This is a genomic window from Rhodoferax sp. WC2427 (assembly GCF_040822085.1).
Classification (GTDB): Bacteria; Pseudomonadota; Gammaproteobacteria; order Burkholderiales; family Burkholderiaceae_C; genus Rhodoferax_B.
Map to the genome: position 1 here is coordinate 57,672 of NZ_CP162006.1, position 55,833 is coordinate 113,504.

General features: G+C 66.0%; 51 protein-coding genes (2 of these 51 running past the window's edge). 33 read left to right on the forward strand and 18 right to left on the reverse strand.

Annotation, left to right across the window (positions count from 1 at the left end; translation table 11 throughout):
- The 4 genes in view from tkt to gap are tightly spaced (at most 41 nt apart) and all read left to right on the forward strand, a layout consistent with a single transcriptional unit that may run on beyond the window.
- Nucleotides 1-1,031 carry the 3' portion of a transketolase gene (gene tkt / locus AB3G31_RS00245; RefSeq protein ID WP_367850269.1) on the forward strand. The gene continues 973 nt to the left of window position 1, outside the view, so the window shows 1,031 of its 2,004 coding nt (coding positions 974-2,004); its start codon lies beyond the left edge, outside the window; the stop codon is at nt 1,029-1,031.
- Between the two features lie 12 nt (nt 1,032-1,043).
- Nucleotides 1,044-1,313: a DUF4160 domain-containing protein gene (locus tag AB3G31_RS00250; protein WP_315224901.1), complete on the forward strand. Its 270-nt coding sequence runs from the start codon at nt 1,044-1,046 to the stop codon at nt 1,311-1,313.
- 17 nt (nt 1,314-1,330) lie between these two features.
- A complete protein-coding gene (locus AB3G31_RS00255) occupies nt 1,331-1,552 on the forward strand; it encodes a DUF2442 domain-containing protein (RefSeq protein WP_367848241.1) in 222 nt (73 codons plus the stop codon).
- A 41-nt stretch (nt 1,553-1,593) separates the two neighbouring features.
- Nucleotides 1,594-2,592, forward strand: coding sequence for a type I glyceraldehyde-3-phosphate dehydrogenase (gene gap / locus AB3G31_RS00260; RefSeq protein ID WP_367848242.1), 999 nt, complete (start codon nt 1,594-1,596; stop codon nt 2,590-2,592).
- Between the two features lie 214 nt (nt 2,593-2,806).
- Here gap and AB3G31_RS00265 read toward each other — a convergent pair whose 3' ends face one another.
- Nucleotides 2,807-3,574, reverse strand: a complete 768-nt coding sequence (locus AB3G31_RS00265; RefSeq protein WP_367848243.1) for an SDR family NAD(P)-dependent oxidoreductase — start codon at nt 3,572-3,574, stop codon at nt 2,807-2,809.
- Between the two features lie 142 nt (nt 3,575-3,716).
- On the opposite strand from AB3G31_RS00265, the gene rarD reads away from it, so the two are divergent.
- The 3 genes from rarD (at nt 3,717) to AB3G31_RS00280 (ending at nt 5,898) form a co-directional block, all read left to right on the forward strand.
- Nucleotides 3,717-4,586 carry an EamA family transporter RarD gene (gene rarD / locus AB3G31_RS00270; protein WP_367848244.1) on the forward strand — a complete coding sequence of 290 codons (870 nt, stop codon included), beginning with the start codon at nt 3,717-3,719 and terminating at the stop codon, nt 4,584-4,586.
- A gap of 159 nt (nt 4,587-4,745) precedes the next feature.
- Nucleotides 4,746-5,249 (forward strand): hypothetical protein, encoded by a 504-nt coding sequence (locus AB3G31_RS00275; protein WP_367848245.1) that lies wholly within the window; start codon nt 4,746-4,748, stop codon nt 5,247-5,249.
- A gap of 10 nt (nt 5,250-5,259) precedes the next feature.
- Nucleotides 5,260-5,898, forward strand: coding sequence for a response regulator (locus tag AB3G31_RS00280; RefSeq protein WP_367848246.1), 639 nt, complete (start codon nt 5,260-5,262; stop codon nt 5,896-5,898).
- Between the two features lie 73 nt (nt 5,899-5,971).
- Here the strand turns inward: AB3G31_RS00280 and AB3G31_RS00285 are convergent, their stop codons facing one another.
- From AB3G31_RS00285 to AB3G31_RS00315, 7 genes are all read right to left on the reverse strand, one after another.
- Nucleotides 5,972-6,700 carry an SDR family oxidoreductase gene (locus AB3G31_RS00285; RefSeq protein WP_367848247.1) on the reverse strand — a complete coding sequence of 243 codons (729 nt, stop codon included), beginning with the start codon at nt 6,698-6,700 and terminating at the stop codon, nt 5,972-5,974.
- Between the two features lie 35 nt (nt 6,701-6,735).
- A complete protein-coding gene (locus tag AB3G31_RS00290) occupies nt 6,736-9,189 on the reverse strand; it encodes a glycoside hydrolase family 3 C-terminal domain-containing protein (protein ID WP_367848248.1) in 2,454 nt (817 codons plus the stop codon).
- A gap of 202 nt (nt 9,190-9,391) precedes the next feature.
- The gene (locus AB3G31_RS00295; protein ID WP_367848249.1) at nt 9,392-10,456 is read right to left on the reverse strand and encodes a sugar phosphate isomerase/epimerase family protein; all 1,065 of its coding nucleotides are present in this window, start codon (nt 10,454-10,456) and stop codon (nt 9,392-9,394) included.
- A gap of 6 nt (nt 10,457-10,462) precedes the next feature.
- A complete protein-coding gene (locus AB3G31_RS00300) occupies nt 10,463-11,218 on the reverse strand; it encodes a sugar phosphate isomerase/epimerase family protein (RefSeq protein ID WP_367848250.1) in 756 nt (251 codons plus the stop codon).
- Nucleotides 11,219-11,232: 14 nt separating this feature from the next.
- Nucleotides 11,233-12,306 (reverse strand): Gfo/Idh/MocA family protein, encoded by a 1,074-nt coding sequence (locus tag AB3G31_RS00305; protein WP_367848251.1) that lies wholly within the window; start codon nt 12,304-12,306, stop codon nt 11,233-11,235.
- A 19-nt stretch (nt 12,307-12,325) separates the two neighbouring features.
- Nucleotides 12,326-13,348: a LacI family DNA-binding transcriptional regulator gene (locus AB3G31_RS00310; protein WP_367848252.1), complete on the reverse strand. Its 1,023-nt coding sequence runs from the start codon at nt 13,346-13,348 to the stop codon at nt 12,326-12,328.
- Between the two features lie 106 nt (nt 13,349-13,454).
- Nucleotides 13,455-14,345 carry an AraC family transcriptional regulator N-terminal domain-containing protein gene (locus AB3G31_RS00315; protein ID WP_367848253.1) on the reverse strand — a complete coding sequence of 297 codons (891 nt, stop codon included), beginning with the start codon at nt 14,343-14,345 and terminating at the stop codon, nt 13,455-13,457.
- Between the two features lie 132 nt (nt 14,346-14,477).
- Here AB3G31_RS00315 and AB3G31_RS00320 point away from each other — a divergent pair, with 132 nt between their 5' ends.
- From AB3G31_RS00320 to yjjJ, 3 genes are all read left to right on the forward strand, one after another.
- A complete protein-coding gene (locus AB3G31_RS00320) occupies nt 14,478-15,233 on the forward strand; it encodes an SDR family oxidoreductase (protein WP_367848254.1) in 756 nt (251 codons plus the stop codon).
- 306 nt (nt 15,234-15,539) lie between these two features.
- On the forward strand, nt 15,540-16,094 hold the full coding sequence (locus AB3G31_RS00325; RefSeq protein ID WP_367848255.1) for a DUF2062 domain-containing protein: 555 nt from the start codon (nt 15,540-15,542) through the stop codon (nt 16,092-16,094).
- Nucleotides 16,095-16,187: 93 nt separating this feature from the next.
- Nucleotides 16,188-17,516, forward strand: a complete 1,329-nt coding sequence (yjjJ, locus tag AB3G31_RS00330; protein ID WP_367848256.1) for a type II toxin-antitoxin system HipA family toxin YjjJ — start codon at nt 16,188-16,190, stop codon at nt 17,514-17,516.
- Between the two features lie 158 nt (nt 17,517-17,674).
- Here yjjJ and AB3G31_RS00335 read toward each other — a convergent pair whose 3' ends face one another.
- Nucleotides 17,675-18,193, reverse strand: a complete 519-nt coding sequence (locus AB3G31_RS00335; protein ID WP_367848257.1) for a C-type lectin domain-containing protein — start codon at nt 18,191-18,193, stop codon at nt 17,675-17,677.
- Nucleotides 18,194-18,510: 317 nt separating this feature from the next.
- On the opposite strand from AB3G31_RS00335, the gene AB3G31_RS00340 reads away from it, so the two are divergent.
- Entirely contained in the window at nt 18,511-18,651 is a 141-nt protein-coding gene (locus tag AB3G31_RS00340; protein WP_367848258.1) for a hypothetical protein, read from the forward strand.
- A gap of 89 nt (nt 18,652-18,740) precedes the next feature.
- On the opposite strand, the gene AB3G31_RS00345 is transcribed toward AB3G31_RS00340, so the two are convergent.
- Nucleotides 18,741-19,799 carry a LacI family DNA-binding transcriptional regulator gene (locus AB3G31_RS00345; protein WP_367848259.1) on the reverse strand — a complete coding sequence of 353 codons (1,059 nt, stop codon included), beginning with the start codon at nt 19,797-19,799 and terminating at the stop codon, nt 18,741-18,743.
- A 134-nt stretch (nt 19,800-19,933) separates the two neighbouring features.
- On the opposite strand from AB3G31_RS00345, the gene AB3G31_RS00350 reads away from it, so the two are divergent.
- The 8 genes from AB3G31_RS00350 to AB3G31_RS00385 all read left to right on the forward strand — a co-directional run bounded on the left by AB3G31_RS00350 (nt 19,934) and on the right by AB3G31_RS00385 (nt 29,234).
- A complete protein-coding gene (locus AB3G31_RS00350; RefSeq protein ID WP_367848260.1) occupies nt 19,934-21,226 on the forward strand; it encodes an extracellular solute-binding protein in 1,293 nt (430 codons plus the stop codon).
- Nucleotides 21,227-21,252: 26 nt separating this feature from the next.
- Nucleotides 21,253-22,179 (forward strand): carbohydrate ABC transporter permease, encoded by a 927-nt coding sequence (locus AB3G31_RS00355; RefSeq protein WP_367848261.1) that lies wholly within the window; start codon nt 21,253-21,255, stop codon nt 22,177-22,179.
- Between the two features lies 1 nt (nt 22,180).
- A complete protein-coding gene (locus tag AB3G31_RS00360) occupies nt 22,181-23,047 on the forward strand; it encodes a carbohydrate ABC transporter permease (RefSeq protein WP_367848262.1) in 867 nt (288 codons plus the stop codon).
- A 14-nt stretch (nt 23,048-23,061) separates the two neighbouring features.
- Entirely contained in the window at nt 23,062-24,186 is a 1,125-nt protein-coding gene (locus AB3G31_RS00365; RefSeq protein WP_367848263.1) for an ABC transporter ATP-binding protein, read from the forward strand.
- Between the two features lie 25 nt (nt 24,187-24,211).
- Nucleotides 24,212-26,605, forward strand: a complete 2,394-nt coding sequence (locus AB3G31_RS00370) for a glycoside hydrolase family 3 N-terminal domain-containing protein (protein WP_367848264.1) — start codon at nt 24,212-24,214, stop codon at nt 26,603-26,605.
- A gap of 81 nt (nt 26,606-26,686) precedes the next feature.
- On the forward strand, nt 26,687-27,835 hold the full coding sequence (locus AB3G31_RS00375) for a Gfo/Idh/MocA family protein (RefSeq protein WP_367848265.1): 1,149 nt from the start codon (nt 26,687-26,689) through the stop codon (nt 27,833-27,835).
- Entirely contained in the window at nt 27,819-28,469 is a 651-nt protein-coding gene (locus AB3G31_RS00380) for a ThuA domain-containing protein (RefSeq protein ID WP_367848266.1), read from the forward strand. Before AB3G31_RS00375 ends, AB3G31_RS00380 begins: the two co-directional genes overlap by 17 nt.
- 36 nt (nt 28,470-28,505) lie before the next feature.
- Nucleotides 28,506-29,234 carry an SDR family NAD(P)-dependent oxidoreductase gene (locus AB3G31_RS00385; protein ID WP_367848267.1) on the forward strand — a complete coding sequence of 243 codons (729 nt, stop codon included), beginning with the start codon at nt 28,506-28,508 and terminating at the stop codon, nt 29,232-29,234.
- Between the two features lie 56 nt (nt 29,235-29,290).
- Here AB3G31_RS00385 and AB3G31_RS00390 read toward each other — a convergent pair whose 3' ends face one another.
- Nucleotides 29,291-30,277, reverse strand: a complete 987-nt coding sequence (locus tag AB3G31_RS00390; RefSeq protein ID WP_367848268.1) for an MDR family oxidoreductase — start codon at nt 30,275-30,277, stop codon at nt 29,291-29,293.
- A 120-nt stretch (nt 30,278-30,397) separates the two neighbouring features.
- Here AB3G31_RS00390 and AB3G31_RS00395 point away from each other — a divergent pair, with 120 nt between their 5' ends.
- Nucleotides 30,398-31,771: a tetratricopeptide repeat protein gene (locus AB3G31_RS00395; protein WP_367848269.1), complete on the forward strand. Its 1,374-nt coding sequence runs from the start codon at nt 30,398-30,400 to the stop codon at nt 31,769-31,771.
- On the opposite strand, the gene AB3G31_RS00400 is transcribed toward AB3G31_RS00395, so the two are convergent.
- Nucleotides 31,736-32,461 (reverse strand): phosphonate utilization associated transcriptional regulator, encoded by a 726-nt coding sequence (locus AB3G31_RS00400; RefSeq protein WP_367848270.1) that lies wholly within the window; start codon nt 32,459-32,461, stop codon nt 31,736-31,738. The two genes, AB3G31_RS00395 and AB3G31_RS00400, sit on opposite strands and share 36 nt — an antisense overlap.
- Before the next feature lie 15 nt (nt 32,462-32,476).
- Nucleotides 32,477-33,946, reverse strand: coding sequence for an amino acid permease (locus AB3G31_RS00405; RefSeq protein ID WP_367848271.1), 1,470 nt, complete (start codon nt 33,944-33,946; stop codon nt 32,477-32,479).
- Between the two features lie 295 nt (nt 33,947-34,241).
- Here AB3G31_RS00405 and AB3G31_RS00410 point away from each other — a divergent pair, with 295 nt between their 5' ends.
- The 7 genes from AB3G31_RS00410 to AB3G31_RS00440 all read left to right on the forward strand — a co-directional run bounded on the left by AB3G31_RS00410 (nt 34,242) and on the right by AB3G31_RS00440 (nt 41,453).
- Nucleotides 34,242-35,618: a glutamine synthetase family protein gene (locus AB3G31_RS00410; protein WP_367848272.1), complete on the forward strand. Its 1,377-nt coding sequence runs from the start codon at nt 34,242-34,244 to the stop codon at nt 35,616-35,618.
- Nucleotides 35,619-35,826: 208 nt separating this feature from the next.
- Entirely contained in the window at nt 35,827-36,960 is a 1,134-nt protein-coding gene (locus AB3G31_RS00415; RefSeq protein ID WP_367848273.1) for an iron-containing alcohol dehydrogenase, read from the forward strand.
- Complete coding sequence (locus AB3G31_RS00420; protein ID WP_367848274.1) at nt 36,957-37,736, forward strand: gamma-glutamyl-gamma-aminobutyrate hydrolase family protein; 780 nt, start codon at nt 36,957-36,959, stop codon at nt 37,734-37,736. The genes AB3G31_RS00415 and AB3G31_RS00420 overlap by 4 nt, the downstream gene beginning before the upstream one ends.
- Nucleotides 37,737-37,861: 125 nt before the next feature.
- On the forward strand, nt 37,862-39,223 hold the full coding sequence (locus tag AB3G31_RS00425; protein ID WP_367848275.1) for an aldehyde dehydrogenase family protein: 1,362 nt from the start codon (nt 37,862-37,864) through the stop codon (nt 39,221-39,223).
- Between the two features lie 158 nt (nt 39,224-39,381).
- The gene (locus tag AB3G31_RS00430) at nt 39,382-40,002 is read left to right on the forward strand and encodes a PadR family transcriptional regulator (RefSeq protein WP_367848276.1); all 621 of its coding nucleotides are present in this window, start codon (nt 39,382-39,384) and stop codon (nt 40,000-40,002) included.
- Nucleotides 40,003-40,797, forward strand: coding sequence for a siderophore-interacting protein (locus AB3G31_RS00435; protein ID WP_367848277.1), 795 nt, complete (start codon nt 40,003-40,005; stop codon nt 40,795-40,797).
- A 290-nt stretch (nt 40,798-41,087) separates the two neighbouring features.
- On the forward strand, nt 41,088-41,453 hold the full coding sequence (locus AB3G31_RS00440) for a glutaredoxin (protein WP_367848278.1): 366 nt from the start codon (nt 41,088-41,090) through the stop codon (nt 41,451-41,453).
- A gap of 13 nt (nt 41,454-41,466) precedes the next feature.
- Here the strand turns inward: AB3G31_RS00440 and AB3G31_RS00445 are convergent, their stop codons facing one another.
- Nucleotides 41,467-41,943: a Spy/CpxP family protein refolding chaperone gene (locus AB3G31_RS00445; RefSeq protein ID WP_367848279.1), complete on the reverse strand. Its 477-nt coding sequence runs from the start codon at nt 41,941-41,943 to the stop codon at nt 41,467-41,469.
- A 255-nt stretch (nt 41,944-42,198) separates the two neighbouring features.
- Here AB3G31_RS00445 and AB3G31_RS00450 point away from each other — a divergent pair, with 255 nt between their 5' ends.
- The gene (locus AB3G31_RS00450) at nt 42,199-43,158 is read left to right on the forward strand and encodes a recombination-associated protein RdgC (RefSeq protein ID WP_367848280.1); all 960 of its coding nucleotides are present in this window, start codon (nt 42,199-42,201) and stop codon (nt 43,156-43,158) included.
- Nucleotides 43,159-43,203: 45 nt separating this feature from the next.
- On the opposite strand, the gene AB3G31_RS00455 is transcribed toward AB3G31_RS00450, so the two are convergent.
- Nucleotides 43,204-47,310, reverse strand: coding sequence for a response regulator (locus AB3G31_RS00455; protein ID WP_367848281.1), 4,107 nt, complete (start codon nt 47,308-47,310; stop codon nt 43,204-43,206).
- 148 nt (nt 47,311-47,458) lie between these two features.
- The gene (locus AB3G31_RS00460; RefSeq protein WP_367848282.1) at nt 47,459-48,433 is read right to left on the reverse strand and encodes an ArsR/SmtB family transcription factor; all 975 of its coding nucleotides are present in this window, start codon (nt 48,431-48,433) and stop codon (nt 47,459-47,461) included.
- A gap of 185 nt (nt 48,434-48,618) precedes the next feature.
- Between AB3G31_RS00460 and AB3G31_RS00465 the strand changes: the two genes are divergently transcribed.
- Genes AB3G31_RS00465 through AB3G31_RS00485 form a run of 5 tightly spaced genes read left to right on the forward strand, consistent with a single transcriptional unit; the run spans nt 48,619 to nt 54,624 of the window.
- The gene (locus AB3G31_RS00465; RefSeq protein WP_367848283.1) at nt 48,619-50,454 is read left to right on the forward strand and encodes a glycoside hydrolase family 2 protein; all 1,836 of its coding nucleotides are present in this window, start codon (nt 48,619-48,621) and stop codon (nt 50,452-50,454) included.
- Between the two features lie 33 nt (nt 50,455-50,487).
- The gene (locus AB3G31_RS00470) at nt 50,488-51,792 is read left to right on the forward strand and encodes an extracellular solute-binding protein (RefSeq protein WP_367848284.1); all 1,305 of its coding nucleotides are present in this window, start codon (nt 50,488-50,490) and stop codon (nt 51,790-51,792) included.
- A 55-nt stretch (nt 51,793-51,847) separates the two neighbouring features.
- Nucleotides 51,848-52,717: a carbohydrate ABC transporter permease gene (locus AB3G31_RS00475; protein WP_367848285.1), complete on the forward strand. Its 870-nt coding sequence runs from the start codon at nt 51,848-51,850 to the stop codon at nt 52,715-52,717.
- A 7-nt stretch (nt 52,718-52,724) separates the two neighbouring features.
- A complete protein-coding gene (locus AB3G31_RS00480) occupies nt 52,725-53,564 on the forward strand; it encodes a carbohydrate ABC transporter permease (RefSeq protein WP_367848286.1) in 840 nt (279 codons plus the stop codon).
- Between the two features lie 16 nt (nt 53,565-53,580).
- Entirely contained in the window at nt 53,581-54,624 is a 1,044-nt protein-coding gene (locus AB3G31_RS00485; RefSeq protein WP_367848287.1) for an ABC transporter ATP-binding protein, read from the forward strand.
- 40 nt (nt 54,625-54,664) lie between these two features.
- Here the strand turns inward: AB3G31_RS00485 and AB3G31_RS00490 are convergent, their stop codons facing one another.
- Together AB3G31_RS00490 and AB3G31_RS00495 are read right to left on the reverse strand one after the other, a co-directional pair.
- Complete coding sequence (locus AB3G31_RS00490; protein ID WP_367848288.1) at nt 54,665-55,396, reverse strand: aspartate/glutamate racemase family protein; 732 nt, start codon at nt 55,394-55,396, stop codon at nt 54,665-54,667.
- Between the two features lie 6 nt (nt 55,397-55,402).
- On the reverse strand, nt 55,403-55,833 hold the 3' portion of the coding sequence (locus AB3G31_RS00495) for a GntR family transcriptional regulator (protein WP_367848289.1). The gene runs 277 nt beyond the window's last position; the window shows 431 of its 708 coding nt (coding positions 278-708); the start codon falls outside the window, past its right edge; the stop codon is at nt 55,403-55,405.

Genomic DNA, 55,833 nt, shown 5'->3' on the forward strand with positions numbered 1-55,833 from the left:
GCGAGCTGCCCAAGAACTTCGCCCAGACCGCCGTGGACACCGTGATCGCCGCCCACACCAAGGGTGAAACGGTGGCCTCGCGCAAGGCCTCGCAGCTGGCGCTGGAAGCCTTCACCGCCGCCCTGCCCGAAATGCTGGGTGGCTCGGCCGACCTGACCGGCTCCAACCTGACCAACACCAAGAGCACGCCCAACCTGCGTTTTGACAGCATCACCGGTGTGGGCAACGGTGGCCGCCACATCAACTACGGCGTGCGCGAATTCGGCATGGCCGCCATCATGAACGGCGTAGCCCTGCACGGTGGTTTCATCCCCTACGGCGGCACCTTCCTGACCTTCAGCGACTACAGCCGTAACGCCATCCGCATGGCCGCGCTGATGAAGCTGCGCGTGGTGCACGTGTTCACCCACGACTCCATCGGCCTGGGCGAAGACGGCCCGACCCACCAGTCGGTCGAGCACGCCGCCAGCCTGCGCCTGATCCCCAACCTGGACGTCTGGCGTCCGGGCGACACGGCTGAAACCGCCGTGGCCTGGGCCGTGGCCCTGGAAAGCAAGAGCCGCCCCAGCGCCCTGCTGCTGAGCCGCCAGAACATCGCCTATGCCGCCAAGGCCGACCTGGGTGAAATCAGCCGCGGTGCCTACGTGCTGTCCGAGCCCAGCGCCGTCGGCCTGAAAAAGAAGGCCCAGGCCGTCATCATCGCCACCGGCTCCGAAGTGCAACTGGCCCTGGCCGCCCAGGCGCTGCTGGCCAGCCAAAAGATTGCTGTGCGTGTGGTCTCCATGCCCAGCACCAGCGTGTTTGACCGCCAGACCGAAGCCTACAAAACCGACGTGCTGCCCAAGGGCCTGCCACGCATCGCGGTCGAAATGGGTGTGACCGACGGCTGGTGGAAATACGGTTGTGCTGCCGTGGTCGGCCTCGATACTTACGGCGAATCCGCACCGGCGCCCGTGCTGTTCAAGCTCTTCGGCTTCACCCCCGAGAACGTGGCCGCGACGGTGGAAAAAGTTTTGCGCAAGAAGAAGTAAACCCGCCACGCCATGCCGTTGATTTCATCCTTCTACGGGGTCTTGATTTACATGTATTTCATGGACACCCGGCAGCACCATACACCGCATATTCATGCGATGTACCAGGGCTTTGAAGCGGTGTTTTCGATTGACACGGCAGACCTGATTGATGGCAAATTTCCACCCAAGCAAACACGCTTGGTGCAAGCCTGGGTAGAACTTCGCCGCGAAGAGCTGATAGCCGACTGGTCGCTGGCCATCAAAGGCCACGCCGTCGAGCGCGTGGAGCCTTTGCGATGAATCCGCGCGTCCAGTCCGTGACCGCCCTGCCCGGTTTGGTGCTGGACTTGGCGTTTGTAGATGGCCGCCGCGCCCTCTTTGATGTGGCACCCTTTGTGGTGTATCCGGTATTTGAATGCCTGAAGGACCCGGCAGTTTTTAATCAGGCAGTGGTACACCACGGCACCGTGGCGTGGCCTGGGGGCATTGATTTTGACCCGGACACCCTGTATCTGGATTCACGCACCAGCGTCGGATAGTTTTAGAAGTTGGTTTAATTTTTCACACTGGAGATAAGAACATGACAATCAAGATTGGTATCAACGGCTTCGGCCGCATTGGCCGCATGGTGTTCCGCGCTGCCGTACAGAACTTTGACGACGTGGAAATCGTCGGCATCAACGACCTGTTGGAGCCCGACTACCTGGCGTACATGCTGCAATACGACAGCGTGCACGGCCGCTTCAAGGGCGAGGTGTCGGTAGACAACGGCGTGCTCATCGTTAACGGCAAAAAGATCCGCCTGACGCAAGAGCGCGACCCGGCCAACCTGAAATGGGGCGACGTGGGTGCCGACATCGTGGTCGAATCCACCGGCCTGTTCCTGACCAAGGAAACCGCCCAGAAGCACATCGACGCAGGCGCCAAGAAGGTCATCCTGTCGGCCCCCTCCAAGGACGACACCCCCATGTTCGTGTTTGGCGTGAACGACAAGACCTACGCTGGCCAGGCCATCATCTCCAACGCATCGTGCACCACCAACTGCCTGGCCCCCCTGGCCAAGGTGATCAACGACAAGTTCGGCATCAAGCGCGGCCTGATGACCACCGTGCACGCCGCCACCGCCACGCAAAAAACCGTGGACGGCCCGTCGAACAAAGACTGGCGCGGTGGCCGTGGCATTCTGGAAAACATCATCCCCTCCAGCACCGGTGCCGCCAAGGCCGTGGGCGTGGTCATCCCCGAGCTGAACAAGAAGCTCACCGGCATGGCCTTCCGCGTGCCCACCAGCGACGTGTCGGTGGTCGACCTGACCGTGGAGCTGAACACCTCGGCCACCATCGCTGAAATCAACGCCGAGCTGAAGGCGCAGTCCGAAGGCGCCCTGAAGGGCGTGCTGGGCTACACCGAAGACAAGGTCGTCGCCACCGACTTCCGTGGCGACAGCCGCACCTCCATCTACGACGCAGACGCCTCCATCGCCCTGGACGGCACCTTCGTCAAGCTGGTGAGCTGGTACGACAACGAATGGGGCTACTCCAACAAAGTGTTGGAAATGACCCGCGTGATGGCTGGATAAAGGCACACCCCCAGGCTGCAGTGCTACGCATCTTTCTCTAACCCCCCTCGTATCTGCTTGCAAAGCAGATACGACATGCAGGGGGCGATACCAGTGGCCCGGCAAAGCCGGTTCCACGGTATCTCTGGAAGGCGTGCGTTCTGGCTGTAGGAGGGAGTGGCTTCGCTAAGCGTTGCTGCCTCTAAAAAACGCGCCTTCGGGCGCGTTTTTTGTTTCAAGCCGCCGTAAAACAGTTGTCCACAAACAGGTGCGCGCCGTTGACGAAGCTGGCTTCGTCACTGGCCAGGAACAGGGCGGCCTTGGCGACTTCTTCGGGCTGGCACAGGCGGCCTTGCTGCAGCGACAGGGCGGCCACCGAGGCGTCCACGCCGTGCTGGGTGAGGGCAGCAATTTCGCGCTGGCCGTGGGGGGTGTCGATGAAGCCGGGGCAGACGGCGTTGCAGCGTATGCCCCGGTCGCGGTACTCCACGGCCACGGCGCGGGCCAGCATGGCGCAGGCACCCTTGGTCATGCAGTACAGCACCTCCAAAGGCGTGGCCGCCACCGACGAGATGGAGGCGGTGCAGACGATGCTGCCCTTGCCCGCGGCCAGCATCTGCGGCAGCACGGCGCGGGTCACCATGAACATGCTTTTCACGTTGATGTCCATCAGCCGGTCGAAGTCCTCGTCGGTAGTGTCCAGAAATGGCTTCACGACGATGGTGCCCGCGTGGTTGAAGAGCACCGAGACCGGGCCAAAACGGGCGTTGGCCCCGGCCAGCGCGTGGTCGATCTGCGCCCGGTCCGACACATCGGCCTGGAAGAAAGCCGCCTCGCCCCCGGCCTGCAGGATCTCGGCCACCACCGCCTCACCGGCGGCCACGTTGATGTCGAAAATCGCCACCCGCGCGCCCTCGGAGGCGAACAATCTGGATGCCGCGCCGCCAGCGCCGGTGGCTCCGCCGGAGATGATGGCCGTCTTGCCTGCGAGTCTGCCTGCCATGGGAGGGGTCCTTTCGGGGGTTGGAATGGGGTGCATCCAGTCTAGAACACGGCGCGCCATGGGGTTTGCTATTTAATTGGTAGCTGCTCTCGCCGTTAGCATCGGCACAGAAGCCTCTTTTTACCTAAAACCCCCTTCCCCCATGCACATCGGCATCGTCTACGCCGCCCTCGCCTACACGGCCTGGGGCCTGTTTCCCCTGTACTTCCACCAGCTCGCGGGCATTCCGGCGCTGGAGGTGGTGGTACACCGCACGGTGTGGTCGCTGGTGTTTGTGCTGGGCGTGCTGCTGGTGCGCAGGCACTGGGGCTGGATGCGGGCGCTGCAGCCCCGGGTGCTGGGGGCGTTTGCGCTGTCGGCGCTGCTGCTGTCGGGCAACTGGCTTACCTATGTCTGGGCGGTGCAGAACCAGCACGTGGTGGATGCCAGCCTGGGCTATTTCATCCTGCCACTGGTCAACGTGGCGCTGGGCTGTGTGTTTCTGCGCGAACGCCCGCGCCCCGGCCAGTGGCTGGCGGTGGCGGTGGCCGCTGCGGGCGTGCTGTGGCTGACTTGGCAAACCGGCCGCCTGCCCTGGATTGCGCTGGTGCTGGCCCTGAGCTTTGGGTTCTACGGCCTGCTGCGCAAGGTGGCCAGCCTGGGCGCGCTGGAGGGCCTGGCGCTGGAGACCATGCTGCTGGCCCCGCTGGGCCTGGGCGCGCTGGCCTGGTGGAGCGCGCAGGGCCAGGGCGTGCTGGTGCAGGGCGATGCCTCGGCGGTGGCCTGGCTGCTGCTGGCCGGGCCGCTGACGGCCATTCCGCTGCTGCTGTTTGCCGCCGGTGCGCGGCGCATCCCGCTGACCACCCTGGGCATCCTGCAGTACATCTCACCCACGCTGCAGTTCGCGCTGGGCGTGTGGATCTTCCACGAGCCGTTCCAGATGGCGCGGCTGGCGGGCTTTGGGCTGATCTGGGCGGCGCTGGGGGTGTACAGCGTAGAGGGCTGGCTGGCGGCGGGCCGCAACCGGCGTTGAGAACAAAATAGGCCTCCCGTGCTGATGGAATCAGTGTGAGAAGCTATAAAAAATAGAGCGCTCTGCATTTCATCCATTTGGAGGATGAAACCACCGCTCCCCGGTTCCCTGTCCGCCCGCAGCGGCATACAGTGTTTGTGTGCTGCGAGGAGAAGCTTGATGACGACCACACTCGATCTGGAGCTCATGGCGGACGACATTGCCGCCGTTGGCGAAGTTTTGGCGGGGACCGATCCCAGCCAGCCCGCTTGGCGGTGGTTCGCCTACCTGGCCTACACCACCCTAGTCCAGCACGCCGAATCCAAGTACCAGATTCCCGATGGCTTCGACGTCTTCAAACCCGATGCCGCCAGCGTGCGCGAGTGGATTGCGGGCCGCGGCGAGCTGACCCAGGAGATCCGCGAGGAGCTGGAGCGCTTGCTCAAGGCCATGGCCGAAGAGGGCAAAGACATCGCCACCTACCTGTGCGAAGCCTACTGCGCGGCCAAGGCCACCAAGGCCGACGAAGTGGTCGCTTTCGCCCTGGATATCGCGTCGGTCAAGGCCCTGCTGCTGGCCTACAGCGGCGACCTGCTCTATCTGGGCGGCGTGCCGGTGACTGCGTTGTTGGCGCTGCTGTTGCGCATGGGCACGCTGGAGAAGCTGTGCAAGTGCCCGAAATAGCGAGCCCACCATGGAGAACCTGGCCAAACTCATCGCGGCGCTGGCTTCGCTGGCGTGGCCCGCCGCGCTCGGCCTGCTGCTGTTCAAGCTCCAGGTGCCGATCCGCAGCCTGCTCGAATCGGGCTTGAAGCGCAAGTTCACCATCAAGGTCGCGGGCAACGAGCTGACGATGGAAGAGGCCTCCGAGCAGCAGCGGGCCATCGTCAGCGACCTGCAGGCCAAGCTGGCCGAGCTGGAGAAGCGGCTGAACATGGGTGCGGTCCCCGAAGTGCTGCAGATGGCACCGCCCGCCCCCAGCGGCAAGCGCATTCTGTGGGTGGACGACAAGCCCAAGAACAACAGTTACTTGATTGCCACGCTGGAGGAGCGCGGCGTGCGCGTAGATACCGCGCTGAGCACCGATGAGGGCGTGGCCCAATTCAAAAAAATGAACTACGACATCGTGGTGTCCGACATGGGGCGGCCCGAGAGCGACAAGGCGGGCATCGACCTCACCCGCAAGATCAAACAGGTCCGCCCGCAAACGCCCGTCTACATCTTCTGCGGTACCTGGGCTGCCCGCACCTTGCGCGCCGAGGCCCTGGCCGCGGGCGTGGCCGAGATCACCGCGTCTGGCAGCACGCTGCTCAGCGCGTTGCCGCTGTCGTAGTCAGGCGCTATCTAAAATAGAGCTACTCACGCCCACTCCATAAGCGCTAGAGCCACTTTTTACCCTAAACCCCTCACAGATCAAAATTGGTCGGCATCACGATCACGTCGCGGATGGTCACGTGGCGCGGGCGGGTCAGCATGAACAGGATCACGTCGGCCACGTCGCTGGCCTCCAGCAGGCTGCCCGCGTCTTTGGCCTCTTGCAGCTTCTCGGGTGGCCAGTCGGCCAGCAGGGCGCTGATGAAGGGGCCGGGCGACACCGAACCCACCCGCAGGCCGTGCTTGAAGACCTGGCGGCGCACGGTTTGCACGAAGCAGTTGATGGCCCACTTGGACGCGGCGTACACCGGCTCCCACGGCGTGGGATAGTGCGCCGCCAGGGAGCTGGTGACGATGATGTCGCCGCTGCCGCGTTCGATCATGTGGGGCAGCACGTCGTGCACGTTCTTCATCACCACGTTGATGTTGAGGTTGAGCATGCGGTCCATGGCGTCGGTGTTGGCATCGACCAGGTCGCCGCCGATGTAGCTGCCCGCGTTGGCATGGAAGATGTCGAGCTGGCCCGCCAGCGCCAGCACCTGGGGCAGCAGCGTGGCGCAGGCCTTGGCATCCAGCAGGTCGATGACCAGCGGGATCGCCGCGCCGCCGTGTTGTGCGCAGATGCGCTGCAGTGCGGCGGCGTCGCGGTCGATCAGCACCACGCGGGCCCCGGCGGCCAGCATGGCCTCAGTGCTGGCCAGCCCTACACCCGATGCCGCGCCGGTGACGGCGGCGACCTTGCCTGTCAATTCGTTTGCCATGCTTGTTTCTCCTGGAGTGGTTGGGGTGGGCGGGATCACACGGGTTGTACCCAGTCCGCGGCCAGCGTCAGCTCCGCCGAAGCCAGCCGCGCATCCACCGAGGTGCCCACATGCACATGGTAGCCCCCCGCCTCGGCCACCCAGGCGGCGCGGGCCACATCAAAAAACGCGAAGGCCCGCATGCCCAGACGGAAGCGCGCCGTGCCGGTTTCGCCTGCGGCCAGGGTCAGCTTGGCGAAGCCTTTGAGCTCCTGCGCCGGGCGCGGCAGGCTGGCGCGGGTGTCGCCCACATAAAGCTGCACCACGGCCTGCCCGGCGCGTGGACCGACGTTGTGCACCTCCATCTCCACCAGCAGCTCGCCGCCGGGCTGCAGCGCGGTGCTGGCCAGGCGCAGCGCACCGTACTGGAACTGCGTGTACGACAGGCCATGGCCAAAAGGGAACAGCGGCGCGATGTTTTTCTGCTGGTAGTGCCGGTAGCCGATGAAGATGCCCTCGTCGTACACCACGTGGCCGTCCACGCCGGGGTAGTGCCGGGCATTGCCAAAGCCCACGGTGTCTTGCAACTGCAACGGCCAGGTTTGCGGCAGGCGGCCACCGGGCTCGGCGGTGCCCAGCAGCACGTCGGCAATGGCGTTGCCGCACTCCTGGCCGGGGTACCAGGCCTGCAGCACGGCGGGCACCTCGGCCAGCCAGGGCAGGGCGACGGGCGAGCCGGTTTGCAGCACCACCACGGTGCGCGGGTTGGCGGCCACCACACGGGCGACCAGGGCGTTCTGGCTGTGCGGCAGGGTGATGCCGCTGCGGTCCAGGCCCTCGTTGTCCCACTCGGCGTTGAGCCCGGCAAACACCACGGCCACATCCGCATGGCGTGCGGCTTCCACGGCGGCGGCAATGTCGGCCTCGCCCAGCACGCGGTAAGCGCCAAAGCGCAGGGCGTGGATGGGGGTGGATTCTGGCGTGCCGGTGCTGAATTCAATCACCACCTCGCACACCTGGCCCTGGGCCAGGCTGCGGCTGTGGCGTACTTCGTTGCAGCCGAAGGTGAAGTAGGTGTCACCCCGGCTCCAGCCACTCCAGGCATCCACGGCCAGGTCGCCGTTGATATACGCCCGGCTCAGGCCCGCGCTGACCAGCGAGAACTGGTGTTCCCCCGCCTCGGCGGCCACAAAGCGCAGCGTGGCGCGGGCCGAGAAGGCATCGGCGGTGACGGCCGCGTCCACGGTGTCGATCCACAGCTGCTCGGTGTTGTGCACGGTCTGGCGGCAGACCACCGGGCCGCTGAAGTCCAGGCTGTTGAAGAACTCCAGCTGCATGGGCGTGTTCAGCACCGGCACATAGCGGTGGATGTCGGCCCCGGCGTGGTGGGTGAAGGTGGTCCCCGGGCACTGCGCCTGCAGGGCCGCCAGCGGGGCGATGCGGTAGTGCGCGTTGACGGTGGCGCTGCCGCCGCCCATGGCCTGGGGCGTGACGGCGGCAATGCCGATCAGCGCCACCGTCTGCCCGGCTTTGGGAGCCAAGGGCAGCAGGCCGTCGTTCTTCAGCAGCACTGCGCCCTCGGCGCCCAGGCGGCGGATCAGCGCGCGGTGGGCGGGCAGGTCGTCGGCCCGTTCGGCGGGGATGCCGGGGTTGGCAAACCCACCCACGCGCTCGATCAGTTGCAGCACGCGGCGGGCGCAGGCGCGCACGGCATCGGCAGGCAGCAAGCCGTCCTTCACGGCCTGCACCAGCTTGGCACCGCGCTCCACCGCCGGGCCGGGCATTTCCAGGTCGCACCCGGCCAGCACGCCTTCTACGGTGCTGTGCAGGCCCATCCAGTCGGACATCACCAGGCCGGTAAAGCCCCATTCGTCGCGCAGCACCTGCTGCAGCAGGCGCTGGTGGTCGGCCGCAAAAATGCCGTCCAGGCGGTTGTAGCCGGTCATCACGGCCATCACACCGGCCTCTTTGACCGCGCGCTCAAACGGCAGCAGGTACAGCTCGCGCAGCGCCCGCTCGGGGATGTCGGAGCTCATGCTCATGCGCTGGTATTCGCTGTCGTTGCCCACAAAGTGTTTGATGGTGGCGGCCACGCCGGTGCTTTGCACGCCGCGCACATAGGCCACGCCCAGCTCGGAGCTGAGCCAGGGGTCTTCGGAATGGCATTCGAAGTTGCGGCCATTGAGCACCGTGCGGTGCAGGTTGACGGTGGGGGCCAGCAGCACGCTGGCGCCCTTTAACTTGGCCTCGGTGCCCAGGGCCGCGCCGGTTTGTTCAATCAGCGCCGGGTTCCAGGTGGAGGCCAGGGCGATGCCGACGGGAAAGCAGGCTGTCGTGGGGCCGTCTTTGAAGACCCCGCCGCGCGCGCCGTTGGGGCCGTCGGTCACCTTGATGGCGGGCACGCCCAGGCGCGGCACGGGCACGGTGGTCCAGAAGTCGGCCCCGGCGAGCAGGCCCACCTGCTCCTCCAGCGTCATCTGGTCGAGCAGGGATTCGATGTTGGGGGTCATGGTGTGGTCTCTTTCTTTGTTGTTTGAAAACGGCTGGGGTCTCTACGCGAACCTCACCCCGGCCCTCTCCCGCGCGGCAGGAGAGGGAGGAAGGCAGGACATCCAGCCCCCACCCCAACCCTGCCCCGGCGGGGGAGGGAGCGGTGCGGAGCCCCTGTCTTGCTCCCTCGCCCCCTGGGGGGAGAGGGTTGGGGTGAGGGGGTCACTGTGGCAAACCCAACATGCGGCGGTTGGCGGCGGCATCGGTGCCGCTGGCGGCGAAGTCGTCGAAGGCGCGCTCGGCCACGCGGATCAGGTGGTCGGTGATGAAGGGCGCGCCCTCGGCGGCGCCTTGCTCGGGGTGCTTGATGCAGCATTCCCATTCCAGCACCGCCCAGCCCCGGTAGCCGTACTGGGTGAGCTTGCTGAAGATGGCGCGGAAGTCCACCTGGCCGTCGCCCAGCGAACGGAAGCGCCCAGCACGGTCTTGCCATTTCTGGAAGCCGCCGTACACCCCCGTGCGGCCATTCGGGCGGAACTCGGCATCCTTGACGTGGAAGGCCTTGATGCGGTCGTGGTACAGGTCGATGTAGGCCAGGTAGTCCAGCTGCTGCAGCACAAAGTGGCTGGGGTCGTACAGCAGGCAGGCGCGCGGGTGCTGGTGCACGCGGTCCAGAAACATCTCATAGCTGGCCCCGTCGCACAGGTCTTCGCCAGGGTGCACCTCGTAACACACGTCCACGCCCGCAGCATCAAACGTATCCAGGATGGGCAGCCAGCGCTTGGCGAGTTCGTCAAACGCGGCCTCCACCAGCCCCGCCGGGCGCTGCGGCCAGGGGTAGAGGTAGGGCCAGGCCAGCGCTCCGCTGAACGTGGCGTGCGCCTTCAGCCCCAGCCGCTGCGAGGCCTGGGCCGCCAGCTTCAATTGCGCAATGGCCCAGGCCGTGCGCTCGGCCGGTTTGCCGCGCACTGCCTCGGGGGCAAAGCCGTCCATCGGTAAATCGTAGGCCGGGTGCACCGCCACCAGTTGGCCTTGCAAGTGGGTGGACAGCTCGGTGATGACCAGGCCGTGCTCGGCCAGTTGGCCGGTGACTTCGTCGCAGTAGGTCTGGCTCTCGGCGGCGCGGGCCAGGTTGAACAGGCGGGCGTCCCAGCTGGGGATTTGCACGCCCTTGTAGCCCAGCCCGGCGGCCCAGCGGGCGATGTTGGGCAGGGTGTTGAAGGGGGCGGTGTCGCCCGCAAACTGGGCCAAGAAAATGGCCGGGCCTTGGATGCTGTTGTGTGCCATAGGAGCCTAGGTGTTGGAGAGGTGTTGGGTAAGAAATGCATGGCTGTTGCGCAGCGTGCCGGTGAAATCGACCGGGTGGTCGTGCTCGAACACGACCAGGTCGGTGCGGGATTTCAGCTGCGCCAGCAGCGCCGGCCAGGGCACGATGCCCTGGCCCAGCGTGGTCCAGCCGTCCTCGGCCAGCGCCATGCGCGGCGGGGCGATGTCTTTGGCGTGCACCGCCACCAGGCGGTCGGCCAGCTTGTCCAGCCACACCTGCGGGTCGGCCCCGGCGCGGCTGACCCAGCCCAGGTCGGCCTCCCAGCCCAGTTGGGCGGGCGTGGCGGCGGAGAAGATCCATTCCAGCGCCGTGCGGCCCTCGTACGGCAAGAACTCGAAATCGTGGTTGTGGTACGCCAGCCGCACGCCGTGCGCGCCCAACGCGTCGCCCAGCGCGGCCAGCCGATGGCCCAGGGCCACAAAGCCCGCGGCGGTGGGCGAACGCTCGCCCATGGGCAGCCAGGGCATGACCACCAGCGGGCAGCCTGTGAGGCGGCAGGCTTCGACGACCGTGGCCATGTCGGTCTCCAGCAGCGCCAGCGCGGCGTGCATGGACGACACCTGCAGCCCGTGCGCCGCCACCTTGTCGGCAAAAGCCTGCGGCGTGAGGCCGTGGGTGGCCACGGTTTCCACCCAGGTAAAGCCGCAGCTGCGCGCCAGGGCCAGTTGCGTGTCCAGATCGCCCGCTTCGCGCAGGGAATAGATTTGTACCGAGATCTTCATGCTGTATCTCCAACTTAGAACAGTTTGTGGTCCAGCGGCGCGGGGCGCTCGCAGGTGGTGGTGATGCGCTGGGGCTCGCCGGTGCGGGCGGCATCCAGGGCGCGCTCCATCACCTCCAGCACGTGCAAGGCCAGGGCTTCGCTGCAGCGGTGCGGGCGGTTGGCGGCGATGGCCTGGGCCATGTCGATCAGGCCGATGCCGCGTGCGTTGGTGGTGTAGGGACGCTTGTCGGTGCTGCGCGTCCAGTCGCCCAGCTGGCGGGCGTACTTCACCGTGCCGCCAAACTGGTTGGGGTCGTGGCCCAGGATGCTGCCGTCTTCGCCGTACAGCTCGATGGGTGCGTGGCTGTGCTTCCACACGTCGAAGCTGCAGGTCAGCACCACCTCGGCGCCGCTGGCAAAGCTCAAGCTGCTGACGATGTGGGTGGGGGTGTCTACGGCGATCTTGTGGCCCTTGCGCTCGCCCAGCGGCACGGTGCGCGTGGTGTGCGCTGTGTGGGCGGTGCCGCGCACGCTGGCCACCGGGCCGAGGTGATTCACCAGGTGCGTCAGGTAGTACACGCCCATGTCGAACATCGGGCCCGCACCGGGCTGGTAGAAGAAGGCCGGGTTGGGGTGCCAGTGGTCCGGCCCGTGGCCCATGAACTGCGCCGTGCCATAGCGGATGGCCCCCACCGTGCCCGCGTCCACCAGGGCCCGCACGGTTTGCGCACCAGCCCCCAAAAAGGTGTCGGGCGCGCAGCCGATGCGCAGCTGGTTGCGCTGGGCCAGGGCCACCAATTCCTGGCCTTGCGCAAAGGTGGCGGCCAGCGGTTTTTCGGTAAAGAAGTGCTTGCCCGCGTTCAGCACCTGCAGGCCGGTGGCGTGGTGGGCCTGGGGCGGCGTGAGGTTGAGCACGATGCTGGCATCGCTGGCCAAGAGCTGCTCCACGGTCATGGCAGGCAGGCCGAACTCTTCGGCCCGCTTTTGCGCTGCCACGGGCACCGCGTCGGCCACGCCGACGATGCGGAACAAGCGGCTGCGCTTGAGCGTACGCAGGTAGGCCGGGAAGATGTTGCCGGCACCGATGATGCCGAGGGCGATAACCATGGAACAGGTCTCCTTCTTTTTACTTCACAAAGTGCGGGCCGGGGCCCACCGATTCGCGCCACACGATCAGCGGGGCAAAGTCGCGCTGGACCGCCAGCTCCAGCCCGTAGCAGAGGTTGAGCACATGGCGGCAGCTTTGCGCGCCCAGCTGGGCGATGGGGATGTGCACGGTGGTCAGCGGCGGGGCGGTGTAGGTGGCCACATCGGTGTCGTCGTAGCCCACCACCGACACGTCCTGCGGCACCTTCAGCCCGGCCTGGGTGAAGCGCGAAATCGCCGCCATGGCCATCACGTCATTGGCGCAAAACACGGCGGTGAAGCTGCGGTCCTTGCGCTTGAGCAGGCGGGCGGCGGCAGCGTGGCCGCTGGCAAAGGTGAAGCCGCCGTCCATGCGGTGGGCAGATTTGACTTCGATGCCGTGCTGCCCCAGCGCGGCGTAAAAGCCCTGCATGCGCTGCGCGTTGTCGGGGGCGTCCAGCGCGCCCTGGATAGTGGCAATGGCGCGGTGGCCTTGCGACAGCAGCGCCCGCGCCGCCAGCCGCCCGCCGAGCTCGTGGTCGGCAAAAAAGGCCCGGTCACCCAGGGCCGGGCTCTGGCGGTTCAGCAGCACCACGCGCGGAAAGCGCGCCTGCAGCGTCTGCAGATCGGCCTCCAGCAGGTGGTTGCTGAACACCAGAATGCCGTCGCATTCGCGCTGCACCAAAAACTCCACGCCCTCCAGCGCCTGCTGGCGTGCATCGCCCTGGCCGCAGCCGCTGGCCACCACCATGTGGCGGCCCACGGCGCGCAGCTCGGCATCGATGGCGTTCAGGATCGGCGAGATGAACGGCCCACCAAATTCGGGCACGTACACGCCCACCATGCCCAAGGTCTTGAGCGACAGCGCCCGCGCCACGTTGGACGGTCGAAAGTCCAGCGCCTGCACCGCCGCCTGCACCCTGGCCACGGCGTCAGCCGACACCGCGCCCTTGCCCGACAGGGCCCGCGACGCGGTGCCCACGCCCACGCCCGCCAGCTTTGCAACATCCTTGATGGTGGCCATCTATCCTGCATCCTTGCTTGTGTGGAACCGGTTCCACAATGGATGCGCAATTTACCACCAGCGCCGGGGGGCCGTGCACTGCGGGAAACCCTAGGGGGCCGATTTTTTAAGCCGCTGCCCGCGCCTGGCTGCGCGCCGCCTCGGTGTGCCGCACCGGCGACAGGCCAAACAGGCGGCCATATTCGCGGGTGAACTGGGGCACGCTCTCGTAGCCCACGGCAAAGGCGGCGCTGCTGGCGCTCGCGCCTTCCGCCAGCATCAGTCGGCGCGCCTCGACCAGGCGCAACTGCTTCTGGAATTGCAGCGGCGACAGCGAGGTCAGGCTGCGGAAATGCTGGTGGAAGGACGACGGGCTCATGCCCGCCACCGCCGCCAGCCGCTCCACCGGCAGGGTTTGCGCAAAGTCGGCCCGCAGCACGGCCACCGCCTTGGCCACCCGGGGCGCGTGGCCGCCCGGCCAGCCCAGGCGGCGGATGGCCGCGCCGTGCCGTCCGGCCAGCAGCCAGTAGTGCAGCTCGCGCACCACGGCCGCCTGCAGTACCGGCACGGCCGCCGGACGGTCCAGCAGGCGCAGCAACCGCAGGGCCGCATCGGCCACTTCGGCCTCGGTGGTGTCCACCCGCACGGGGGCATGGCGGCCCTCGGGTTCCGGGCCCATCTGCGCGGCCAGGTCGGCCACTACCGCCAGGTCCAGCGCCAGCACCAGCGACAGGTAGGGCGCCGCGGCACTGGCCTGGGTGATCTGGTTGACGGTGGGCACGTCGGCGGTGATCAGCAGCGAGTCGCCCGCGCTGAACGCGAACGCCTGCGTGCCCGTGCTCACCTGCTTGCTGCCTTGCACCACCAGGCACAGCATGGGCTGCGCCACCGCGTGCATCAGCCCGCTGGGTTCGGTGGCGCGTGCGATGGCCAGACCGGGAACCGGCGTGGGGGACAGGCCGCTAGGGTGGGGGTGGGCTTCGGCGTAGCGGGCCACGGCGTTCAACAGGGTTGTCATGGCCCGAGCCTACCCGGTTCCGGTGCAGTGCGGCCTGGTTTTGGAGAATCAGGCAAGCATCGCCGCGCAACAGGCAACCGTGCGCAGCCCCCATGCCAGACACTGCACAGGTCATTCCAAAGGAGCTTTACCATGACCAAAATCACCCTCATCACCGGAGCCAGCCGCGGCCTGGGCCGCAACACCGCCCTCAGCGTGGCCCGGCGCGGCGGCGATGTCATCGTCACCTACCATTCCCGCAGCGCCGACGCGCAGGCCGTGGTGGCCGAAGTGCAGGCACTGGGCCGCAAAGCCGTGGCGCTGCAACTCGACACCGGCGCGGTGGCTACTTTCCCGGCCTTTGCCGCGCAGCTGCGCAGCGCCCTGCACACCACCTGGCAGCGCGACAGCTTCGACCACCTGGTCAACAACGCGGGCCACGGCGAATTTGCCCCCTTTGCCAGCACCACCGAGGCGCAGTTTGACGGACTGGTCAACGTGCACCTCAAGGGCGTGTTCTTCCTCACGCAGGCCCTGCTGCCGCTGCTGGCCGATGGCGGGCGCATCGTCAACTTCTCCAGCGGGTTGACGCGCCTGAACTACCCCGGCTTTGCCGCCTACGCAGCCATGAAGGGCGCGGTCGAGGTGCTGACCGGCTACCTGGCCAAAGAGCTGGGCGCACGCGGCATTGCTGTCAACACCGTGGCCCCGGGTGCCATCGAGACCGACTTTGGCGGCGGTGCCGTGCGCGACAACGCCGCGATGAACCAGCACATCGCCCAGATCACCGCCCTGGGCCGGGTGGGCGTGCCCGACGACATCGGCCCCATGGTTGCCAGCCTGCTCAGTGAGGACAACCGCTGGGTCAACGCCCAGCGCATCGAGGTCTCGGGCGGGCAGGGAATTTGACCCTGGCAGGACGTTTTGCTCTATTTTTTAAGTAAAAAAAGCATAGCTGCTTGCGCTCTCAAAATAAGCGCCAGCAGCCGTTTTGGCATCTGAAATTGAGCCCCCATGGGGAGCATCGTGGGGGGCCGCCGTGCCGATACGGCCACGGGCGCGGCACCGGCGCTGGGCAAGCTTCAGCGGCAAAATACGCCGGATAGGCCTGGAATACATGCCGTTTGGCACCACCTTGCTGCTGGGGGCTGCTCTGAACGCAGTCTCCGTCGCGGCCCCGTTCGCCTTCCTCCGTATACCTAGCCCCCCACACCGATGCTCAGCTACTCCCAAAGATTACGCCACTGGCTGCGCGGCCTGGAGCCCAAGGTGCTGGCCCATTTGCACGGCCCCCTGCTGGAGCGGGCCCGGCCCTGGCTGGACCGGCACGACGTGTTCGACTTCAACCGCCGTCCGCTGGCCGTGGGTGTGGCGATCGGCATGTTTTGCGGCCTGATCCCCGGCCCGCTGCAGGTGCCTTCCACCTTTGTGCTGTGCGCCTGGCTGCGCGGCAACGCGATTGCGGGCGCGCTGGCCACCTGCTACACCAACCCGCTGACCATCGTGCCGCTGTACGTGCTGGCCTTCCAGCTCGGGCAGTGGGTGTTGCCCGGCACCTATGTGTTGCCGCCGCTGCCCAGCATGGACGCCGACTGGATGCAGGGCATGCTGGACTGGGCACGGGCCATGGGCTGGCCCTTGCTGGTCGGCCTGCCGCTGATGGGCGCCACCTTCTCCGCCATCGCCTACGGGGCGCTGCAGGCCCTGTGGCTGACCCCGGCCATCAAACGCGCCTGGCAGCTGGCCATGCGGGCGCGGCGGCGCAAATAGACGCACGCTAAAGTATCTATTCATAAATTTGGTTAACCCATTGAATATATTGAGAATATTTTATAATTTATCTATTCATCCATAGATAAATCCATGGCCACCCTCGCCCCCCAGATCCTGCAAACGCTGCGCCAGCGCGGCGGTGTCGCCACGGCGGCCGAACTGCAAGCCACCCTGGGCGTGAGCCAGCCCACGGTATCGCGGGCACTGGCGCCACTGCTGCAGTCCGGCCAGGTGCACAAGGTGGGTGCGGCGCGTTCGCAGCGCTACGTGCTGCCGCGCACGGTACGCGGCGTGGGCAGCAGCATCCCGGTGGTGCGCATCGACGCCAACGGCCAGCCCAGCCCATTTGCGCGCCTCACGCCGCTGGCCAGTGGCGCCGTGTGGGTGGACGAGGCCGATGGCCTGAGCAAACGCTTTGACGGCCTGCCCTGGTTTCTGGACGACATGCGCCCGCAAGGCTTCATGGGCCGCACCTTTGCGCATGCCCACCCCGAGCTGCAGCTGCTGCCCGACCCGCGCTTCTGGAGCGACGACGACGTGCTGCGCGCCCTGGCCCTGTGCGGCGACGACCTGCCCGGCAACCTGGTGGTGGGCGAGGCCGCGTTCCAACGCTTCCACACCCTGCCCGGGCGTGCGTCCCAGGCCGCATCGCCCGCCGACTACCCGGCCCTGGCCGAACAGGCCATGCAGGGCACGCTGTCGGGCTCGTCCGCAGGCGGCGAACAGCCCAAGTTCTGCACGCGCACCGCGGGTCGCCACGTGATCGTCAAGTTCTCACCCGCAGGCGACGCCCCCACCGACCAGCGCACCCGCGACCTGCTGGTCTGCGAGCACCTGGCGCTGCAAACCCTGGCCCAGGCCGGTGTGCCCGCGGCCAAGACGCAGATCTTTACCGGCGCAGGCCGGGTGTTTCTGGAAGCCGAGCGCTTCGACCGCACCGCAAAAGGCCCGAATAATCAACACGGCCAGGGCCGCATCGGCATGGTCTCGCTGATGGTCTACGACGCGGAATACGTGGGCGCCATGGACAACTGGGCCTTCACTGCCGAGCGCATGCAGGCCCGCGGCCTGCTCACCCCCGCCGACGCCCAGCACCTGCGCTTTCTGGAAGCCTTCGGCGTGCTCATCGCCAACACCGACCGGCACTACGGCAACATCTCGCTGCTGCTGGACGACGACGACTGGGCCCTCTCGCCCACCTACGACATGCTGCCCATGCTCTACGCCCCGGTGGGCGGCGAGCTGGTGGCGCGGGATTTTGCAGCAGGCCGGTTGCAGCCCACCACGGCCACGCTGCCGGAGTGGGACCGGGCGAAAAAACTGGCGGCAGTGTTCTGGGCGGCGGCAGCAGGCGATGCCCGCATCTCGGACGGGTTCCGGGCGGTTGCGGCGGGGAATTTGAAGGAAATCGGGGGCTAGCGCTTATGGAGTGGGCGTGAGCAGCTACGGTTTAGGTAGCACTCCGCACCCAGCTTTTGGTACCGGGTGGCAGCGGCGGCGGCGGTGTCGGCCCAGCGCGCCAACAACCAGACGAAAAAAAGCCCCGCTTGGCGGGGCTCTTCAAAGGAAACAAGGGTTTAAATCTTGCGGCGGCGGGCAGCGGCCAAGCCAGCCAGTGCCAAACCTACTAAGGCCAATGAGCTAGGTTCAGGCACTTCTTGCTTCACCTCAACAATGCCAGCAATACTCATGTCCCAGAGATCGTTCCAAGCACCGTTAGGGTATGCATTCAGATTGACATAGTCTTCACCACCTACTCCAGAATTATTCGGCTCGGCCGGCGCCCAGTTCGTGTAGGTCACAGCTTCGCCGCTTGCCCAAGCCCATGTACCTTCAACGGCCGCATCGTTCAAGCCAATCCAATACAAAGGAAGGTTCCCCAACACTCCCCCAAACACTCCCATGATTGCTGCCTGCTCTTCAGCACTGTTGATGGTCACCAGATGACCGCCCATGGTGACTGCCTCGGCTTCAGCTTCATTCCAGTGAAGCGCGCCGGTGACGTAGTAGTCGCTACCTCCCCAAGAAAAAGCTGGAGTGGCTTGGGCCGTTGCTGATAGCACCAAGGTGAACAGCAAGGCAAATAATTTTTTCACAGTTTCTTTCGGTTTACAGCAAAAAATGTTGCTGTTTGTTACTTACATCTGTAAGCAAGTTACAGGTTGAAATCGGAATATACATATAAATCATAGGGTTATAGAGTAGCCCAAGAGATGCGGGCGAGAAAGTGTAAAGAATGCCGACGCAGCCGTCCCAGGTTAAAACAGCTGGTCTGGTTCTGCCCAGGCCGACCGCGACGGCAACCTCAACGTCAGCAAGTTCAGCCTCAAACGGCGGGGCACCTTCACCGCCAGGCGGCTGTCGCTGCAGACGCACTGCGGGCGTACACCTGTTCCGCGACATCCTGGCGCGGATGGAGCAGCCCCCAAAGCTGATCGACGCGCGCATTTTTGCCGGTGCCTCCATGGCGCTGCGCGAGACCCCGATGGCCGCGCGCCACCTGGTGCCCGCGCTGTTTGAAAATGCGGCGCAGGCCTTGGCGGGGCATGGCTAAAAGACCTTCAAAGTTTTTTAAGGGTTTTAGTAGGTTTGCGCCCATCCCATGGGCGGGAGCAGCTACTTTTTAGATAGCAGACACGCCGCTTATTTTCTGGGCGCTTTGGCCGCCCGCTTGCACACCGCCGTCGATGCCCGCACCACCAGCTCGGTGGGCAAGCTCACCTGTTGGGTCGCCACGTCCAGCCCGGCTATCAGCGCCAGCAGGGTGTTGGCAGCGGCGCGGCCCATTTCATTGATGGGTTGGCGCACGGTGGTCAGGCCGGGGTGGACCAGGGAGGCGGCTTCCAGGTCGTCAAAGCCTACCACCGAGATGTCTTGCGGCACCCGCAGGCCGGCGGTTTGCAGCACCGACATGGCGCCGAAGGCGCTGAGGTCGTTGGCGGCAAACAGGGCGGTGGGGCGCACGGCCAGCGCCAGCAACTGCTGCGCGGCCGTGCGGCCACTGCCCAGCGAGTAATCGCCCGGCAGCACCAGGGCCGGGTCGCGCTCCAGCCCGAGGATGGCGACCGCGTCGTCATAGGCGCGGTGCCGGTCGCGGGCCGAGTTCATGCGCTCGTCGCCGGTGATGAAGGCGATGCGCCGGTGGCCCAGCTCGGCCAGGTGCTGCATGGCGCTGCGCGCACCGCCGTAGCTGTCGGCGGCGATGGACGGGAATTCGGCGTGCGCGGTGTGCTGGTCGATGGTGACCACCGGTAGCTGGGCCGCGCTCAGCGATTCCACAAAACCAAACTGGTAGGGCAGGATGGCAATTACGCCATCGGTGAACTGCTGCAGCAATTGCAGCACGTTGTCGGTGGGCCGCTGGGCCCGGTCCAGCAGCGAGTAGATCAGCACCTCGTTGCCCGCTGCGGCCACGGCCTGCACCGCGCCCGAAACCAGCGAACTGGTGAAGGCATTGCCCAGGTCCGAAGCCAGCAAACCAATCACCCGGCTGCGCCCGCCAGAGAGCTTTTGCGCGCTGCGGTTGGCCACGTAGCCCATGTTCTGGGCCAGCTTGAGGATGGCGTCGCGGGTGCTGCGCGAGACACCGGGCTGGTCGTTCATCGCGCGCGATGCCGTCATGGTGGACACCCCCGCGGCGGTGGCGATCTCGGCCAGGGTCGGTGTGGTTTTGAGCATGGAGGGCAGGGGCGGGCGGGTCACGGCAGGGTAAGAGGTGGCCCGATTATCAACCGCACAACCCTAGGGTTTAGCCTGATTTTTAATTTTTAACGTTAGCGTTAACGTTACGGCTCTCAACACAAGAACCATCCCCCTTTCCAACGAGGAGACACACCATGCAATCCGCCACGCTATTGAAGTTACTGAAAATGCCAGCGGCCGCCTGCGGCCTGGCCTGGGCCACCTGGGCCGCGCCGGTGCACGCCCAGGCCACCGAAACCTTGACCGAATGGGACATCCAGGTCCAGCCGGTGCCGTCCAGGATCGTGGCGGAAGCCCAGGCCCGCTTTGAAAAGGCCAACCCGCAAGTGAAGGTGGTGCGCTCGGCCATCCTGAACGACCCGTACAAAACCAAGATCAAGATCGCCTTTGGTGCCAACGAGCCGCCCTGCGTGTTCTCCAGCTGGGGCGGTGGCCCGCTGCGCGAGTACGTGCGCGCCGGGCAGGTCACCGACCTGTCGCCCTACCTGGCCAAGGACGAGGCTTTCCGCGAGCGCTTCGTGGCCTCGTCGTTCGACACCGCCAAGACCGACGGCAAAACCTATGGCGTGCCGGCCGAGAACACCTCGCTGTTGGTCATCTACTACAACACCGAGCTGTTTGCCAAGCTCAAGCTGCAGCCGCCCAAGACCTGGCCCGAGCTGCTGCAGGCGGTGGAGACCTTGAAGGCCAACGGCGTGGCCCCGTTTGCGCTGGCCAACAAGTCCAAGTGGCCGGGTTCGATGTTCTACATGTACCTGGTGGACCGGATTGGCGGTGCCGAGGTGTTCCGCAAAGCGGCCGACCGCGCACCTGGCGGCAGCTTTGCCGACCCGGCTTTTGTCGAGGCAGGCAAGCGGCTGCAGGAGCTGGTAAAGGCCGGGGCCTTTGCCCAGGGCTTCAACGGGCTGGACTACGACATCGGCAGCTCGCGCCGCCTGCTGTATTCGGGCAAGGCCGCCATGACGCTGATGGGCAGCTGGGAGGGCGCAACCATCAAGAACGAGAACCCCGAGTTCTCCAAAAAGCTGGACTTCTTCGCCTTCCCCAGCCTGCCCGGCGGCAAGAGCGCCACCGGCGTGGTGGGCACCGTGGGCGACAACTTCTACAGCATCTCCAAGGCCTGCAAGCAACCCGACCTGGCCTTTAACCTGATCAAGGCCATGGTGGATGACACCTCGGTGCAGGCGCGCCTGGCAGACAACCGCATCGTGCCGATCAAAGGCCTGAAAGTGACCGAGCCCAACCAGCAGCGTCTGATGGCCATGCTGGCCGACTCCAAGAGCGTGCAGCTCTGGTACGACCAGGATCTGCCGCCCAAGCTGGGCGAGCTGCACAAGGATCTGGTGCAGTCGCTGTTCGCGCTGTCGGTCACCCCCGAGGAAGCGGCCCAGAAGATGGAAACCGCGGCCAAGGCCGAGCTGCACTGACCCGCGCAGCCGCCCAGGAGTCTGCCATGACCAGTTCCTCGATCTCCCTGGCGTTGCCGGTTGCCCGGCGGCGCAGGCACCTGGCGGCCCGCTGGGCCCCGGTGTTCTTTCTGGCACCGTCGGTGGCGCTGCTGCTGCTGTTTTTGCTGTACCCGCTGCTGGAGAGCTTCCACCTGTCGCTGCTGAAATGGAACGGCCTGGGGGCCAACGGTATCTTCACCGGCACCGACAACTGGGTGCAGCTGCTGCACGACACAGTGTTCTGGCACGCGCTGGGCAACAACCTGCTGCTGGGCCTGATGTCGGTGCTGGTGCAGCTGCCCATCGCCATGGCCCTGGCGCTGATGTTGGACAAGGCCAGCCGCGGCTCGCGCATCTTGAAGATCCTGTACTTTCTGCCGCTGCTGTTCTCCAGCGTGGCGGTGGGGGTGGTGTTCAAGAACATCCTGGACCCCAACTTCGGTCCCATCAATGCCGGGCTGCACGCCCTGGGGCTGGACGCGCTGGCGCAGGACTGGCTGGGCGACAAGCGCTATGCCCTGGGCAGCGTAATTGCCGTCATCTGCTGGCAGAACGTGCCCTTCTACATGATCCTGTTTCTGGCCGGGCTGGCCTCTTTTCCGCCCGAGCTGCACGAGGCCGCCACGCTGGACCGGGCCACGCCCGCCACCATCTTCTGGCGCATCAAGATGCCGCACCTGCAGGGCACCATCCGCACCGCGGCCATGCTGTCGGTCATTGGCTCGCTGCGCTATTTCGACCTGATCTACGTAATGACCGGCGGCGGGCCCGACGGCTCTTCCGAGGTCATGGCCACCTACATGTACCGCACGGTATTTGCCTCGTTCCAGCTGGGCTACGGCAGCACCATTGCGTCTGCCATGTTCCTGGTGGTGACGCTGATTGCCGGGTTCGGCATGCGCCTGACGCGGCGCTTTGAAACACAGGTGTGACATGCAAACCGTAACTACCAAACCGGCCCTGGCCTACCCCAAGGTGCGCGCCGTTGGTGTGCGCAGCCTGGTCCAACTGCTGGCCACCGTGTGGCTGGTGGTGACGCTGCTGCCGCTGCTGTTCGTGGTGTTTACCAGCCTCAAGTCGCAAGAGGAAACCTTTGACAGCCCGGTGTGGGCGCTGCCCCGGCAGATCGACTGGAGCCACTACGCGGCGGTGCTGCAGGGCGGCATCCTGGTGTACCTGCGCAACAGCGTGTTTGTGGTGGGCCTGTCCATCATGCTGATTCTGGCGGCCAGCGCCATGGCGGCCTACGCCCTGGCGCGGCTGGAGTTTCGCTTCAACAAGCCGCTGTTTGGCCTGATCGTAGCCTGCATGATCGTGCCCATCCACATCACCCTGGTGCCCATCTACCTGCTGACGCGCAGCCTGGGCCTGTACGACACGCCGTTTGCGCTGATCGGCCCGTATGTGGCCACCAGCCTGCCGGTGTCGATCTTCATCCTGACCGAGTTCATGCGGCAGATTCCGCGCGAACTGGAAGAGGCCGCCAAGCTTGATGGTTGCGGGCCGTTTGCCATCTTCTGGAAGGTGTTCTTCCCGCTGTCCGGCCCGGGCCTGGCCACGGTGGCCATCTACAACGGCATCGGGCTGTGGAACGAATTCATCTTCGCCTATGTGCTCACCTCGTCCAAATCCAACCGCACCCTGCCGCTGGCGCTGTGGGATTTCCAGGGCGAATACGCCTCCAACATCCCGGCCATGCTGGCGGTGGTGACGCTGACCTCGCTGCCGCTGATCGTGGCCTACGCCTTTGGCCAGGAGCGCATCGTCAAGGGAATGATGGCCGGTTCCCTCAAAGGCTGACACAGAGAGACAACATGACCCAAATCACCCTCCAATCCATCCAGAAAAGTTACCTGGGCAGCGTGCAAGTCATCCGCGATGTGGACCTGGACATCGCCGCGGGCGAGTTCTGCGTGTTCCTCGGGCCCTCGGGCTGCGGCAAGTCCACCCTGCTGCGCATGATTGCCGGTATCGAGTCCATCACCGCCGGGGCCTTGCACATCGGCGGCGTGCACATGAACGATGTGCCGCCCGCCGAGCGCGAGGTGGCCATGGTGTTCCAGAACTACGCGCTGTACCCGCACATGAGCCTCTACGAAAACATGGCCTTCGGCCTGCGCCAGGCCCGGGTGGACAAGGCCGAAATCCACCGCCGCGTGAGCCAGGCCGCCGAGGTGCTGCAGATCACCCACATGCTGGACCGCCTGCCCAAGGCCCTGTCGGGCGGGCAGCGCCAGCGGGTGGCGATTGGCCGGGCCATCGTGCGCCGCCCGAATGTGTTTTTGTTTGACGAGCCGCTGTCCAACCTGGATGCCGCGCTGCGCGTGCACATGCGCACCGAGATCGCCCGGCTGCACCGCGACTTCCAGCGCGCCAGCGCCGTCTACGTCACCCACGACCAGACCGAAGCCATGGCCCTGGCCGACAAGATCGTGCTGCTGCGCGCTGGCGAAGGCATGCTGCAGCACGGCAGCATCGCCCAGGTGGGCGCGCCGCTGGAGCTGTACCACCACCCGCGCGACATGTTCGTGGCCAGCTTTCTGGGCTCGCCGCGCATGAACTTTCTGCCCGCCACCGTGCAGGCGGTGGACGCCGACACGCTGACGCTGCAAACCGATGCCCACGCGGGCGGCGAGCGCCTGCAACTGCCGCGCCAGGGCCGCAATGTGGCACCCGGTGCCCGCGTCACCCTGGGCATCCGCCCTGAGCACCTCGAACCCGGCGCAACAGGCAGTGCCACCCTGCTGCGCACGGTGCAGCAGGTGGAGCATTTCGGCGAGTACAGCTACGTGTACCTCGAAGGCCTGCCGGGCGAGGCGCTGATTGCCAAAGTGCCCGGGCGCAGCGCGGCCGTGGCGGGCGAGCGCACGCCGTTCACCGTACCCGCCGATGCCTACCACCTGTTCGACGATGCCAGCTTTGCCATTGCCGCGCACTGATTTTCACCTTCCCCCAGCCCCCACCATGTCCACCACACCGCTCTACCTAGACCCCCTGCAGCCCATCCCCCAGCGCGTCGCCGACCTGCTGGCCCGCATGACGCTGGCCGAAAAGACCGCCCAGATGCACGCCTTCTGGCTGGTGCTGTCCGAAGACGGCGAGCACCAGGTGCGGCCCGGCGAGGCCTTCATTGGCCGCAGCGACCCCGCCGAGGTGCGCCGCCGCCTGGCCCACGGCCTGGGCCAGATCACGCGCCCGCTGGGCACCCACGGCGTGGATGCGGCCAGCGGCCTGCGGGCACTGAACAAGCTGCAGCGCGCCTTGCGCTTTGAAACCCGGCTGGGCATTCCGGCCATTGCGCACGAAGAATGCCTGGTGGGCCTGATGACCCGCGACGGCACGCTGTTCCCGTCGGCCCTGGCGATGAGCGCCACCTGGAACCCCGCGTTGGTCGAGCAGGTAGGCACGCAGATCGGCCTGGAATGCCGCGCCGTGGGCTGCCAGCAGGGGCTGGCCCCGGTGCTGGATGTGTCGCGCGATGTGCGCTGGGGCCGCACCGAAGAAACCCTGGGCGAAGACCCGTACCTGGTCGGCGTGCTCGCCACCCGCTACGTGCGCGGCCTGCAAGGCCCGCAGCGCGATGTGCTGGCCACGCTGAAGCATTTTGTCGGCCACTCGGCCAGCGAAGGCGCGCGCAACCACGCGCCGGTGCACCTGGGTTGGCGGGCACTGAACGACACGTTTTTGCTGCCGTTCGAGATGGCCGTCAAGCAGGCGGATGCGGGCTCGGTGATGCCCGCCTACCACGACATCGACGGCGAGCCGGTGCACGCCTCCGCGCATTTGCTTACCGAGGTGCTGCGCACGCAGTGGGGCTTTGACGGCCTGGTGGTGGCCGACTACGTGGGCGTAAGCCTGCTGTACCAGCACCACGGCGTGGCCCGCGACGCAGCTGAGGCGGCGGCGCTGGCCTTCAACGCCGGGCTGGACATGGAGCTGCCCGGCGACGACTGCGCCCAGCACCTGGCCACGGCCCTGGAGCGCGGCCTGCTGACGATGGCCAAAGTGGATGAAATCGTCTCGCGGGTGCTGACCGAGAAATTCCGCCTGGGCCTGTTCGAGCGCGACTTCGCAGACAAACCCTTTGTCCCCCTGCGCCAACCGGCGGCGCGGCAGGCCGCGCTGGACGTGGCCCGCCAGTCCATCGTGCTGCTGGAGAACAACGGCATCCTGCCGCTGCAGCCATCCAAAAAACCCCAGATCGCACTGATCGGCCCCACCGCCGCCGACCCCATGGCCTTGCTCAGCGGCTACAGCTTTCCGGCCCACCTGATCCTGCAAGACAAGACCGAGGGCACAGCCCACATCGTCACCCCGCTGCAAGGCCTGCAGGCGGTGTTTGGCGCGGCCCATGTGCACTACGCCCAGGGCTGCGCGATCCTGGAACAGCGGCGCAGCGGTGCGCCCGTATTCCCCGGCGATGTGGCCCCCGCCGGGGTGGAACGGGTGTCGCCCGTGTCCCGGCGCACCGACGGCATGGAGGAGGCCGTGGCCTGCGCGCAGGCCGCCGACGTGGCCATCGTCTGCGTGGGCGACCTGGCGGGCCTGTTCCAGACCGGCACCGTCAGCGAAGGCTCGGACACCGATTCGCTGAGCCTGCCCGGCGTGCAGCAAGCGCTGCTGGAGCGCATCGTGGCCACTGGCACACCCACCGTGGTGGTCATGATGGCCGGGCGGCCCTACCACCTGGGCGGGCTGGAGAGCCGCGTGGCCGCCTACCTGATGGCTTTTGCGGGCGGGCAAGAGGGCGGCACGGCACTGGCCGAGGTGCTGGCCGGGCTGCAGGAGCCGTCGGGCCGCATGACGGTATCGGTACCCCATAGCGCCGGGGCCATGCCGTACTTTTACAACCATGCGCTGAAAAGCGGCGGCACGCCCATCGCCTTCCATTTCGGCAGCCGCTACCCGTTTGGCCACGGCCTGGGCTACACCCCGTTTGCCTACCGCCATCTGGAGCTGGAGAGCGACGCGGTGGAGCTTGCCGACGGGGACGTCCGCGTGCAGTGCGAGGTGGCCAATACCGGCAACCGCCCCGGCGTGGCGGTGGTGCAGCTGTATGTGCGCGACCGGCTGGCCTCGGTGGTGCGGCCGGTGAAAGAGCTCAAGGCTTTTCAGCGCGTGGAACTGGCGGCGGGGCAGGTGGCGCGGCTATCTTTTAGCGTGCCGGTGGACATGCTGTGCTTCACCCACCCCACTGGCCAACGCTGCGTGGAGCCGGGCTGGTTCGACGTGATGGTCGGCCCATCGAGTGCCGACACCCCGCTGACCACCGCCGTGCAGGTTCTGGGCAACGCCCCCCGCATGCTGGGCCGCGACTGGCGCATGGAAAGCAGCTGCAGCGTCCACCTGGAAGCTTGAGCATGAAATCGGCTGCCTGTGCTTATGAATCCAGCACAAGCAGCTATTAAAACCATAGTCATTAACTGAAAGACGAAACGCATGGAACACCACGACACAGTCGAGAAAGTAGGCATAGGCATCATCGGCTGCGGCAACATCAGCGCGGCGTATTTGCAGGGCGCAACGAACTTCCCCATCCTGGACATCCGCGGCGTGGCCGACCTGCACGCCCCGGCGGCGCAGGCCCGGGCCACGGAGTTTGGCGTGCCCTGCCGCACGGTAGAGGCCCTGCTGGCCGACCCGGCGATTGACATCATCGTCAACCTGACCATCCCCGCCGCGCACGTGGAGGTAGGCCTGCAGGTGCTGCACGCAGGCAAGCATGTCTACTCTGAAAAACCGCTGGGGACCACCACGGCCCAGGCGCGCAGCCTGCTGGCACTGGCGGACGCGCGCGGCCTGCGGGTGGGCTGCGCGCCCGACACCTTTTTGGGCGGTGCGCAGCAAACCTGCCGCAAGCTGGTGGATGCCGGGGCTATCGGCCAGCCGGTAGCGGGCACCGCATTTTTCCTGTGCCCCGGCCACGAGCGCTGGCACCCCAACCCGGCCTTCTACTACGCCCAGGGCGGCGGGCCGATGCTGGACATGGGGCCGTACTACATCACCGCCCTGGTCAACCTGGTCGGGCCGGTGGCGCGCGTCTCGGGCAGCACCCTGCGCGCCCGCAGCCAGCGGCGCATCACCAGCGAACCATTGAATGGCAGCTTGATAGAGGTAGAGGTGGCCACGCACGTGGCGGGCACGCTGGAATTTGCGTCGGGCGCGGTGGTGTCCATGGCCACCAGCTTCGATGTGCCCCGGCACCGCCACAGCCCCATCGAGCTATACGGCACCGAGGCCAGCCTGCTGGTGCCCGACCCCAACCACTTTGGCGGCCAGATCGAGCTGGCCCGCCCCGGTGAAGACTGGCAGGCCCTACCCACCGAGCACGGCTGGGCCGACGGCACGCTGCGCAGCATCGGCGTGGCCGACATGGCCCATGCCATCCGCGCCGACCGGCCCCACCGGGCCTCCGGCGCGCTGGCCCTGCACGTACTGGAGGTGATGGAGGCGTTCCAGATCTCAAGCGACACGGGCCGCCACGTGCCCATTGCCAGCCGCCCCGAGCGCCCGCCCATGCTGCCCACCCTGCACACCGTCAGCCAAACCACTGCCTCCTGGAGATTTGCACATGCAGAACACGCGTAATGCCCTGATCGTCTGGTGTGGCTGGAACGGCCACGAACCCGAACAATGCGCCGCCATCGTCGCCGACATGCTGGCCCAGGCCGGTTTCAAGGTGCGGGTGGAAACCTCGCCCGAGGCCTTTGCCGACCCCGCGCTAGCCCAGCTGAGCCTGGTGGTGCCCATCTGCACCATGTCCCAGATCAGCAAGGAAGCGGTACAGAACCTGACCCAGGCGGTGCAGTCCGGCGTGGGGCTGGCCGGGTTCCACGGCGGCATGGGCGATGCCTTTCGCGAGTCGGTGGAATACCAGTTCATGACCGGCGGGCAGTGGGTGGCCCACCCGGGCAACGTGATCGACTACCGGGTGCACATCTGCGGGGGCGACGACCCGGTGGTGGCGGGCATAGAAGACTTCGACTACCACTCCGAGCAGTACTACATGCACGTCGATCCGTCCAACCAGGTGCTGGCCACCACCACCTTTTCGGCGGCGCACGCGCCGTGGATTGACGGCACGGTGATGCCGGTGGTGTGGAAGCGCCGCCACGGCGCGGGCCGGGTCTTCTACAGCGCCCTGGGCCATGTGGCCAAAGAGTTTGACGTGCCCCAGATGCGCACCATCCTGGACAGGGGTATGCGTTGGGCCGCGCGTTAGTTAGACTGTCGAACTTACCTCAGCCTTCCCCTTACCATGACCACTCCATCCCACACCCTCTACCCCAGCCTGGCGGGCCAGCGCGTGGCCATTACCGGCGGTGCCAGCGGCATCGGTGCCGGGCTGGTCACGGCCTTTGTGCGCCAGGGCTGCGAGGTGCACTTTCTGGACCGCATGGCACCGGCGGTGGCCCCCGAGTCGGCCACTTTCCATTTGTGCGACCTGCAGGACACCGAGGCCATCGCCCGCACCTTTGCGGCCATAGGCCCGCTGGACGTGCTGGTCAACAACGCGGGCAACGACGACCGCCACACGCTGGCCCAGGTCACCCCCGCCTACTTTGACGACCGCATCGGGGTCAACCTGCGCCACCTGCTGTTTTGCGCCCAGGCGGTGGTGGAGGGCATGCAGGCGCGCGGCGGCGGCTCCATCATCAACTTTGGCTCCATCGCCTGGCACCTGGGGCTGGAGAACCTGGTGCTGTACGAAACCGCCAAGGCCGGTATCGAAGGCATGACCCGGGCCCTGGCCCGCGAGCTGGGCCAGCAGCGCATCCGCGTCAACTGCATCCTGCCCGGCAACGTGGAAACCCCGCGCCAGGCCCAGTGGTACACCCCCGAAGGCGAGGCCGCCATCATCGCCGCCCAGTGCCTGAAAGAGCGCATCCAGCCCAGCGACATCGCCGCCATGGCGCTGTTCCTGGCCTCGGGTGACGCACGCATGTGCACCGGGCACAACTACTGGGTGGATGCCGGCTGGCGCTGAATGTAAGCGTTTTAGGCCGCTAGCGCTTATTCCATCAGCGTAGGCAGCTCCTGTTTTTATAGCTTCACTACCACCCGCCCGCGCACGCTGCCTTGGAGCAGCGCGGCCCCGGTGGCCACGGCCTGGTCCAGGCCGATCTCGCGGGTCATGGACTCCAGCTTGCTTACGTCCAGGTCGTGCGCCAGGCGCTGCCAGGCCTGCTGGCGCAGGGGCAGGGGGCACATCACGCTGTCGATACCGTACAGCGTGATGCCGCGCAGGATGAACGGGGCCACGCTGGCCGGGAAGTCCATGCCGCCCGCCAGCCCGCAGGCCGCCACCGCCCCGGCGCGGCGGGTGGTGGCGCAGGCATTGGCCAGGGTGTGGCTGCCCACGGCATCGACCACACCCGCCCAGCGCTCCTTGCCCAGCGGTTTGCCGGGGGTGCTGAGCTCGGCCCGGTCGATGATGCTGGTGGCGCCCAGGGCGCGCAGGTAGTCGGCCTCGGCCGGGCGGCCGGTGCTGGCCACCACGGTGTAGCCCAGTTTCGCCAGCAGGGCGATGGCCACGCTGCCCACGCCGCCATTGGCCCCGGTGACCAAAACTTCGCCGTCCGCCGGGCGGATGCCGTGCTTTTCCAGCGCCAGCACGCACAGCATGGCGGTGTAGCCCGCTGTGCCGATGGCCATGGCCTGGCGGGTGGTGAAGGCCGGAGGCAGGGCCACCAGCCAGTCGCCAGGCACACGCGCCTGCTGGGCCAGGCCGCCGTTATGGCTTTCGCCCACGCCCCAGCCGTTCAAAATCACTTTATCGCCAGGCTTCCAGGCGGGGTGCGCACTGTGCGTGACCGTACCCGCAAAGTCGATGCCCGGCACCAGCGGGAAGCGCCGCACCACGGGCGATGCGCCGGTGAGGGCCAGGCCGTCCTTGTAGTTGAGGGTGGACCATTCCACCCGCACGGTGACATCGCCAACGGCGGGTTCGCCCAGCTGGGTTTCGTCGATCGGCTGCAGCGTGGCGCGGTAGCCCGCGTCGTCCTTGGTGACCAGAATGCCTGTGAACATGGGGGTGTCTCCTGAAAATCGGTTTTAAGCCAAATGGGCCTCTGTCGCTTATCCCATCAGCGTGAGCAGCTATGCTTTTAGGACTGCGCCCCAACGGCCTGGAAAGTCGAGAATACCCCGATGGCAAAACCTTTACCCGATGCCGAAGCGCTGTTCTTCGACGGCACCCAGCGGCTCACTGCGGGCGACGCCGTGGGGGCCGAAAGCTGCCTGCGGGCGGCACTGGCCCTGGCCCCCACCCTGGCCGAGGCGCATGCCAACCTGGGGCTGGCGCTGGAGGCCCGCGGCGCGCTGGCCGAGGCGGCCGACAGCTACCGCACGTCGCTGGCCCACAACCCCACGCTGCCGCAGACCTGGGTGAACCTGGCCGGGGTGCTGCTGCTGCTGCGCCAGCTCGACGATGCGGAGCTGGCCTGCGCCCAGGCGCTGCGGCTGCGGCGCGACGACCCCGCCACCTGGTGCAACCTGGGCGCGGTGTACGCCCGCATGGGGCTGGAGCTGGAATCCGAAGAAGCCTGCCGCGAGGCCATCTTTCTTGCGCCGGGCCACGCCAAGGCCCGCTTCAACCTGGCCTATCTGCTGCTGCGCCAGGGGCGATGGGAGGAAGGCTGGGCACAGTTCGAGGCGCGCGACTGGTACGCCGCCCTGGCGCTGCGTATGGCCTGCCCGCGCTGGCAGGGCGAGCCGCTGGCGGGCCGCTCGGTGCTGGTGGGCTTTGAGGCCGGGCATGGCGACATGCTGCAGTTTGGCCGCTACTGCGCGGAGCTGAAGGCGCGCGGGGCCGGGCGTGTCACCCTGCTGTGCCACCCACCGCTGAAGCGCCTGCTGGCCACGCTGCCGGGCGTGGACGCGCTGGTGGGCTTTGACGAAGACCTGCCATCCAACGACGCCTTCGACTGCTGGACCCCGCTGCTGAGCCTGCCTGCACTGTGCCAGACGCGGCTGGACAACCTGCCCGCCACCTTGCCCTACCTGCACGCGGAAACCGCGCTGCTGGCCGCCTGGGCACCACGTTTGCCGACCGGCCTACGCGTCGGCCTGGTGTGGAAAGGCAACCCGCGGTTTGAGAACGATGCCGAGCGCTCGCTGCCCCACCTGGACACGCTGGCGCCGCTGGCCGCCGTGGCGGGCATCGGCTTCATCAGCCTGCAAAAGGGCGCGGGCGAGGACGAGTCTGCGCCCTGGGTCGCCACGGCGCTGGGCGCGCAGATCCACGACTTTGCCGACACCGCGGCCATCGTGGCGCAGCTGGATCTGGTGATCAGTGTAGACACCGCGGTGGCCCACCTGGCGGGCGCCCTGGGCAAGCCGTGCTGGGTGCTGTTGCCCGACTACCTGCCCGACTGGCGCTGGCTGACTGAGCGGTCCGATTCGCCGTGGTACCCGGGTGCGGTGCGCCTGTTTCGCCAACCGGCGGGGGGTGGCTGGGGGCCGGTGGTGCAAGCCGTGGCGGCGGAACTACACGCGTTTGCGGCGCGGCGTCTTGGCCGGTAGCGGTACGGCCACGGCGCGTTGCAGCTCGTTGGCGATAGTGCGGTTTTTGCTGTCCATGGCGTGCTCGAACATGGCGCGCCCGGCGGCATCCGGGTCACCGGAAGCAATGGCGGCAATGATGGGGCGGTGCTCGTGGGCGGTGATGGGCATGAGCCAGCTGTCGGCCAGGTTCAGGCGGCGAAACAGCGACAGTTCCTTGATCAGCTTGCGGTAGATCTCGGTGAGCTTGCGGTTGCCCGCCAGCTCGACCAGGCGGTCGTGGAACTTGAGGTTCAGCAGGTGGTAGTGGTAGGCGTCCTGGGCCTTGACCTGGCGCTCCATGTCGGCCACCAGGGCCTTGATTTCCTTGAGCTGCGCCACCGTGATGTGCACCGCCAGCTGGCGGCCCACCAGCTCGTCCAGGGTGGCGCGCAGGTCAAAGATTTCGATGGCTTCTGCGGTGGGGATGTCGCGCACGAACACGCCCCGGTTCTTCTCGACCCGCAGCAGGCCGCCTTCTTCGAGCATGCGAAAGGCCTCGCGCACCGGGCCGCGCGACACCCCCAGTTTGAGGGCCAGCGCGGCTTCGATCAGCTTGCTACCGGGCGGGTACTCGCCCACCAGAATCGCCCGTTCCAGCTCCTGCTGCACCACACTGGTGAGGGAGCTGGTTTGGAGCAGGGCGATGGTGGGGTGGGGCGCAGCAGGCATACCCCGGAATTTAATCTACTTTGCGGTCATCGACGCCACGGGAGGACCCTTGAAACGGCGGCGTTCGAAGCCAAACCAGACCACCGCCGTCAGTGCCAAAAAGGCCAGCGTGATCTGCAAGGCCGCGTCGTTGGGCGGCTGCACGCCCAGGAACAGGATCAGCGCGGCGCTTAAGCTCACCAGCAAAGCCACCAGGCGGAACACCGGGCCCATATTCCATGGCCCCATCTTGGTCCAGCTGCTGCCGTAGGCCAGGCCACCCAGCCCGATCGGCAGGCCGTAAGAGATGAAGATGAAGATCACTGTGACCGACACGATGGTGGTGTAGGCAGGGGTGTACAGGGTGAACAGCACGGCGATGGTGCAGGCCGTCCAGATGGCGGCCACGGGCGACTTGAGCGTGGCGTGCACGGTTTTCAGCGCGTTGGAGGCGGGCAGGCCGCCGTCGCGGGCAAAGGCAAAAATCATCCGCGAGGCCGAGGTGACGGTGGCCAGGCCGCAGAGGAATTGCGAGGCGGTGATGGCCCAGTACAAGACATTTTTCAGACCCGCTGGCAGCACGGCATCCATGGTGCCGAAAAACACGTTGCCGCCCGAAGCCGCGGCCTTGTCCATGTCGGGGATGGCGATCACAAACGCGCACAGCATCAGGTAGCCAAACAGCGAGGAGTACAGCACCGAGGTGACGATGCCCTTGGGCACGGCACTGGAGGCGCCCATGGTTTCCTCGGCCGTGTGGGCCGACGCGTCAAAGCCGGTGATGGTGTAGATGGGCAGCAGCAGGCCCAGGCCGAACAGCATCCACATGCTTTGGGTGGCAGGCCAGACACCGCCGCCCGCGTCGCCGCTGTAGTTCTTGAAGGTGAACAGGCGCGACAGGTCAAAACTGGGGGCGTAGGCCAGCAGCGCCACCGTCAGGCCGATGGCCGTGGCAAAGATCAGGTAGCCGCTGATGTCGGTCAGAAACGCCGTCAGCTTGATGCCCACATGGTTGGCCAGGGCCTGCAGCGCGGTGATGCCAATGACAAACGCGGCCTGGGTGGCAAAGGTCGGCTCCCACCCCAAGCTGGTGCCAAACGCACCGATAAAGAAGTAGAAGGTGCCCACGTTGATGGCGCCCAGCACCGTCACCAGGCCCAGCAGGTTCAGCCAGGCGGTCAGCCAGCCCCAGCCGCGCCCGCCCAGGATCGAGCTCCAGTGGTACAGCCCCCCGGCGGTGGGAAAGGCCGAGCCGATCTGCGCCATGCCCAGCGCAAACACCAGGCTGATGGCGCTGCCCACCAACCAACCGATGCCGATGGCCGCGCCGCCCACGCCCGAAATGGCCTGCGACAGCGAGTTGATGCCACCCGACAAAATACAAATGATGGAGAAGGAAATCGCGAAGTTGGAGAACGGCTTCATCGTGCGCGACAGCTCTTGCTTGTAGCCCATGCTTTGCAGCACGCTGGCATCGTCGGCAACCTGTTGGGGCGATAGTGACATCAAATACCTCTCAAAAGTAGGGATAGGACTTATGCAGCGCCCCTGTAGCGCCCTTCGGGCTTACAGGGGGAACCTGCGTAAGTCCTGATGAATGGAAAATGAACACATGCACATCCCATGCCTGCTCTTGAGGGCGCGAAAGCGCGAGACGATGGAAACTGCTTTGGCGGTGTAACCGCGAAACGCCGCCGAGGCAAGACCTATTGCTGATTGTTAACAATCTACCAAATCGAGAATTGACAAGCACAGTGCGACGCGTTTGAATGCATGGACTAAAAATACAGCGAGAGACAAGATGGCAACAACTTCTCCCCTGCACCCGGCCCTGGCCGCGCTGCAGACCTCCGGTGCCGCCAAGGTGAAAGTCGCGGTGGCCGACATCGACGGCGTGCTGCGCGGCAAGTACCTGCACATCGACAAATTCATGGGCGCAGCCGAGCCGTATCCGGCGGGCGGCTTCGGCTTTTGCGATGTGGTGCTGGGCTGGGACATGCTGGACACCTGCTACGACAACACCACCGTCACCGGCTGGCAGCACGGCTTCCCCGACGCGCTGGCCCGGCTCGACCTGGACACCGCCCGCAATGTGCCCTGGGACAGCCAGGTGCCGTTCTTCCTGGGCGAATTTGTGCTGGCCGATGGCAGCCCGCATCCGTTGTGCCCGCGCCAAACGTTAAAGCGCGTCCTGAAACGTGCCGAGAAAATGGGTTTCCAGGTGATGACCGGCATGGAGTTCGAGTGGTTCAACTTCCTGGAAACACCGCAAACCTGGGCCGACAAGAAAGGCGTGGGCGCCACGCCGCTGACGCCCGGCATGTTTGGCTATTCGCTGTTGCGCATGAACCAGAACCGGCCCTTTTTCAACGCGCTGATGGACGAGATGCTGGCTTTTGGCGTACCCATCGAAGGCCTGCACACCGAAACCGGGCCGGGCGTGTACGAGGTGGCCATCGGCTTTTGCGAAGCGCTGGCCCAGGCCGACCGGGCGATTCTGTTCAAGACCGGGGCCAAGGAAATCGGCGCCCGCTTTGGCATCATGCCCAGCTTCATGGCCAAGCCGCACCAGAACATGCCAGGCTGCAGTGGGCATATCCACCAGAGCCTGAGCGACGGTAAAAATAACCTGTTTTTCGATGGCAGCAGCCCCCGCAAAATGAGCCCGCTGTTCGAGAGCTACCTGGCCGGGCAGGTGGCCTGCCTGATGGAATTCGGCCCCATGATCTGGCCCACCATCAACAGCTACAAGCGCCTGGTCGATGGCTTCTGGGCGCCGGTCAAACCCACCTGGGGCCTCGACAACCGCACCGCCAGCTTCCGCGTCATCGCCGGCAGCCCCAAGGCCACCCGGCTGGAAACCCGCTGCCCCGGGGCCGATGTGAACCCCTACCTGGCTATGGCCGCGGTGATCGCCGCCGGGCTGGACGGGGTGGAAAAAGGCCTCAAGCTCACCGCCCCGCCCATCACCGGCACCAACGGTGGTGCGGAGCACATCGCCCGCGCGCCCCGCACGCTGATCGAAACCACCCGCAATTTCCAGCAGTCCACGGTGGCCCGCGACTGGCTGGGCGACACTTTCGTCGACCACTTTGCCGCCACCCGCGAATGGGAATGGCGTCAGTGGCTCGATGCCGTGACCGACTGGGAAATGAAACGCTACTTCGAAGTTATATGAAACACCCCCAGGCTGCAGCGCTTCGCGTCTTTCGCCAACCCCCCTCGTATTGGCTTGAAAAGCCAATACGACACGCAGGGGGCAACACCAGCGGCCCGGCAAAGCCGGTTCCGCGGTGTTCTGCGAAGGCACGCCCGCCAGCAAGCTTTTTGCCTGCTAAGTGCGTTAAAAACTACCACGACCCCAAACTATTCCTCGTCTGTACAACATGACTATTGCAAACTTCGCCTACCCCACGCCGATCCAGTTCGGCCCCGGTGCCCGCAAACTCGTGGCACAGCACCTTCTTGACCTGGGCCTGAAACGCCCGCTCATCGTCACCGACCGGGCGCTGGCCGCACTGCCGGTGATGGCCGAATTTTTGACCCATCTGCAGGGCCTCGACGTAGCGGTGTTCAGCGGCGTGTTTGGCAACCCCACCTGCAGCCAGGTGATGGACGGTGCGGCAGCCTTCAAAGCCCATAACGCCGACTGCGTGGTCGGCTTTGGCGGCGGTGCGGCGCTGGACGTGGCCAAGGTGGTGGGCATCCCCGCCACGCACCCCGGCGACATCCTCGAATACGTGTGGGACCACCCGCAGGTGCGCCCCATCACCCAGCCACTGCCGTACTTTGTGGCGCTGCCCACCACCTCGGGCACCGGCTCGGAAGTGGGCCGCTCCAGCGTGGTGAGCGAAAACGACACGCACCTCAAGCGCGTGGTGTTCAGCGCCCAGATTTTGGCCAAAACCGTGTTCGCCGACCCCGAGCTCACCCTGGGCCTGCCCGCCCACGTGACCGCCGCCACCGGCATGGATGCGCTCACCCACAACATCGAAAGCTACCTCTCGCCCGCCTACCACCCGCTGTGCGACGGCATTGCGCTGGAGGGCACGCGCATTGCCGCGGCCGCCCTGCGCACGGCAGTGCGCGAGCCCGGCAACCTGCAGGCCCGGTCCGACATGATGATGGCCTCGATGATGGGCGCGATTGGGTTCCAGAAAGACCTGGGCGCGGTGCATTCCTGCGCCCACGCCCTGGGCGCCGTGTGCGACCTGCACCACGGCCTGGCCAATGCGCTGATGATCGACACCGTGATGGCCTGGAACTACAGCGCGGTGCCGCACAAGTTTGACGAGCTGGCCCATGTGTGCAAGGTGCACGGCGGGGGCCCGGCCTTCATTTCCTGGCTGCGCCAGCTCAAGGTGGATGTGGGCATCACCACCCGGCTGGCCGACTTTGGCGTGCGCCCCGAGCACCTGCCGCGCCTGGTCGAGATTGCCACCGCCGACATGTGCCACCAGACCAATCCGCGGCCCTGCACAGCGGCCGATTTCGAGGCGCTGTTTTTGGAGGCCATGTGAAAGACCGTTTGAAGATCGGCATCAGCGCCTGCTTTTTGCACCCCGACCCGGCACGCGCCGCGTTTGCCAAAAAGACACTGCAGTACGTCGAGCAGTCCATGGCGCACTGGATCATGTCGGGCGGCGCGCTGCCGGTGATGGTGCCGTCGCCCGCCGGGGATACCGCGCGCGGCGACATCGGCTATGGCGACTACGCCTACTGGCTGGACGGCCTGGTGCTGCACGGCGGGGCCGACGTGTGGCCCGGCAGCTACGGCGAAACCCCGCTGCAGGAGCGCTGGAGCGGCGACCGCATCCGCGACGGCTACGAGCAGGCCCTGGTGCACGCCTTCGTGGCCGCGGGCAAGCCGGTGTTTGGCGTATGCCGGGGCCTGCAGCTGATCAACGTGGCCTTTGGCGGCACGCTGTACCAGGACATCGCCACCCAGCGCCCTGAAGCCGTGCTGCACCGCGATGCCGATGCCTACGACCACCATTTCCACGCACTGGAAATCGTGCCCGAAACCCGGCTCAGCGCCCTGCTGGCGGGCGCAAGCAGCAACCAAATCAATAGCATCCACCACCAGGCCATCAAGGACCTGGCGCCGGGCTTTGTGGTGGAAGCCCGCAGCCCCGACGACGGCATGATCGAAGCCATCCGCAGCACCGGCCCGGCCTATGTGGCCGCCGTGCAATGGCACCCCGAATTCCACCAGCCTGCCCTGGGTACGCTGGACGACACCCCTTTGCTCACCGACTTTCTGGCCGCCGCGCAGGCCGCCAAGGACCGCGGTTAACGTTTAAATACACCCTCACCCCGGCCCTCTCCCGCGCACGGGAGAGGGAGGAATGCAGCAGCCCTGCCTTGCTCCCTCTCCCCGCCGGGGAGAGGGTTGGGGTGAGGGTGAACCCAAGGACTCCCATGCTCACCATCTACAACCCCGCCACCGGTACGCACATCACCCAGGTGCCCGCCGACGATGCCGCCAGCGTGGCCGCTAAATTCCAGGCCGCCCGCGCCGCCCAGCCCGCCTGGGCCGCCACGCCGATGCCGCAGCGCCTGGCCTGCGTGGCCCGCTTCCGCGCCGCCGTGGTGGCCGAGCTGGAGGCCCTGGCTGCCACCATGACGGCCGAGACCGGCAAACCCATCAGCATGTCGCGCAACGAGCTCAACGGCTTGCTGGGCCGCATCGACTTCTTCCTGGCCGAGGCGGCAGCCAGCACCGCCACCCAGACCGTGTTGGCCGAGGGCGGCATGACCGAGCAGATCCAGCACATCCCGCTGGGCGTGGTGGCCAACATCTCGGCCTGGAACTACCCCTGGTTCGTAGGCTGCAACGTCATCCTGCCCGCGCTGCTGACCGGCAACGCGGTGCTGTACAAGCCGTCTGAATTCGCCACGTTGACCGGCATGGCCATTGTTCGGCTGCTGCACGCTGCAGGTGTGCCAGCCGACGTGCTGGCGCTGTGCGTGGGCGGCGGCGAGGTGGGTGCGGCCCTGCAGGCGCAGCGCATCGACGGCCTGTTTTTCACCGGCTCCTACGCCACTGGCGCCAAGATCGCCCAGGCCCTGGGCCCGCGCATGGTCAAGCTGCAACTGGAACTGGGCGGCAAGGACCCCACCTACGTCTGCGACGACGCCAACCCCGCCACCGCCGCCGCCTCCCTGGCCGACGGCGCGATGTACAACACCGGCCAGAGCTGCTGCTCGGTGGAGCGCATCTACGTGCACGAGAAAGTGTTCGATGCCTTCGTGGCCGCGTTTGTCGACACGGTGCACGGCTTCAAGGTGGGCGACCCGATGGACGACAGTACCTACATCGGTGCCATCACCCGCGCCGCCCAGCTCGAGGTGCTGGACGCGCAGGTGGCGGATGCCGTGGCCAAGGGCGCGCAGCTGCTCACCGGCGGCACGCGCCTGCCAGGCAATACCTTCGCCCCCACCGTGCTGGTGGATGTGGACCACAGCATGGACCTGATGCGCGAGGAAAGCTTTGGCCCGGTCATCGGCATCCAGAAGGTGGCCAGCGACGCCGAAGCGGTGGCCCTGATGAACGACACGCGCTACGGCCTGACGGCGGGCGTCTTCACCCCCGACGAGGCCCGCGCCCGCGCCCTGCTGGCCCAGGTGAACGCCGGTAGCGTTTACTGGAACTGTTGCGACCGCGTCAGCCCCCGCCTGCCCTGGAGCGGCCATGGCGACTCGGGTGTGGGCCTGACGCTGTCGACCTACGGCATCCAGACCTTCACCCGGCCCAAGGCCTGGCATCTGCGCCAGGCTTAGGTATCAAATCGGGCGCTTGCGCTTATTCCATAAGCGCAAGCAGCTATTTATACAATAGCGTATATCCCACGGACTTTGCAGGGTTATTGCCGCCAGGTGGTCTTTTCGATCCAATTTAGATATATCGTAATGGTATCTAAATCACATCGAAAGAACCTATGCCCCATTTTGAAAAACGCAGCGAACACCCAGAACACGGCGGCCCCTGCCGCGGCCGCGGTGAACACCACCACCCGCACCACCACGGCCACCTCGTGCGTGGCGAGCATCCGCACCCCGGCGGTGAACACCCTGGGCGCGGCGGTCGCCACGGTGGCGGGCCAGGCCGGGTGTTTGGCCACGGTGGCCTGCGCCTGGTGCTGCTGCAGCTGATCGCCGACAAGCCCCGCCACGGCTACGAGCTGATCAAGGAGATCGGTGACCGCCTGGGCGGCAGCTACAGCCCCAGCCCGGGCGTGATCTACCCCACGCTGACCCTGCTGGAAGAGCTGGGCTACACCGCCATGGCCGAGAGCGGTGGCGGCCGCAAGCTCTACAGCATCACCGACGCAGGCCAGGCCTTTCTGGCCGAGAACCGCGTGGAAGCCGATGCCCTGCTGTCGCGCATGGCCAACGCCGACGCACCCCACCCCGGCCGCCCGCCCCAGGTGGTGCGCGCTTTGGAAAACTTCAAGCTGGCCGCCCGCATGCGCCTGGGCGGCGCCCCCCTGACCGATGAACAGGCCCATGCCTTTGCCCAGATTCTGGACAACGCCGCCCAACAACTGGAAAGAATCTGAGTGAGCACCCCCAACCGCACCGCCACCCGCGTCCGCCACGAGCTGAAATTTCGCCAGCTGAGCGTTGTGCGCACCCAGCAGCTCACACCCCACATGGTCCGCATCACGCTGGGCGGGCCCGATCTGGCGGGCTTCACCAGCCCGGGTTTTGACGACCACGTGAAAGTTTTCTTTCCCGACCCGGTGACCGGCGCACTGGTATGGCCCGGCGGCGCCGAAGGCGGCCCGCGCCCCACCATGCGCGACTACACGCCGCAGCACTTCGACCCGCAAGCTCTTACCCTGGTGATCGACTTCGCGCTGCACGATGCCGGCCCGGCCACCACCTGGGCGGCGCAGGCCCAGGTGGGCCAGGTGCTGGGCGTGGGCGGCCCGCGCGGCTCTTTCATACTGCCGACCGACTTTGACGGCCACCTGCTCATCGGCGACGACACCGCCATTCCCGCCATCGCCCGGCGCCTGGCCGAACTGCCTGCCGGAGCCCCCGCGCTGGTGTTGATCGAAGTAGATGGCCCTGAAGACGAGCAAGCCCTGCCCAGCACCGCCCAGGCCACCGTGGTGTGGGTGCACCGCCAGGGCCAGCCCCATGGCCGCCAGCCGCTGCTGCTGGAGCGCCTGCGCGCCCTGGCTTTGCCACCCGGCGACATCCACGCCTGGGTGGGCTGCGAAACCCACACCGCCAAGGCCTTGCGGGCACACCTGGTGGGTGAACGTGGCGTACAGCCGCAATGGACCAAGGCGGCAGGTTACTGGCGCCAGGGCAGCGCGGCCACACACGATGCCATCGAGGCCTGATCTGGGGAAAAGTTGGCTTGCCTCTTCTTCTAATACTTCTATTAATCAAATAGTAGTAGTAGTAAGCATGGCCTCTGCATGTGGATAAGTTGTGATAAGCCTTACAGGTCAAGGACTTAGCCCATTTTGACGGCTGTGCGTGACCTTGCTTTTCTGCTGTCGCCACAATATGAACAACTTTGGCGGATCGATACAAGCTGTGGATAACTGTCTGCTTATGCAAAAACTATCCACAGGCTTTGCCGGGACGTGGCTGGGCTATGCTGCAGGTTTAGTTCCAAGGAAATCCGATGCCCCGTTTCGTCCTCGAAGAAGACCGCATCCACCCCGCCATCCGCGACAAGGTGGCCGCTTCGCAGCGGGCCATCGTGCAAGAGGTGCAGGCAGCCGTGGCGGCGCATGCCGTGGTCGTGGTGGGGATGCGGGCCAATCCGTTTCCGCGCAAGGCCCGTAAGGCGCTGGATGCGGCACGGGTGCCGCACCATTACCTGGAGTACGGCAGCTATCTGAGCATGTGGCGGGAGCGTGGCGCTTTGAAGATGTGGACCGGCTGGCCCACCTTGCCCATGGTGTTCGTGCGGGGCACGCTGGTGGGCGGATGCACCGATCTAGAAAGGTTGATCCAGACCGGTGAGCTAGCCAAGATGCTCGGCTAGCCTTTCTGTTGCATCAACCCTTGTGGTGGCGGCCTTCGTGGTCGCCAGGGCCGCCGTGCATGCGGGGCATGGCGTGGGCGTCAAACACCTTTTGCTGCTCGGGGGTCAAAGCGGCGTAGAAAGCCTTGGTGGCATCGGCGCGCTTGTCCATTTCGGCATCGCGCTCGGCCCGCATGGCGCGCATTTTGTCGATGCGCTCGGGGGTGGTCAGCTTTTCAAACGCGGCCTTGTCAGGCCGTGGGCCGTGGGCCGGCGGCTGCATGCTGGCGGTGAAGGTGGTCCAGGCGGCTTCCTGGGCGGGAGTGATTTTCAGCTGAGCCTTCAGCGCTGCCTGGCGCTTTTGCATGTGCTCCTGCATCTTGGCCGGGTCGTGGTGGGCCATACCGGCCGCTGGCGGTGGGGGCGCGTCGGCCGCAAAAGCGGTGGCACCCAAAGTGGCCAACAGGCCGGCTAAAACAAGACTCTTGAACGGTGTACGGGGGGAAGCCATGTGCGAACTCCTGAAAAATAATGAGGACTTTCGCCTGCTGCCGGGATTGGCGACAGGTTGGAGGCAAGTGTGGAATCCCTTTGTAAAGCCGCTATTGCCCCGCAATAGGCCTTTGTAAAGTTGGAACCGATGGCCCAGCGGCGACAATCGCTGGCTGTTGAGAATCAACCCGGACTGGACGCAAGTCCCTCGGTGCGCCCCGCGGGCGACACAGAGGGCGCTGCGTCCAGTCCTACCCATGAAGAAAGAATTCCTGTGTTTAAAAATGTGATGGTGTACCGCATTGGCCCTGGCTGGGCTCCCGACCTGTTGGCGATCGAAACGGCGCTGGACAAAGACCGTTTTGCCGAGTGCGGCGCCAGCCAGGAAATGTCGGTCGGCTGGACCGAGCCGCGTGGCGTGGCCAACGGCCCTCTGCTGGAGTCGGTGGGCGGCCAGCTGATTTTGAAGCTGATGTTCGAGAGCAAGGCCGTGCCCAGCTCGGTGATCAAGCGCAAGCTGGAAGAGCGCCTGGCCCAGATCGAAGCCACCACCGGCCGCAAGCCCGGCAAAAAGGAACGCAAGGAACTGAGCGAAGACGTGAAACTGTCCTTGCTGCCCATGGCCTTCACCAAGCGCGGCGCCGTGCTGGTGTGGATTGACCCCGCAGCCCTGGTGCTGGTGGTGGATGCCGGTAGCCAGGGCCGCGCCGACGAGGTGATCACCGCCCTGGTCAAGGCCATCGACGGCTTTGCCGTGCTGCAGATCAACACCAGCCTGTCGCCCGCCACGGCCATGGCCAACTGGCTGACCACGCAGGAGCCACCCGCCGGTTTCAGCATCGACCGCGAGTGCGAACTCAAGGCCGCCGACGAATCCAAGTCGGTCGTCAAATACGCCCGCCACGCGCTCGACATCGACGAAGTGCGCCAGCACGTGGCCGACGGCAAGCTGCCCACCAAGCTGGCCATGACCTGGGAGGGCCGCGTGTCCTTTGTGCTCACCGAGAGCCTGCAGGTGAAAAAAGTGACTTTCCTGGACGGCGTGTTCGACGGCACCTCGCAGGAAAAGGAAGACGGCTTCGATGCCGACGCGGCCATCGCCACCGGCGAAATGCGCCAGATGATCCCCGACCTGTTGCTCGCCCTGGGCGGCGAGATGGCACTGGGTGAGGCGGGCACCAAGCCCGATGCCGCACCGCTGCAGCCAGTGAATCTGGCCGAGTCGCCGTTTTAAGCCAAAAGTGCCGTCCGCGCTTATGCCGACGGCACAAGCAGCTACTTAAACCATAGCAACCATCTGCCGCTGCAGCACCTGCAAGGCGGTATCAAACGCAAAGTCTTTCAAGGCCTGTTCGATGTCGGCATAGGCTTGGGGGAAGGCGGAATGCAGCAGGGCTGCGTTGTCTTCCACCAGGGCGATGGCGTCGCTGTCGTCCTGGGTCAGCAGCTCGGCGAGCCGGGTGCACACCGTGTGCAGTTGCGCCGGGTCGACGGACACCGTGGCCTGAGCGATCTCGGGGGCGAGCTGGGATTGCAGGGCCTGGAGCAGGGTGTTGAGCAGTTGCTCGACGTCGGCAACCAGGGGATGAAGCTGCTCCAGCGGTGCACCTGCGTGCAGGGCGGATTCGAGCACCCCGGCCTGTGCTTGCAGGGCTTCGGCGCCAATGCTGCCGGCCACGCCCTTGGCGCTGTGGGCGATGCGTTCGGCGGTGGGCCAATCGGCCTGGGCCAGGGCGGCGTGCAGCTGGGCCGGGGTGGCTTGCTGGTTGCGCACAAACAGGCGCAGCATGTTCAGGTAGGCCTTGCGGTTGCCGTTCAGGCGGCGCAGGCCCGCGGCCATGTCCAGGCCAGGAATGTGTTCGGGCAGCGCCACCTCGGCGCTGTCGGCAGATGCTGTGGTGGGGCTCGGTGGGGTGCGGGTTTCACGCGGCGCAATCCATTTGGCCAGCACGCTCCACAGGTGGTCGGCCACGATGGGCTTGGTGATGACGTCGCCCATCCCGGCGGCGAGGCAGGCATCGCGGTCGTGCTGCATGACGTTGGCCGTCATGGCGATGATGGGCAGGGTGGCAAACCGCGGTTGGTGGCGGATGGCCAGCGTGGCGGTGATGCCGTCCATCACCGGCATCTGCATGTCCATCAGCACCAGGTCGAAGTCGGCCCGGGCCAGCTTGTCGAGTGCCACCTGGCCGTTCTCGGCCACCTCGGCCACCAACCCGGCCGAGGCCAGCAGCTCGGTGCCCACGTACTGGTTGAATTCGTTGTCGTCCACCAGCAGGATGCGGGCCCCGGCCAGCGTGGCCATGCGGGCAAACAGGTCGCTGGGCGCAGACGCTGTGGCGCTGCGGGCCGGGCCGTGGCCCACACGGGCCAGTGCGTTGCGCAGGGTGGTGCCAAACACCGGTTTGACTAGCACGGTGGCGATGCCGACCGACTTGCTCTGTTCCAGCAGCCCGTCGTCGCCAAAGGCGGTGACCATCACCATCTTGGGCACCTGCGGCAGGCCCAGGGCCTGGATGGCGGCAGCCGTGGCGATGCCGTCCATCTCGGGCATGTGCCAGTCCAGAAACACGATGTCGCAGGCATGGCTTTGCAAGTAGTCCAGCGCCAGCGGGCCCGAGGCCACGGTCTCCACCGTGAACTGGTACTCCTGCAGCATCAAAGCCAAAATGCTGCGGGCAATGGCGTTGTCATCGACCACCAGGGCGCGCAGGCCGGTCAAAGGGGTGGGGTCAGGCTCGGCCGCCAGACCCACGCCCACCGTGGCGGTAAACCAGAAAACGCTGCCCTGGCCAAGCTGGCTGTCGACGCCCACCGCGCCGCCCATCAGCTCGGCCAAGCGTTTGGAAATCGACAGGCCCAGTCCGGTGCCGCCGTATTTGCGGGTGGTGGAGGCGTCGGCCTGGTGGAAGCTCTGGAACAAGGCCGCGCTCTGCGCAGGGCTCAGGCCGATGCCGGTGTCGCGGATGGCGAAGTACAGCTGTATCTGGTGGGCCGCCAAGTCCCCTGGCTGGGGCTGCTGCACCCGGGCGACCAGCACGATTTCGCCGGTGTCTGTGAATTTGACGGCGTTGTTGGCAAAGTTGACCAAAATCTGGCCCAGCCGCAGCGGGTCGCCCACCAGGTAGGGCGGCACATCGGGGGCGATGTCGAACACCAGTTCCAGATTCTTGGCGCTGGCCTTCTCGGTGACCAGGTTGGCCACATTGGTGAGCAGGGCGTCGAGCTCGAACGGCACCTGTTCCACCTGCAGCTTGTTGGCCTCGATTTTCGAGAAGTCCAGGATGTCGTTGATGATGCCCAGCAGGTGCTTGCCCGACATCTGCACCCGGTCGATGTACTCACGTTGGCGCGGGTCGAGCGGGGTTTTCAGGGCCAGTTCGGACAGGCCGATGATGGTGTTCATCGGGGTGCGGATCTCGTGGCTCATGTTCGCCAAAAAGGCTGATTTGGCCTGGCCGGCGGTCTCGGCGGCCTCCTTGGCGGCCTGCAATGCGTCGGCGGCCAGCTTGCGGCTGGTGATGTCGTCAAACCAGGTGTAGCCCACCCGCATGCCGGCAAACTCGCCCAGGCTGCACGACATCGATACCCACAGCGGCGTGCCATCCCCCCGGTGGTAGGCAACCTCCCAGTTGCTGAAGCTGCCATCGCGTTGCAGGGCCTCGATCGCCCGCTTGGGCACGCTGGGATTGGCGTGCATATGGCGCACGCCGTTTTTCTTCAGCTGCTCTGCAGTGACGCGAAAGACCGCCAGCGCCTGCCGGTTGTGAAACAGCGCCCGTCCATCCTCGCTGAGGATGATCAGCGCGCTGGGGGCCGATTCCAGCACGGTGCGCAGCTGGGTCTCACGGGCCTGCAGGGTCTCCTGGGCCTGGATATTGGAGGTGACATCCAGCCAGTAGCCGGTCCAGACCTGGGTGTCGGGGTCATGGGCGTGGACCACGCCGGTGGCCCGGAGCTGGATCCAGCGCACCTCGTTCTGGACCTGCACCCGGTAGCGCAAGGCCAGGGATTCCGTGTTGGTGGCGGTGGCCTCCAGGTCCTGGAAGTTTGACGGGGTGGCGGCCGCCATGTATGCCTCGCGCAGCGCCTGCCGCACCCGCGGCAGATCGTTGGGATGGACATAGGTCAGATGGGCGCGCGGGTTGTCCATTTGTGCCTCGGCGCTCACCCCCAGCAGGGCCAGGATGGGCTTGCTGACAAAGTGGAAGTGTGGCGTGCCGTCTTTTTGCATGCTCATCTGGAACACGGCGCAGGGCAGGGCATCGCTGATGTCCAGCATGCGCTGGCTGGCCGCCTGGACCACCTCGTTCATCTGGCGCAGTTCGGCATCGCTTTGGCGGCGCTGCTGGGCCAGGTGGCGGCGCGCCAGGCTGCGGCGTGACACGGCGTAGTAGCCCAGCAAGGTGCACAACAGCACCGCGCCACCCGCCAGGGCGGGGGCCAGCAAGGCGGCCCACAGGTTGCGGTCTTCCAGCAGCAGCAGTTGCCAGGGGCCGTCGCGGTTGTCCCAGTCCAGCGTGCGCCAGGCCACGGTGGTGCGGTGGTCCGGCCAACGCATATGGCTGCCGTCCAGACTGAACGGCAGCGGGGCCAGCACGGCTTTGCCGAACTGGCCGTCTGCGGCGGCCCGGGGCAGGGGGGAGGGAATGACGCCGGGCAGTGTCTGCATGCGCCAACCGGGCTGGTTGCTGGCAAACACCACGCCTTGCGGCGACACCACCAGGGCCGGGGCTGCGCGCTGCGCCAGCACCATGTCCAGGGTGTCGGCACTGGTCTGCACCACATAGACCCCGCTGGGCGGTTTGCTGGCATCCGTGCTGGTACGCACCGGGGCGGCATACACCAGGCGGCGTTGCTGGCCACTGGCATCGGTGGTGGGGTAGAGCACCGGCTGGCCCAGCAGGGCCCGCTGGAAGTAGGGCTGCCGGGCCTGTTCGCTGCCCAGCAGGGGCGAGGCGCCGTCCAGATTCAGCTCCGACAGCACCGACCCTTTGGCGTTGAGCACCAACACATCTTGCGTGCCGGGGGCCAGCAGCAGGGTGGAGAAGTCGGTATAGACCTGGCCATAGTCGCCCGAGATGTTGCCGATCAGCACCTGCTTCACGTCGAAGCTCACCGCGGCCATCAAGGTGGCAGTGGCCATGGTGCTGCTTTGGGTGCTGGCCTGGTGGATCTTGTCGGCCAGGTTGCTGGCATCGGTTTGCAGATCGGCGTCGGCGCGGGTGCTGTTCCAGTGCCATTGCGCCGTTGCCACCACCGCGCCAAGCGCTACCGCCACCGCAATGGCCACACTGTCCGCCCGCCGTTGCCGTACCTTGCTGCGGCCCTTGTACAGGGCTTCGGTCACGGGTGTCAGGCTGGAAACGGGTGGAGATGCATCCATGGCGTTTGGGGTGTGGTGCTGTATCTTTTGGTAACCAGTGTATGCATTTCGGCCGATTCGGGGGACTTTCTCCAGAATTAGATTTTTATGAAAAAAAAGGCTCTTGCGCTTATTGAATAAGCATGAGCAGCTACTTTATATATAGCAACTATTTAGCCAGGGTGCGGGTGGCTTCCGCCGGAAATTCATAGGCGATGCGCATCACCAGATCCTGTGGGTAGTTGCCAAAACGGCGGCCAAACAGGTTGATGCCGCCCTGGTGGCGCGCGTCGTCCTTGATGCCGATGCGCACCTTGATGTGGTTGGAGCCGCCCAGGTTGAGCTGCTCCAGCGTGATGGGCAGCAGGGCCATGCCGTCGATCATCGAGCCCTGGGCGGTGACGCTCCAGCGTTTCAGCAAGCCGTAGGTGGTCTGGTCCTCGTGCCACCAGCTGGGCGTGAGCAGGCCGGGTGTGCCGCCCATGTCGCCCGGGCTGGTCCAGGTGCCCACGTCGCAGCCGTTGATCCACAGGGTGATGTCGGACGGCCATTCCAGGTTGTACTGGGGTGCTTCGGAGCAGATCTCCATCGACAGCTCGATCGAGCGGGCCACCGCGCCAAACGGCAGGTTGTTGGGAAACGCGTACTCCACATAGCCCTTGCCGAACCACAGCAGCTGGGCGTGCAGGTGCTCGGGCTCGAAGAACGAGCGGGCATCGTCGAGCAGGCCGATGATCTTGGTCTCGCTGGCCAGGCCGCAGGTGGGGCGGGCCTCCACATGCCGGTAGCTGCCGATGGGCATGCTGACGGTGACCACGTCCGGGGCCACTTCGGCGGCCGCACCGGGCAGCTGGAACACCAGCTCGTCGTAGCGCTTGGCGCACAGCTTTTGCGTGCCGCGGGTGCCGGGCTCTACCTCTACCTTGATCAGGCCCACGGCCTGCAGCTGGTTCAGGTTGAAGCTGACGGTGGAGTGCGGCATGTTCATCGCCTCGGCAATTTCGCTCACGTTCATCACGTTGTGCGTCAACAGGCTGAGGATGATTTGCCGCGTCTCGGAGGCCAGCGCCTTGGCAATCGGCAGCGTGGCCTCGCCTTCCACGATGAGCACCCGCTTGCTGGTGAATTTGGGTTTGTTGTTCATTGCTTAATCACCATTTAAGTTGCGATTCTAGTGGGGGACCGTGCGGCACACAGCGCGATTCTGCGCGCCAGAAGGGGCGATTCCCTGGTGAAAACACCTAGATGTATTCATCGCAATAAAACTTGTTAGTTACGGTAATTATGGGTAAATTCCAGCACTTGTTACAACCAACCAGGAAACAGTTCATGGAGTACCCCCGCCCCCAGTTGCGCCGCGCGCAGTGGCAAAGTCTGGACGGAGACTGGCAATTTGCCTTCGACGATGCCGCCCGCTGGGCGCTGCCCGCCGACGTGGCCTTTGACCGCCGCATCACCGTGCCCTACGCCCCCGAGTCGCAGCGCAGTGGCATTGCCGACACCGGTTTCCACCCGCGCTGCTGGTACCACCGCACGGTGACAATTGAGAATTTGGCCGCCGCCCCCAGCGCCTCCCAGCGCGTGCTGCTGCACTTTGGCGCGGTGGACTACGCGGCCACGGTGTGGGTCAACGGCCAGCAGGTCGGTACCCACCGGGGTGGGCATGCGCCGTTCCAGCTGGACATCAGCGCCTACGTGACCGGCAGCAGCTTCACCCTGGCCCTGCTGGCCGAGGACGACCCGCACGACATGCACAAGCCCCGCGGCAAGCAGGACTGGCAGCCCGAGCCGCACAACATCTGGTACCCGCGCACCAGCGGCATCTGGCGCAGCGTGTGGCTGGAAGTGGTGCAGAGCAGCCATCTGGCCGGTCTGCGCTGGACGGCGGACGTGGCGCAATGGCAGATCCGGCTGGATGCGGCGGTCCATCAGCCGCAGCCCGGCCAGCGCCTGCAAGTGCAGTTATCGCTGGATGGCACCGAGCTGTCGAACGACACCTATGCGGTGCAAGACGGCCAGGTGCGCCGCAGCATCCACCTGCCCGACCCCGGCATCGACTCGGCCCGCGACCCCCTGTGCTGGAGCCCCGAGCACCCGCAGCTCATCGATGCCACGCTCACCCTGCTGGATGCCGATGGCACCGTGCTGGACCGGGTGGATAGCTACACCGCCCTGCGCGATGTGAAGCTGGATGCCGCCAACTTCATGCTCAACAACCGCAGCTACCCCCTGCGCATGGTGCTCGACCAGGGCTACTGGCCCGCCTCGCTGATGACGGCCACCAGCGCCGAGCTGCGCGCCGATGTGGAACTGATCAAGCGTCTGGGCTTCAACGGCGCGCGCAAACACCAAAAAAGCGAAGACCCGCGCTGGCTGTACTGGTGCGACGTGCTGGGCCTGTGCGTGTGGGCCGAAATGCCCTCGGCTTATGGCTTCTCAGCCGAGACGGTGGACCGCGTAGCCGACGAATGGAAGGCCCTGGTGCAGCGCGACCTGTCCCACCCCTGCGTGGTGGCCTGGGTGCCGATCAACGAATCCTGGGGCGTGCCCGAGCTGCCCCACGACCCGCGCCAGGTGAACTTTGTGCAGGCGCTGTACCACCTGACCAAGGCGCTGGACGGCAGCCGCCCGGTGATAGGCAACGACGGCTGGGAAATGCCCTGCGGCGACATCCTGGCCATCCACGACTACAGCAACGACCCCGCGCTGTTCCGCCAGCGCTACGGCAGCGCCGAGGCCATTGCCCACACGCTGCAGCACTCGCGCCACGCCCGCCGCATGCTGGTGCTGCCTGGCTTTGACACCACCAACCGCCCGGCCATGCTGACCGAGTTTGGCGGCATTGCCATGGTGCCCGGCAAGCCCGACGGCACCGCCGCCTGGGGCTACACCTCTGCCCGCAACCCGGAGGAGCTGCTGCAACAGTATGGCGAGCTGCTGGCCAGCGTGCACGACTGTGGCAACCTGGCGGGCTTTTGCTACACCCAGTTGACCGACACCTTTCTGGAGCAAAACGGCCTGCTCACCGAAGACCGCCAGCCCAAAGCCGACCTGGCCACCCTGGCCGCCCACACCCGAGGTGCTGCCGTGGCGCAGCGCATCGCCCCCGATAACCCGCTGGGCTACCTGCCCAGCTGGTTAGCCAAGACGCGCACTGCTTCTTGAAACTTCACCCCTAAGAACAATCGGAGACAACACATGACCCCTTCCTTCAACCGCCGCACCGGCCTGGCCGCGGTCGCCCTGGCCGTGGCCAGCTTTAGCGCGCCCAGCTGGGCCGCCACCGACATCAAGCTCTGGACCCTGCTCAGCGGCGGCGATGGTGCCCGGCTGGCCACGCTGGTCGATGGCTTCAACGCCAGCCAGTCCGACTACAAGGTGGAAACCACCACCCTGCCCTGGGGCGTGCCCTTCTACACCAAGGTGCGCACGGCTTCGGCGGTGGGCGCGGGGCCGGACCTGATCAACCTGCATTTGTCGCGCATGGGCGACTTTGGCCCGTCGGGCGCGCTGCGGGCCTTGGCCCCGGCCGAGCTGGCCGCTGCCGGCATTGTGGGCACCGACTACGCCGAGCGCCAGTGGCAAAAAGGCCAGTACAACGGCCAGACCTACGCCATCCCGCTGGACACCCACGCCCTGGTGCTCTACTACAACAAAACCCTGGTCGCCAAGGCCGGGTTGGCCGATGCCGCAGGCAACCTCAAACCCATCGAAGGCATTGCCGCACTCACCGATGCCTTCCGCGCCGTGAAAGAGAAAACCGGCAGCGACGCGTTCGCCATGGAGAGCAATACCAACTCTTACATGGGCTACCGCCTGTGGCTGTCGATGCTGGCACAGCGCGGCGGCAAGATGCTGGACAACGGCAAACTGGCCTACGGCGAGGCGGGGGTGGATTCCATGAAGGTCATCACCGACTGGTTCAGCAAGGGCTACGCCGCCAAGAACCTGGACTACCCCGCGGCCAACGCCCAATTCTTCAGCGGCAAGGCGGCCTTCATGCTCAACGGCGTGTGGGAAGTGCCCAGCATGGTAGACCTGAGCGCCAGCAAGAAGCTGCCGTTTGAATACGGCATCGTGCCCCTGCCCAAGCTGTACGCCAACCAGAGCGTATGGGGCGATTCGCACGCCTTTGCGGTGCCGGACAACAAGGGCAAGCCGATCGCGCCCGAGCGCCTCAAAGGTGCGCTGAAGTTTGTGGACTACGTGGGTCGGCACTCCATCACCTGGGCCGGTGGCGGCCATATCCCCGCGTTCACCGCCGTGGCCGAATCCGATGCGCTCAAGGCCATGAAGCCCAACAACGAGTTCTCCGGCGTGGTGGCCAAGAACATCGTCTTCAGCCCCGAAGGCTGGTACGGTGGTGCCGCAGGCCCGATGGAGGCCAGCGCCGCCAAGTTCTTCCCGGCGGCCATGACCGGCCAGTTGCCCGTAGACAAAGCGCTGGGCATGTTCGATGCCGAAGCCAAGAAGCTGTTGGCATCGCCCCGCCCCGCAAAGTAAGTCACTAGCCAGCAGCCCTGCGCGGTGCGGGGCTGCGCCACCCACGAAAGTTCCCATGCGGCCCGCTCCCAAGCTCCCTCGCATCCCGCTGCACGCAGCGGCCATGCTGGCCCCGTTCGCCCTGGCCTACGGCCTGTTTTTTCTGTGGCCTGCGGTGCAGACCCTGCTGCTGAGCTTTACCCAGAGCAGCACCACCGCCACCATCGGCTTTGTTGGCTTGGCCAACTACATCGAGCTGCTTGGCGATGCCGACTTCTGGTCGTCGCTGCTGCAAACCCTGTACTTTTGCCTGCTCACCGTGCTGCCGCTCACCGCCATGGGCCTGGTGGCCGCGCTGCTGGTGGAGCGCATGGACCGGGGCAAGTCGCTGGTGCAAGCCGCCTTTTTTCTGCCCTATGTGCTGCCGGTGGGCGTGATGACGCTGATCGCCGGGTGGATGCTGCACCCCAACTTTGGCGTGATCAACTACGTGTTTGAAAGCCAGAACGCCTGGCTCAGCGACCCGGTGTGGGCCATGCCCATGGTGGGTATCGCCACGCTGTGGTGGACGGTGGGCTTCAACATGCTGTTCTTCATGGCCGGGCTGCGCAACATCCCCAGCGACATCTACGAGGCCGCCGGGCTGGACGGTGCACGGGGTTTCAACCTGTTCCGCTTTATTACCTGGCCGCAGCTGATGCCGGTGACCATCATGGTGGTGCTGCTGCAGTTGATTGGCTCGCTCAAGGTGTTCAGCCAGCCCTACATCATGACCGGCGGCGGGCCGTTCAACTCCACCCGCGTGGTGCTGCACTACATGTACGAGACCGGCTTTGTGAACGACAACGCGGGCTACGCATCGGCTATCGCGGTGGTGTTCATGGTGGTGGTGTTGCTGGTGTCGCTGGTGCAAAACTGGTTGTTGCGGGGTCGCCATGCCAATTAAATCAAGAATGGAAAGCGAGAGCCGCTTCGCCGACTGGGGCTGGGCCACGGCCGCCTTGCTGCTCACCGCCGTGCTGGCCGCCCTGTGGATGGCGCCGCTGCTGTGGGCGCTGAGCACCTCGCTGCGCCCCGAAGAAGAAACCGTGCTGCAGCCCATGCGCTGGCTGCCGCAAGACTGGACGCTGGGGGCCTTCACCAAGGTGCTGTCGGTGGGCAACCTGCCGACCTGGATGTTCAACAGCATCATTACCTCGGTGGCGGTCACGGTGCTGACCGTGGCCATCAGCGTGCTGGCGGCCTATGCGTTTTCGCAGCTCAAGTTCCGGGGCCGCGACGGCTTTTTCCTGCTGGCCATGGTGGGCGTGATGTTTCCGTTCGAGGCACTGCTGATCCCGCTGTTTCGGCTGATGCACCAGCTGGGCGCGATCGACACGCTGGCCGGTATCGTGCTGCCGCAGATCGTCTCGCCCATGGCCATCTATGTGTTCCGCGGCTTCTTCGATGCCATCCCGCGCGACTTCCGCGAGTCGGCCATGATGGAAGGTGCCAGCGAGTGGCAGGTGCTGTGGCACATCTTTGTGCCCATCAGCAAAAACATTCTGTGGGCCATGGCCATCATCGTGTTCATCGGCGCATGGAACAACTTTTTGTGGCCCTTCATCGTCATCACCTCGCCGCACATGATGACGGTGCCGGTGGGTCTGACGCAGATCCAGGATGCCTTCGGCGTGCGCTACGCCCAGACCATGGCGGCGGCGCTCTTGGGCGGTGCGCCGGTGGCGATTGCCTACCTGCTGTTCCAGCGGCGGGTGACGCACGGGTTTCTGGCGGCCACCGGTCTTAAATAAATTCAAACAATCCATCATGTCTTTTCTGCAACTCCGCGGTGTTGAAAAATTCTTTGGCGAGCACCGCGCCATCAAAGGTATCAATCTCGATATCAACAAGAACGAGTTCATCGTTTTCGTCGGCCCCTCCGGCTGCGGCAAGTCCACCCTGCTGCGCATGATTGCCGGGCTGGAAACCACCGACGGCGGCACCCTGCATGTCGACGGACGGGACATCACCCACCTGCCGTCCTCCCAGCGCGAGCTGGCCATGGTGTTCCAGAGCTACGCCCTGTACCCGCACATGACGGTGTTCGACAACATGTCCTTCGCCCTCAAGCTGGCCAAGGTGGCCCCGGACGAGATCAAGAAAAAGGTCGAGGCCGCCGCCGACAAGCTCAACCTCACCGCCTACCTCAAGCGCACCCCCAAAGAGCTCTCCGGCGGCCAGCGCCAGCGTGTGGCCATTGGCCGCGCCATCGTGCGGGCACCCAAGATCTTCTTGTTCGACGAACCCCTGTCCAACCTGGATGCCGCCCTGCGTGGCCAGACCCGTGTCGAAATCCACAAGCTGCACCGCGCCCTGGGTGTGACCACCATCTACGTGACCCACGACCAGGTGGAAGCCATGACCCTGGCCGACCGCGTGGTGGTGCTGCGCGACGGTGCCATCGAGCAAGTCGGCGCACCGCTGGAGCTGTACGACAAGCCCGCCAACCAGTTCGTGGCGCAGTTCATCGGCATGCCGTCGATGAACATCGTCAAGGCCGCCCAGCTGTCGCAGTTCGGCGCGCTGGCGGGCCAGGCCGCAGGCCGCGTGCCCAAGGACGGCCTGATCGGCGTGCGCCCCGAAGGCGTGAAGGTTCTGCCCGTGGGCAGTGCCGGTGTGCCCGGCAAGGTGGAGCTGATCGAAGCCCTGGGGGCCGACACCCTGATCCACGTGGACGTGATGGGCACGCAGATGATCTCCCGCCAGGCCGAGCGCACCAACCTGCAGATCGGCGACCCGGTCACGCTGGAGTTCGACCTGAACACCCTGCATTGCTTTGACAGCGCGGGCCGCACGGTCGCTTTAGGTTAAATATGGCCTTTACGCTTACTGGATAAGCGTAAGCAGCTACTTAAATGGTAGCAATCTGCATCAGCGCAGGCGACAGGCCCGTCCACGCGCCCGCCAGTTGGACTTGGCCAGGCGTGCCACTACGCCATTGCTGCGCCTGCCGGGCACCGGCCAGCACGCTGTCGACCACCGGCACGGGCACGGCGTGCTGGATCTGCGCGGCCATGCCCGCCAAACCGGCGCCACCCAAAATCACGGCCTGCACGCCGGGCTGGGCGGCGGCCTCTGCGCAGGCGGCGGCCAGCAGGGTGCGGGCGGCGGCGGGGTCGGCGGCCAACTCGGCCCCGGTGGCCTGCACGGTGTGGATGTGGGCCAGACGGTCGCCATAGCCCAGGCTGTGGGCCAGGCGTTGCAGCATGGGCTTCCAGGCGACACCGCCGGTGACGATGGCGAAGCGGCCATGCTGGGCAGCTTCAAAAAATGCGGCTTCGGCCAGGCCGGTGACCGGCACCGGGCTGCATTCGCGCAGGGCCAGCAGGCCGGGGTCGCCGAAGCAGCCGATCAGGACGGCGTCCGGCATGGGGCCGCCGTCGGCGATCCATGCGGCCCAGGCATCCAGCGTGGCGTGCCCGGCGATGGCGTAGCTGGCCTCGCTGGAGATGTAGCGCGCACCAAAGCGCGCCGTGGCCATGTGCACCGCCACGTCGGGGCCGCTGGCCTGCAGGATGTGGGTGCGCAACAGCCCGGTAACGCTGTCGCTGGTGTTGGGGTTGATGACCAGCAGATGGCGCATGGGGGGTCAGGCGGCGTGGCCGAAGAGTTCGATCAGGTCGGGGGAATGGGTGGCTACGGTACCGAACTGCACTTGTGCTTCCAGGTGCTCCAGGTGCTCGCGCATCAAGCGGGTGGCGGCATCGACATCGCGCAGACGGATGGCATCCAGCACCGAGCGGTGTTCCTGGCAGCCACAGGTTCCGGCGCGGCTGCCAGGCAGGTCCACCGGGCCCCAGGTCATCAGGATCAGCGAAGTGCGCGACACCAGTTCGCGCAGGATGCGGCCCAGGGTCTGCTGCCCGGCGCGCTCGGCAATGGTCAGGTGGAAGTCGCCCGACATGCGGATGGCGTGGCGCACGTCGCCCCTGGCGCGGGCCGCCTCTTCCTCGGCGATGAAGTGCGACAAGATGGCAATGTCGGCCGGGGTGGCGACGGCCATAAAGCGCTCCAGCAGCG

What these genes read in the sequence shown, in the direction of transcription:
- AB3G31_RS00480 (WP_367848286.1), top strand. Translation starts at nt 52,725, where the DNA reads ATGGAAAGCGAGAGCCGCTTCGCCGACTGGGGCTGGGCCACGGCCGCC.
- AB3G31_RS00305 (WP_367848251.1), bottom strand. Translation starts at nt 12,306, where the DNA reads ATGGTTATCGCCCTCGGCATCATCGGTGCCGGCAACATCTTCCCGGCC.
- AB3G31_RS00340 (WP_367848258.1), top strand. Translation starts at nt 18,511, where the DNA reads ATGGAGCAGCCCCCAAAGCTGATCGACGCGCGCATTTTTGCCGGTGCC.
- AB3G31_RS00265 (WP_367848243.1), bottom strand. Translation starts at nt 3,574, where the DNA reads ATGGCAGGCAGACTCGCAGGCAAGACGGCCATCATCTCCGGCGGAGCC.
- AB3G31_RS00350 (WP_367848260.1), top strand. Translation starts at nt 19,934, where the DNA reads ATGCAATCCGCCACGCTATTGAAGTTACTGAAAATGCCAGCGGCCGCC.
- AB3G31_RS00360 (WP_367848262.1), top strand. Translation starts at nt 22,181, where the DNA reads ATGCAAACCGTAACTACCAAACCGGCCCTGGCCTACCCCAAGGTGCGC.
- AB3G31_RS00455 (WP_367848281.1), bottom strand. Translation starts at nt 47,310, where the DNA reads ATGGATGCATCTCCACCCGTTTCCAGCCTGACACCCGTGACCGAAGCC.
- AB3G31_RS00430 (WP_367848276.1), top strand. Translation starts at nt 39,382, where the DNA reads ATGCCCCATTTTGAAAAACGCAGCGAACACCCAGAACACGGCGGCCCC.
- AB3G31_RS00375 (WP_367848265.1), top strand. Translation starts at nt 26,687, where the DNA reads ATGGAACACCACGACACAGTCGAGAAAGTAGGCATAGGCATCATCGGC.
- yjjJ (WP_367848256.1), top strand. Translation starts at nt 16,188, where the DNA reads ATGGCCACCCTCGCCCCCCAGATCCTGCAAACGCTGCGCCAGCGCGGC.
- AB3G31_RS00370 (WP_367848264.1), top strand. Translation starts at nt 24,212, where the DNA reads ATGTCCACCACACCGCTCTACCTAGACCCCCTGCAGCCCATCCCCCAG.
- AB3G31_RS00475 (WP_367848285.1), top strand. Translation starts at nt 51,848, where the DNA reads ATGCGGCCCGCTCCCAAGCTCCCTCGCATCCCGCTGCACGCAGCGGCC.
- AB3G31_RS00300 (WP_367848250.1), bottom strand. Translation starts at nt 11,218, where the DNA reads ATGAAGATCTCGGTACAAATCTATTCCCTGCGCGAAGCGGGCGATCTG.
- AB3G31_RS00250 (WP_315224901.1), top strand. Translation starts at nt 1,044, where the DNA reads ATGCCGTTGATTTCATCCTTCTACGGGGTCTTGATTTACATGTATTTC.
- AB3G31_RS00410 (WP_367848272.1), top strand. Translation starts at nt 34,242, where the DNA reads ATGGCAACAACTTCTCCCCTGCACCCGGCCCTGGCCGCGCTGCAGACC.
- AB3G31_RS00465 (WP_367848283.1), top strand. Translation starts at nt 48,619, where the DNA reads ATGGAGTACCCCCGCCCCCAGTTGCGCCGCGCGCAGTGGCAAAGTCTG.
- AB3G31_RS00385 (WP_367848267.1), top strand. Translation starts at nt 28,506, where the DNA reads ATGACCACTCCATCCCACACCCTCTACCCCAGCCTGGCGGGCCAGCGC.
- AB3G31_RS00355 (WP_367848261.1), top strand. Translation starts at nt 21,253, where the DNA reads ATGACCAGTTCCTCGATCTCCCTGGCGTTGCCGGTTGCCCGGCGGCGC.
- AB3G31_RS00280 (WP_367848246.1), top strand. Translation starts at nt 5,260, where the DNA reads ATGGAGAACCTGGCCAAACTCATCGCGGCGCTGGCTTCGCTGGCGTGG.
- AB3G31_RS00445 (WP_367848279.1), bottom strand. Translation starts at nt 41,943, where the DNA reads ATGGCTTCCCCCCGTACACCGTTCAAGAGTCTTGTTTTAGCCGGCCTG.
- AB3G31_RS00425 (WP_367848275.1), top strand. Translation starts at nt 37,862, where the DNA reads ATGCTCACCATCTACAACCCCGCCACCGGTACGCACATCACCCAGGTG.
- AB3G31_RS00365 (WP_367848263.1), top strand. Translation starts at nt 23,062, where the DNA reads ATGACCCAAATCACCCTCCAATCCATCCAGAAAAGTTACCTGGGCAGC.
- AB3G31_RS00390 (WP_367848268.1), bottom strand. Translation starts at nt 30,277, where the DNA reads ATGTTCACAGGCATTCTGGTCACCAAGGACGACGCGGGCTACCGCGCC.
- AB3G31_RS00485 (WP_367848287.1), top strand. Translation starts at nt 53,581, where the DNA reads ATGTCTTTTCTGCAACTCCGCGGTGTTGAAAAATTCTTTGGCGAGCAC.
- rarD (WP_367848244.1), top strand. Translation starts at nt 3,717, where the DNA reads ATGCACATCGGCATCGTCTACGCCGCCCTCGCCTACACGGCCTGGGGC.
- AB3G31_RS00295 (WP_367848249.1), bottom strand. Translation starts at nt 10,456, where the DNA reads ATGGCACACAACAGCATCCAAGGCCCGGCCATTTTCTTGGCCCAGTTT.
- AB3G31_RS00320 (WP_367848254.1), top strand. Translation starts at nt 14,478, where the DNA reads ATGACCAAAATCACCCTCATCACCGGAGCCAGCCGCGGCCTGGGCCGC.
- AB3G31_RS00400 (WP_367848270.1), bottom strand. Translation starts at nt 32,461, where the DNA reads ATGCCTGCTGCGCCCCACCCCACCATCGCCCTGCTCCAAACCAGCTCC.
- AB3G31_RS00290 (WP_367848248.1), bottom strand. Translation starts at nt 9,189, where the DNA reads ATGACCCCCAACATCGAATCCCTGCTCGACCAGATGACGCTGGAGGAG.
- AB3G31_RS00470 (WP_367848284.1), top strand. Translation starts at nt 50,488, where the DNA reads ATGACCCCTTCCTTCAACCGCCGCACCGGCCTGGCCGCGGTCGCCCTG.
- AB3G31_RS00325 (WP_367848255.1), top strand. Translation starts at nt 15,540, where the DNA reads ATGCTCAGCTACTCCCAAAGATTACGCCACTGGCTGCGCGGCCTGGAG.
- AB3G31_RS00490 (WP_367848288.1), bottom strand. Translation starts at nt 55,396, where the DNA reads ATGCGCCATCTGCTGGTCATCAACCCCAACACCAGCGACAGCGTTACC.
- gap (WP_367848242.1), top strand. Translation starts at nt 1,594, where the DNA reads ATGACAATCAAGATTGGTATCAACGGCTTCGGCCGCATTGGCCGCATG.
- AB3G31_RS00440 (WP_367848278.1), top strand. Translation starts at nt 41,088, where the DNA reads ATGCCCCGTTTCGTCCTCGAAGAAGACCGCATCCACCCCGCCATCCGC.
- AB3G31_RS00405 (WP_367848271.1), bottom strand. Translation starts at nt 33,946, where the DNA reads ATGTCACTATCGCCCCAACAGGTTGCCGACGATGCCAGCGTGCTGCAA.
- AB3G31_RS00380 (WP_367848266.1), top strand. Translation starts at nt 27,819, where the DNA reads ATGCAGAACACGCGTAATGCCCTGATCGTCTGGTGTGGCTGGAACGGC.
- AB3G31_RS00415 (WP_367848273.1), top strand. Translation starts at nt 35,827, where the DNA reads ATGACTATTGCAAACTTCGCCTACCCCACGCCGATCCAGTTCGGCCCC.
- AB3G31_RS00310 (WP_367848252.1), bottom strand. Translation starts at nt 13,348, where the DNA reads ATGGCCACCATCAAGGATGTTGCAAAGCTGGCGGGCGTGGGCGTGGGC.
- AB3G31_RS00460 (WP_367848282.1), bottom strand. Translation starts at nt 48,433, where the DNA reads ATGAACAACAAACCCAAATTCACCAGCAAGCGGGTGCTCATCGTGGAA.
- AB3G31_RS00285 (WP_367848247.1), bottom strand. Translation starts at nt 6,700, where the DNA reads ATGGCAAACGAATTGACAGGCAAGGTCGCCGCCGTCACCGGCGCGGCA.
- AB3G31_RS00395 (WP_367848269.1), top strand. Translation starts at nt 30,398, where the DNA reads ATGGCAAAACCTTTACCCGATGCCGAAGCGCTGTTCTTCGACGGCACC.
- AB3G31_RS00275 (WP_367848245.1), top strand. Translation starts at nt 4,746, where the DNA reads ATGACGACCACACTCGATCTGGAGCTCATGGCGGACGACATTGCCGCC.
- AB3G31_RS00315 (WP_367848253.1), bottom strand. Translation starts at nt 14,345, where the DNA reads ATGACAACCCTGTTGAACGCCGTGGCCCGCTACGCCGAAGCCCACCCC.